This is a genomic window from Ruegeria sp. CF4, assembly GCF_056537345.1.
On sequence record NZ_JBQFRJ010000016.1, the window covers coordinates 1 to 57,671 of the forward strand.

The following is a 57,671-nucleotide window of genomic DNA, read 5'->3' on the forward strand; positions in this document are numbered from 1 at the left end:
CAACGCCGCCTTCTCACGACACTGCTTATGCTCACCCATTATCCCCAAGGGATACTGAACAGGCATCTCCCAACCAGCAAAATCAACCAACTTACCTCCCAACTCAACATGCAACGAGTACAAAGGAGTGCGCTTAATCTCTGTCATAACTAGCGCCTTTCAATCAGCGGGACTGGTCACGAACGACCGTAACGGTGCAATGCGCGTTGCGCACGACACGGGCGAGGTTCGGGCCAATCTCATAGTTCGGGAAATCACCTTTGGTCGACGCCATGACGATCAGGTCAAAGCCGTCCTTGTAGGCGAGCTTCAGGATTTCGCGGTATACGCTGCCTTCTTCGACTTGGATTGTTACGTCAGAGGCATCGCCATGATCCAGAATGGCCTGAACCGCATTGCGCACGTGCTCTTTTGCGCCAGCACCATAGTTGGCGGGCAGGTTCGGCAGCTGGATGATCTCAGGGATGACGGCAACCGCGTGCAGCTCGGCCCCGTAGAATTTCGCCTGTTCCAGTGCGAGAGGCAGGGCATTCTTCCACGAACGGTCGTCGGTATGATCAATAGGCAGCAGGATTTTCGTGGCCATCACGTCTCTCCTCGAGATAGGGAATTCGGTTTCAAACCGGAGGGCCGAGATGGCCCTCCGCATTCTTTAGACCCGAGATTACTCGGCAGCCGTTGCGCCCGGCTCTTCGGATTTGCCGCCCGAGGCGAAGAACTCTTTCGTCAGTTTGAAGACGATTGGGCTCAGCAATGCGAGGGCGATCAGGTTCGGAATGGCCATCATGGCGTTCAGCGTATCCGCCAGCAGCCAGATGAAGCCCAGATCTGCAGTTGCGCCGAAGTAGATCATGACGATCCACAGGACGCGGTAGGGCATCAGGGATTTCACACCCAGCAGGAACTCCACACATTTCTCGCCGTAGAACGACCAGCCCAGGATGGTGGTGAAGGCAAAGATCGACAGAGCGATGGCGATCAGATACCCACCGATACCCGGCAGCGACAGTTCGAACGCGTGGCTGGTCAGCGCCGCACCGGATTCACCCGATGTCCACGCACCCGAAGCGATGATTGCCAGACCGGTGATCGAGCAGACGATGATGGTGTCGATGAACGTACCCAGCATAGCGATCAGGCCTTGGTTTACCGGACCTTTGGTCTCGGCGGCGGCGTGCGCAATCGGTGCCGAACCCAAACCGGCTTCGTTCGAGAAGACACCACGTGCCACACCGAAGCGGATGGCGGCCCAGACGGCTGCGCCCGCGAAACCACCTTCGGCGGCCGATGGGGTGAAGGCGTAGGTAAAGACCAGCGACAGGGCGGAACCGATATTGCCGATGTTAATCAGCAGAACCAGCAGACCGGCGATTATATAAGCGACCGCCATGAAGGGAACCAGCTTACCGGCAACCGCACCGATGCGGGTGATACCACCCAGAATCACGGCTGCGGTGAGGACCATCAGCACGACACCGGTGACCGAGGTGTTGAGGCCAAAGTTGGCTTCCAGTACCTGCGCCACACCGTTGGCCTGTACGCCGTTGCCGATGCCGAAGGCAGCGATCGCGCCGAACAGAGCGAAAGCAACGCCCAGCCAGGCCCATTTCGCGCCCAGACCGTTCTTGATGTAGTACATCGGGCCGCCGACATAGTTACCAAGCTCGTCCTTTTCGCGATACTTAACCGCGCAGACGGCTTCGGCATATTTGGTGGCCATGCCCACCAGGGCGGTCATCCACATCCAGAACAAGGCGCCCGGACCGCCCAGGAAGACAGCAGTGGCCACACCGGCGATATTACCCGTACCGATGGTCGCCGACAGCGAGGTCATCAGCGCGTTGAACGGGCTGATTTGCCCTTCGCCCTGACCTTCACGGCCTTTGAACAGCAGGCTGAAACCTGTGCCGACGCGCAGGATCGGCATGAATTTCAGGCCGACCTGCAGGAAGAAGCCGACGCCAAGAATGAGAACCAACATCAGCGGCCCCCATACGACGCCATTGATGGCCCCTACGATTGAGTTTAACGCTTCCATGGATTTCCTCCCATATGCGTTAGAGTTATGCCCAGTTCGCCAAAGCCCGTTGGCGGGCTTGCTTTAGGGCGACAAAATCTTCGTCCGCGTGGAACGACGAACGGGTCAGCGGAGTCGCCGACACGTGCAAGAAGCCCTTGGAACGCGCGATCTGTTCCAGTTGGGCAAATTCTTCCGGTGACCAGAACCGGTCGATCGGATGATGTTTCGTGGTGGGTTGCAGGTACTGGCCGACGGTCAGAAAATCGACATTGGCAGCACGCAGGTCGTCCATGACTTGCCGCACGTCGTTCAAGCTTTCGCCCAAACCAACCATCAGGCCCGATTTCGTGAAAATCTCGGGATTGGTGCGCTTTGCATCGTCGAGCAAGCGGAGCGACGTGTAATAGCGAGCACCCGGGCGCACCGTCGGATAGAGATGCGGTACAGTTTCCAGATTGTGGTTGAAGACATCCGGTGCCGCTTCAAATACAATATCTGAGGCGCATCCTTTTCCCAGAAAATCCGGTGTCAGAACTTCGACTGTGGTTCCCGGATTTTGATGGCGCACGGCGCGGATGGTTTGCGCGATATGCTCGGCGCCGCCATCTTCCAGATCATCCCGGTCAACTGACGTGATCACCACATGGCGAAGACCCAGCTTCTTGACGGCGGCAGCAACTCGGCCCGGTTCGAATACATCCAACTTATCTGGCCGACCGGTGGCTACATTGCAGAAGGAACAACCACGCGTACAGATCTCGCCCATGATCATCATCGTGGCATGGCGTTTGGACCAGCACTCACCGATGTTCGGGCACGCGGCCTCTTCACAGACCGTTGCCAGATCATGCTCGCGCATCAGGCGGCGGGTTTCGTAGTATTCTGCGCTATCACCCTTTTTCTTGCGAATCCACTTGGGCTTACGCGGGATGACACTGTCGGCCTTCTTGGCTTTTTCCGGATGGCGGGGGCGAAGCTGGACGGTCATCTGGCTGGTCTCCCTTAGGCGTGGATCGCGCGGCCCATGGCGTCGAGGCAGGCTTCTTTCACCGCCTCTCCCATGGCCGGATGTGCGTGACAGGTTGCGGCTACTTCGGACACGGTTGCGCCCTTGGTCATGGCCAGAACTAGTTCGGCAATCAGATCACCGCCATGTGCACCGCAGATATGAGCGCCCAGGATTTTGCCGTTCGGGTCAGCCAAAACCTTGACCGCCCCATCGGTTTCTCCGGTAGAACGCGCGCGAGAGTTGGCCATGAAGGCAAACTTGCCCACCAAATACTCGGCTCCGGCCTCTTTAAGCGCCTCCTCGGTCAATCCGACAGAAGCAACCTCAGGATCGGTGTACACGACGCCGGGCACAGTGTTGTAATCCACGTGACCGCCCTGCCCTGCCAGCATCTCGACACAAGCAACACCATCTTCTTCGGCCTTGTGGGCCAGCATCGGTCCTGGAACGCAGTCGCCGATCGCGTAGATGCCGGGAACGGACGTTTGGAACGTGTCATTGACCTCGACAAAGCCGCGCTGGTTTACAGCGACGCCAAGCACCTCCAGACCAAGGCCGCGGGTGACAGGGCGACGCCCGACAGCGATCAGAACCTTGTCGGCCTCGATCACTTCTTCCTTGTCCTTGCCGACGCGATCCACGGTCAGGGTTAGCCCAGCATCAGACTTCTCGACCGATTTCAGCGCGCGGCCCAGTTGGAATTTCAAACCGCGTTTGGACAGGGCGCGCTGCGCCAGTTTGGCAATCTCACCATCGATGCCGGGCAGCACCCGATCCAGATACTCCACAACGGTCACTTTGGCACCCAGCCGTGCCCAGACCTGACCTAGTTCAAGGCCAATCACACCTGCACCGATAACCACCAGATGTTCCGGCACGGATTCCAGCGCAATAGCGCCGGTTGAGCTGAGGATATCCTGCTCGTCAATCTGGATTCCCGGCAACGAGGTCGGTTCAGATCCGGTTGCGATCAGGATATTTTTGGCCTCGTGGACATCACCTCCGACCTTGACCTGTCCAGCGGCGGGGATGCTGGCCCAGCCTTCGATCATATCAACACCGTTTTTCTTGAACAGAAATGCAATGCCCTTGGTCAGATCGCCTACGATCTTGTCTTTGCGGCCCATCATTGCGGGTACATCAATGCTGGCCCCCTCGACCGCAATACCGTGGGAGGAGAGATGTGCAAGTTCGGCATACTTGGCCGAGGAGGTCAGCAACGCTTTGGAGGGGATGCACCCCACATTCAGACAGGTTCCACCCAGTGCCCCGCGCCCTTCGACGCAGGCCACCTTCAAGCCCAACTGAGCCGCGCGAATGGCTGCAACATAGCCGCCCGGGCCGCCGCCGATGACGATAAGATCGTAAGTCATCTGGTCTTCTTTCAGTAGATCGGGTGGTTTGCACAGAGGGCGTGAACCTTCTCGCGGGTTTCTTTTTCGACAGCTTCATCTCCGCCTGGGGATTGTGCCAGTGCGTCCAACACATCTCCAATCAGGTGGCCAATCTGCTTGAACTCTTCCGGTCCAAAGCCGCGGCTGCATCCGGCAGCGGTGCCCAGACGGATACCACTGGTGATGGTCGGCTTCTCAGGATCGCCGGGAACGCTGTTCTTGTTGCAGGTGAACCCGGCGCGTTCCAACGCGGCCTCGGCGTCCTTGCCCGTCACACCGATGGGGCGCAGATCAACCAGCATCAAGTGGTTCTCGGTGCCACCCGAAACGATGTCGCAACCACGTGCCATCATCACGTTAGCCAACGCGGACGCACTGTCGACGACGCGCTGCATGTATTCCTTGAATTCCGGCTTCAGAGCCTCGCCAAAGGCAACTGCCTTGCCCGCGATCACATGCATCAGAGGGCCGCCTTGCAAGCCGGGGAAAACTGCCGAATTGATCTTCTTCGCCAGCGCTTCATCATTGGTCAGAATGATGCCGCCGCGCGGGCCACGCAGAGTCTTGTGCGTGGTAGAAGTAACCACATGGGCGTGCCCAATCGGCGAGGGGTGCAGACCCGTGGCAACCAACCCGGCGATATGCGCCATATCGGCCAGCAGCCACGCCCCGACCTCATCAGCGATTTCGCGGAATTTGGCAAAATCGATTTTCTGAGAATAGGCCGATGCCCCGGCGATGATCAGCTTGGGTTTCTCAGCCCGGGCCAGCTCGGCGACCTGATTGTAGTCGATCAGACCTGCATCGGTCAGACCGTACTGTACCGGACGAAACCACTTGCCGGATTGCGCGGGCTTTGCACCGTGGGTCAGGTGGCCGCCTGCATCCAGCGACATGCCAAGGATCGTGTCTCCGGGGCTAAGCAGCGCCAGCTTCACCGCGCCGTTGGCTTGCGCGCCCGAATGCGGCTGAACATTAGCGTATTCGCACCCGAAGAGTTTCTTGAGGCGATCGATCGCTTCGCTTTCCACCTCATCCACATATTCGCACCCACCATAATAACGGCGACCGGGGTAACCTTCGGCATATTTGTTTGTCAGAACAGAGCCTTGCGCGTCAATGACAGCCTGCGAAACGATGTTTTCCGACGCAATCAGCTCAATCTGCTCTGCCTGACGTTTGCCTTCACGCGCAATTGACGCAGCAATGATCGGATCGGCATCTTTGATCGATTTTGTAAACATGGTCTCCTCCTGCAATCCCGAATCCCAAGTACGAAATTTTGTTTCCTATAGTGGATTTTTATCTCTTGTGGCAACATTAATCTCATTTTTGTGAAGTTGTGTGAGTGCGGGGAAACAGGTAACCTGAAGAAAAACAGGGGGATTTTCATGGCAGATGATACTTCGAACGAGGCCTCCGGTCCGGAGGAACAGGATGAAGGCGCCGCACTGGGGCGATCAATCCGGGATGCGCGCCGGGCAAAAGGATGGACGTTGGAAGAAGCAGGACGGGCTGCAGGAATCGGTCGCTCGACACTTTCCAAGATCGAAAACAATCAGACACGCCCCAGCTTCGACATTGTTCGCAGGCTGACGCAGGCGTTGGACATGAGCACACCGCAATTGTTCCTGCAAACCAACCAGACCGGAATTTCAGGACGCCGCGATTTCACCCCAAAAGGTGAAGGCGAAATGAAGGACACTCCCACCTATCTGCACGAATTGCTTTGCCCTGAGCTGACCACCAAGCGCATGTTGCCCTACATCGCAACGATCAAAGCCCGCGATTTGTCAGAATTCGAGACCTGGATCCGTCATAGCGGCGAAGAGTTCATGTACGTGATCAGTGGCGAGCTCACATTCGTTTCTGAGCACTATCGGCCTCTGAAAATGAAAGCAGGTGACTCTCTCTATTACGACAGCGGCATGGGCCACGGCTGCATCTCGACCAGCGAAGAAGACGCCAGAGTTCTCTGGGTCTCGCTGGAGTGATCTGGGGCATCGATCGGGTAAGACCTGGGCTGAAAGGACCAGTGCCATCAACGGCGTGGTTTCTAACATGCCGATGTCGCGATTGTTTATTGCCAGTATCTTGCATCAGTTGTCGATTGTAGTGTTAATCTCGGCCTACTGCATGCTCTACATCTATTGTCACGATAAACCGATATCGCCCCGCGAGGGATGCATTGCCCATTTGTCCGCAGCGCGCCGAGCGCTACGGCCCATGGGATTTTCGGTGTTCCTCATGCTGATCGTGACCAGTTTGCTGTCCGCCACCTCTCAAATCGCCTCGTTCCCGCCGGAACGGGCTCATCACTAAACTCTCGGAAACGGAGAAATCATGTCAGGTCATGGCTACGAATCTGGACGCTTGAATCTACCTTTTGTCGGCATTTCGACATTCGGCAAGAAACCTTATGTCGAGAATTGGGACAAGATCGACGCAGATGTCGCAATCCTTGGTGCGCCATTCGACTTCGGATGCCAGTTCCGACCGGGCGCACGGTTTGGCCCGCGTGCCGTACGCGAGGCATCGACCTTGTTCAGCTTTGGTCATGCTGGAGCCTATGATCACGAGGATGACGCCACCTATCTGGGTGAGGACGTGCGCATCGTCGACATAGGCGACGCAGACATCATCCATACCAAGACCGAAGAAAGCCATGACAACATCGAATTCGGGGTGAAAAAGATCCTCGATGCAGGTGCTATCCCGGTAACGATCGGGGGCGATCACTCGATCAACATCCCCTGCATCAATGCGTATGCCGAGGATTGCGCCAAGAATGGCCCGATCCACGTCGTTCAAATCGACGCGCATCTGGATTTCGTCGACGAGCGTAAAGGCGTGACCTTGGGCCACGGAAACCCGATGCGCCGAGCTATCGAGAAAGACTATGTCTCAGGCATGACCCAATTGGGTATCCGTAACGTGTCTTCGACCGCGAAGGAAGGGTATGAAGATGCGCGCGCGCGCGGTTCGGACATCCTCTCTGTGCGGCAGGTACGCAAGCTGGGGACAGAAGGCGTTCTGGCTCGTATCCCTGAGGGCGCGCGGTACTATGTCACCATCGACATCGATGCCTTCTGCCCGTCAATCGCGCCGGGAACCGGTACACCCAGCCACGGCGGGTTTCAGTACTACGATGTGTTGGAAATCGTGCAGGGCCTCACCAAGCGCGGCGATGTGGTGGGCATCGATCTGGTCGAGGTTGCCCCAGCCTATGATCCGACCGAAAGCACCCAGATCCTGGCTGCGCAGCTGCTGCTAAACTTCATCGGATTTATCTTCCACAACAGAACCTGAAGAGATCGGCAACCAACGGAGGCCAAGATCGGCCTCCGCCACGACCGCAGGGGAATCCTGCCTAGTCTTTGAACTGGCTTTGAATGAAGTCCCGAGGGTCTTTCTGCAATCCTGCGCGCGCCTTGGCGGGATCAAAGGTTGTCTTTGATCTTGTACCACGTGAAGGCCATCGGCAGCGAGGCGCGCCGCCATGAGCCAAGCTCGAACCGGCGCATCGGGCGCTTCATCAGATCAGGATGGGGCCGGGTTGCGCGGCCCAAAGCCTGATCGGCGATCAGCGCGCCAGCATAAGGAGCCATCGTTACACCACCGCCGTGATACCCCAGCGCAGCCCAGGCGTTGTCCAACCCGGGAACCGCGCCGGCGAAGGGCACGAGATTGCGGGTCATACAGATCAAACCCGACCAGAAATACGCAATTTCCACATGCCTCCATTCGGGAAACATCCGCTTGAAATCAGCGTGAGCTTTGGCCTCGGTCGCGGTGATGTTGGTCTCCGTTACACGGACCGAACCGCGTAAGCCAAGCAGCATTCGTTTGTTCGGAAGCAGACGGAAATAATGAAGCAGCGTGCGTGTGTCACAGACCATCTGCGCACTCCACCATCCCTGCGCATTGATCTCGTCATCACTCAAGGGTCGAGTGACCAGAATGTTCGACTGCACAGGCAGATAGCGACCCGCAAATGCCATTGGAAGATCGTCTGAGGAATAACCGTTGGTTGCGATCAGAAGCTTCTTTGCACGCACAATCCCGTTGGGCGTATGCAGAACATGGCCGTTGTCCTGCGCGATCCTTGTGACCGGAGAATGCGAAAACATGCGCACTCCGGCAGCTTCGGCCTGCCGGGTCAGGCCTAGAACGAACTTCATCGGATTAAGTGCAAATCCGATCGGCAGATGCACAGCACCGTGAAAATCAGGACTGTTCAGGCCATGCGCAGCCATCTCTTCCTTTGGAACGAACTCATAAGGCAGCCCATAGCGGTTCGTATACTGTTGCCCGTATTGCTTGAGCCCCTCAACAGCGGCAGGCCGATGGGCGACGTAAGTGTAACCCTTGGAATGACGATCCACGTCCAGATTGTACCGATCCAGATACTCCTCGACCAAATCGACCGAAGCACGTTCGGCATCGAAGAACACGCGCGCGTCATCTTCGCCGTATTTCTTGACGATCTGATCGTCTTCCATCTTGCCACTGCCGACCGAGACCAACCCGCCATTGCGACCAGAGGCACCCCAGCCGGGCCCTTGCGCGTCCAGCAACACCACATCCGCCCCTGCCCCGGCCAGAGTCAGTGCCGCTGACAGACCGGTATAGCCGCCACCGATGATTGCGAATTCACACACCGTTTCACCAGCCTGAACCTGATACTCAGGCATAGGCGCATCAACCGTGCTGTCCCAATACCGGTCACGGATCGGGCGATCGCCATAGGCCAGGGGTTCATAAAGTCTCTTCATCCGCCGTTACCCGGGTCGGATGCAGATGTTGCAGGTCGCAGCGAGGCAGGACTGCGCAAAGCAACCAACGGCTGCCATCGGGGTATCGGAACGCTTTGCCGCGCCGCACTTCATGCGCCTATCTGTTTTCATCGTCACCGCCGACATACCAATCTGTTAGCTTCTCAAAAGCATGGTCTACGCGGGTCGAGCACAAAGTCTATAACTTATCGCGCAGGCTGAACCAAAGCATCGCCAATACCAGAAGCGGTGTGCGAAACATCGGACCGCCGGGGAAGGGTTTGGTCGGAACTTTGGCCATGATGTCGAAACGCTCTGCCTGACCCGCAATGGTCTCTGCCGCTATCTGACCCGACAACGTACCCAGAGCCACGCCTGCGCCCGAGAAGCCCGACAGCGTCAGAATATTACCTCCGATCCGTTCGTAATGCGGCATCCGGTTCATGGTAATGCCCAGCGTTCCGCCCCAGGCATGATCGATGCGGGCGCCCTTCAGCTGCGGGAATATCTCGGTCATCGGCTTTCGCACCGCCGAGGCGATGTCGGACGGGAACCGGTAACCATAGCTTTCGGTGCCGCCAAACAGCAGGCGGTGGTCGTCAGAGAAGCGGAAATAATTGATCACGAACTTGCTGTCAGCGACCGCATAGTTGTTACGTATGATCTCTTCCTGCGCTGCCGGGTCCATCGGCTCGGTGGACACGATGAAATTGTTGATCGGCATGACACGTTGCGCCACATGTTTGTGCATTTCACCCAAATAGCCGTTACAACCCAAAACCACATAGCGCGCCTTGACGCTGGCCTCCTCGGTCTTGACCACCGCGGGCTCACCCTCCAGAACCTTGTTGACTTTCGACCGTTCGAATATCCGCACACCTGCTTTGACGGCCAGCCGCGCCAGACCCAGCACAAGCTCAAACGGGTTCACGTGACCCGCACCCATATCCAGCGTTCCGCCGTAATAGGCAGGTGAGTTCACCAAATGGCGACATTCATCCTTGTCCAGAAGTCGGATTTTGTCATAGCCATATTTGGTGTTCATGTGCTCGACGTATTCCACATTGTGCTTGTGGTACCGTTCCCGGTGCACTGTGTGGATCACGCCATCGTGGAAACTGGTGCGGACCTCATCCTTCTTGGTTAGTTCGCGCACCAGATCGACAGCCTGCGCGCCAATATCCCACAACTGGCGTGCATGCTCGTCCCCGACCATGCCTTCAAGCTCTTCCTGATCGACGCGCTGCCCCATGCTGACCTGACCGCCATTGCGGCCGGATGCGCCAAAACCGACACGCTGTGCATCCAGCACAATCACGTCATAGCCACGTTGCGCCAGATGATAGGCCGTTGAAAGGCCCGTGAATCCCGCACCGACAACGCAGACGTCGCATTCCAACGATCCCTGCGCCCGGGGTAACGGGTCAAGGGTTTCGGCCACATCGGCATAGTATGAGCCGGGGTATTCCCCCAACCGGTCATTTGCGGTCAGCAGATCCATTGGAGGCTCGCATTCACGCCGCTTCGAACATTCCGTCCACGCGGATCTGTTCAAGACATTCGTCCAGCGATTTGCGGGCCCGTTCGATCAGGACATCGATTTCATCCAGCGTAATGGTCAGCGGCGGAGAAATGATCATCCGATCGCCCACATGACGCATGATGACATTGTTCGCAAAGCACCGTTCACGGCAGATATACCCAACGGTTCCAGCGTCCGACGCAAACGGAGCACGGGTCGACTTGTCCGGGGTCAGCGCAATTGAGGCCATCATTCCAACGATCTTTGTTTCGCCCACCAGCGGATGATCGGCCAGAGCCTCCCATTTTTCCTTCAGATAAGGGGCGGCTACGTTACGCACGTGTTCGATGATCCCGTCCTCTTCCAGAATACGAAGGTTCTCCAACGCTACGGCGCAGGCTACAGGATGGCCAGAATAGGTATAGCCATGATTGAACTCGGTCCCGTCAAGAACCTTCGCAATTTCGTCCGACACTATCGACGCACCTATGGGCGCATAGCCCGAGCTGAGCCCCTTAGCTACTGTCATAATGTCTGGATTGATGCCCAGTGTTTGTGAGCCAAACCAATTGCCAGTCCGGCCAAAACCGCAGATCACCTCATCAACGATCAGCAGGATATCGTATTTCTTACAGATGCGCTGAATCTCGGGCCAGTACGTCGATGGTGGCACGATGACTCCGCCCGCCCCCTGAATCGGCTCGCCGATAAAGGCCGCGACTTTTTCCGGCCCAACCTCTTTGATTTTGGCTTCCAATTGGCGCGCGCGTTCGAGGCCGAATTCCTCGGGCGATACGTCACCACCTTCAGCCCACCAGTTCGGCTGATCAATGAACTCGATGCCCGGGATCGGCGGGCTGCCCTGCTCATGCATCCCTTTCATTCCACCCAACGACGTGCCACCAATGGTCGAACCGTGATAGGCGTTCCAGCGCGAGATGATCACGTCCCGCTCGGGCTGGCCCTTCTCGGCCCAGTAAGTGCGCACCAGACGAATGTTGGTGTCATTGGCGTCCGAGCCGCCATTGGCAAAAAACACATGGTTCAGATCACCGGGTGCCAGCTCAGCCAGCTTCTTAGCCAGCATTAGCGCAGGGACATGTGTAGTCTGGAAGAAGGTGTTATAATAAGGCAGCTCTTTCATCTGCCGTGCTGCGACCTCGGCCAACTCTTCCCGGCCATAACCGATATTGACGCACCAGAGACCGGCCATGCCGTCCAAAATCTCGGCGCCTTCGCTGTCGCGCAACCAGACACCTTTTGCACCGGTAATGACGCGGGCGCCTTTTTCATTCAACTCATCCCCCTTGGTAAAGGGATGCAGGTGGTGGGCAGCGTCCATCGCCTGCAGTTCAGCAGTGGGCAGATGGTTTGCGAATGCCGTCATGTTAGGGTCTCCAATCAAACGTTCAAAAGTAGGTGCTGCCGTTCCCAGGGTGAGATTTCGCGCTGGTATTCTTCGTTTTCAGCGCGTTTGATATCTGCATAGAGCTGGCAGAATTCCTCACCCAGGACCGAACGGATTTCGGTTGCATCATCGAACTGGTCAAGCGCCTCACGCAGGCTGGCAGGCAGCGGCTCTTCCGCCTCCCAGACTTCCTGCTTGGCTTCGGCGCGTGGCTCGATCTTGTTCATCATCCCCAGATACCCGCAGGCCAGCGACGTGGCGATGGCGATGTAGGGGTTGCAGTCCATCCCGATGACCCGGTTTTCAAGTCGACGCGCAGCAGGGCTGGAATGCGGTATACGCAGACCGGTCGTACGGTTGTCGCGCGCCCACTCCAGGTTGGCTGGCGCGCTTTGGCCATCGACCGTAATCCGGCGGTACGAGTTGACATAGGGCGCCAGCAGCGGAACAACCTGCATCATATAATGTTGCGATCCGCCGATGAACCAACGGAACAGGTCCGAGGCAGAGCCATCTTCGTTCGAAAAGATATTCCTGCCGCTCGTCGTGTCGATCACACTTTGGTGGACATGCATGGCACTGCCGGGTTCGTCCCGGATCGGCTTTGCCATGAAAGTGGCAAAGACACCGTTTTTCAGCGCCGCTTCCCTGATCGTGCGCTTGAAGTAGAACACCTGATCGGCCAAACGCTCTGGATCACCATGCATCAGATTGATTTCAATCTGCCCCGCGCCGCCTTCCTGAATGACGGTATCAATCTCGAGGCCCTGTAGTTCGGCATAGTCGTAAATGGTGTCGATCACCGCCCCATATTCATCGACTGCGGCCATCGAATAAACCTGACGGCTCGCACCTTTACGGCCAGTCCGGCCCAGTGGTGGCTCGATCTCCTCATTCGGGTCGAGATTGGGTTTGGTAAGATAGAACTCGAGCTCTGGCGCGATGATCGGTGCCCAGCCTTTGTCGCGATACGCCTGCATCACGCGTTTCAACACGTTGCGCGGTGCGACGCTCAGCGCCGAGCCATCGCGGTTGAACATGTCACAGATGACCTGAACCGACACATCGTCACCCGACCAGGGAACCGAGCAGGCCGTGCTCATATCCGGGCACAGCACGATATCCTTTTCAAGCCACTGGTTCTCGATTTCCATATCGACATACTCACCCGAAATCGTCTGATAAAAGAGCGAGATCGGAAGTGCGAGGTCCTCTTCCGGCCTGAACTTGATGGCGGGCATCGCCTTGCCACGCGAGGTCCCTGCAAGGTCCGGCACAATGCATTCGACCTCATCGATTTTGCGCCCCTGTGCGTATGCCATGAATTCATCCGACAGGTTCTCCTGCCAGTGATCACTGTTCGCATTTTTCATCAAAACCTCCGCGACACCGCTAAACAAGCGATACCTTCTTCAACGCAAACAGTTTTGATCAAATCTGAGGTGATAGTCAATCACCACGTTTCACCAGCCCCAAACAAGCGACTTAAATCACGCTAAGCCGGAAGGGTTTGGCGAACAAAATCCATGCCCTGACTGATATCTCGCTCAATGGCGGTTCTGACCTTTTCCGGGTCTCCTCCTCGCAGCGCTTCAGTCGCCTCGCGGTGGTGGTCCAACAGGTTCGCTGTCCCGGAGCGACCGCAAACGACACGCAATGACGGCCCGATCTGCAGCCAAAGCGACTCTGCAATTCGCTGCAGAATCTGAGCGTCGGCAGCGGAATACAGCTTGAAATGAAACTGATAGTTTGCCTCGAGATATCTTCTTATGTCGCCAGCCTCAATGGCTCGGTCAACCATGGCATCTATCTGTTCTAACTCACTTATTTGATATTCTTTGAAGTTTTCAGCCGCCATAACCGCAAGGTTCGGCTCGACTGACATTCGAACCAATTCGATCTGCTGCAAGCGATGGACACTCATGACCGGAACTTCCACCCGACGGTTTTCTTGCGCCACCAATGCGCCCTCGGCGGTCAATCGTCGGATCGATTCCCTTACAGGCGTTACCCCGGCCCCTATCGCCTCGGCAAGACCATGAATGGTAAGCGGCTGTCCGGGCACAAATTCACCATACAAGATCATTTCCTTGATCTGAACGTAGATCGTTTCGTGCTCCGGCTTTCTGCCTGTCAACCGGTTCATTCTTCTCTTTTCGCTCCTGTCAATTCGTGCATCGAAACCTAGTTCACCATCATAAAATTATCAAATTTTGACGAGGCGCTTGCAAAGAATCATATTTTGATCAAAATTGCAACGCAGTACCGACAGATGGGGAGAAAAGAATGCTAAAGCATAAGTCGAGTGCGCTGTTCGTCATTGCGGCAGTCGCGGCACAAACCGCGTGGGCGAGTGAAGTGCGCGTGTACAACTGGTCAGATTACATAGACGAAGAGCTTTTGACCAAATTCGAAGAAGAAACCGGAATAGATCTGATCTATGACGTATTTGACAGCAACGAAGTTCTAGAAACCAAGATGCTGGCTGGCGGTTCGGGTTACGATGTGGTTGTGCCAACCGGCACCTTCCTGCAACGCCAGATTCAGGCCGGCGCGTTCCAACCTCTGGACAAGTCGCAATTGTCGAACTCAGGCAATCTTTGGGATGTTATTCAGGATCGAACTTCGGGCTATGACCCGGACAATGCTCACTCGATCAACTACATGTGGGGAACCACTGGGCTTGGCGTGAATGTGGGCAAGGTCAAAGAAGTGCTGGGCGAAGATGTGGCGCTCAACAGCATGGATCTGGTCCTGAAACCCGAGAATATGGAGAAACTGGCCGAGTGCGGTGTTCATTTTCTGGATGCACCAACTGAAATCATCCCGATGACGCTACAGTATATCGGAGAGAACCCGGATAGCCATGACACCGACGTCATCGCCAAATCCGAAGAACTTCTGACCGCTGTGCGCCCTTATGTCCAAAAATTCCACAGCTCGGAATACATCAACGCGCTGGCCAATGGCGATATCTGTGTCGCCGTGGGCTGGTCGGGTGATGTCTTGCAGGCCCGTGACCGTGCCGCCGAGGCCGAAAACGGGGTTGAGATCGAATATCACCCGTTCGCCGAAGGCTCGCTGATGTGGTTCGACCAGATGGCCATCCCTGCAGATGCGCCGAACCCGGAAGCTGCGCATAAGTTCTTGAACTTCATCCTGGACGCCAACAACATGGCCGCCGCTTCGAACTACGTTTACTACGCTAACGGCAACAAAGCCTCGCAAGAGTTCCTGGAAGAGGACGTGATCGGAGACCCGGCGATCTATCCGGATGAAGCGACGATGCAGAACCTCTACATCACGACGCCCTACCCGGCGAAAACGCAGCGGGTCGTGACCCGTTTGTGGACCAAGATCAAATCAGGCACCTGACTAGGGCCCGTGATCAATCCGGACCGCCCGACCCAAAATCTGGGCCGGGCGGTTTCCGTAAGGAGGGACTCAATATGAACCAACCGGCAAGCGCATCGGTCTTTGCACCTTGGGCAGATGCGGATGAAACCCCACTGATTTCGTTTAAGTCGGTGACCAAGAACTTCGGCGCATTCACTGCGATCAACGACATCACACTGGATATCTACCGCAAGGAATTCTTTGCATTGCTTGGCCCTTCGGGTTGCGGCAAGACAACCCTGATGCGGATGCTGGGCGGTTTTGAGACACCTACAAAAGGTGTAATCACGATTGATGGTCAGGACATGGCCAGCATCCCCCCCAACAAGCGTGCTGTGAACATGATGTTCCAAAGCTACGCCCTTTTCCCACATCTTTCGGTCTGGGATAACATCGCGTTCGGCCTGAAACGCGACAAGATGCCAAAGGATCAGATTGCCGCGCGCGTTGAGGAGATGCTGAGCCTCGTTCAGCTTGGCAAATTTGCAAAACGAAAACCACATCAGATTTCTGGCGGTCAGAGACAGCGGGTCGCGTTGGCTCGATCGTTGGCCAAGGCGCCCAAGCTGCTTTTGCTGGACGAACCACTGGGTGCGCTGGACAAGAAACTGCGCCAGGACACCCAATTCGAACTGATGGACATTCAGGAACAGACCGGCACCACCTTCGTGATCGTCACGCACGATCAGGAAGAAGCAATGACAGTCGCCAGTCGCATTGCGGTCATGAACCATGGCGAACTGGTGCAGGTCGAAACACCAGATCGCATCTACGAAACTCCAAATTCGGTTTATGTGGCGGATTTCATCGGCGACGTGAACTTGATCGAAGGAAACGCCAAACCCCGAGGAGACGGCAAGACCGAGCTTCACTGGTCCGAAGGACAGGCCCCACTTGTCGCTGAATGCCCGCACGCACCCGAGCTTGAAGCCCGATGCACCTTCGCCATCCGACCCGAGAAAGTGGCGATCAGCAAAGAACGCCCGGATGGCCGCACCAATGTGGTTCAGGGCAAGGTCCATGACATTGCATATCTCGGCAATATTTCGACCTACAAGGTTGAGCTGCCTAACGGCGCAATGGTGAAAGCGCAAACAGCAAATAATCGTCGTATCGCCCGACGGGATCTCACCTGGGACGATGAGGTCTGGCTGTCCTGGACCGAAACAGCCGGCATCGTGCTGGATCGGTAACGGGGACGAGACATGAACTATAGGCGTTTGTTCCTGATTTCAGTGCCCTACGTATGGCTGTTGGTGCTGTTCCTGATCCCGTTCGGGATCGTTCTCAAAATCTCCCTGTCCGATATCGCGCTCGCGATACCCCCATACACACCGACTCTGGATTTGGCGGGCGGCTGGAGCGCGATAAAAGAGTTCTTCTCGGAACTGGATTTCGAGAACTTTGTGTTCCTGACCACAGACGATCTTTACTGGAAAAGCTACCTGTCCAGCCTTCGGATCGCGGCAATATCGACCTTCCTGTGCCTGTTGATAGGCTTTCCGATTGCCTATGCGATGGCCAACGCCCCAGACGAATGGCGCCCGACCCTGATGATGCTGGTGATCCTGCCGTTCTGGACCAGCTTTCTGATCCGCGTTTATGCCTGGATGGGAATCCTGAGTCAGGAAGGGCTGCTGAATCAATTTCTGATGTGGCTGGGTATGATCGGTGAACCGCTGACGATCCTGAACACCAATTGGGCGGTCTATATCGGTATCGTCTACACCTACTGCCCGTTCATGATCCTACCAATCTATTCAACGCTGGAAAAGCTGGATGGTTCACTGCTTGAAGCCGGAGAAGACCTTGGCTGCTCGCGCACATCAGCGTTTTGGCTGATCACGGTTCCCTTATCAAAATCCGGCATCATCGCGGGATGCTTCCTCGTGTTCATCCCGGCTCTGGGTGAGTTTGTCATCCCATCGCTTCTGGGTGGATCCGGAACCCTGATGATCGGTAAGGTTCTGTTCGAAGAGTTCTTCTCGAACCGCGACTGGCCAGTGGCAAGCGCTGTGGCTGTGGTCTTGTTGCTGATCCTGATCATCCCGATCATCCTCTATCAGCGCAACGAGCAAAAGATGATGGAGTCCGAGCAATGAGACGTTTGACATGGTTCAATGCGACCTCGCTTACGCTTGGGTTTGCATTTCTGTACCTGCCGATGATCATCCTGATCATCTACAGCTTCAATGAATCGCGGCTTGTCACCGTCTGGGGCGGGTTTTCGACCAAATGGTACGGAGAGGTCTTCAGAAACGAGGCGTTCCTTGATGCAGCCATCGTGACGCTGAAGGTTGCGCTCGCGTCCTCTATCGCAGCGACTGTACTGGGTACGATGGCAGCCTACGTACTGGTGCGCGGAGGGCGGTTTTTTGGACGCACCCTGTTTTCGGGCATGATCTATGCGCCGCTTGTGATGCCCGAGGTGATCACCGGGCTGTCACTGCTGCTGCTCTTCATCTCGATCGGGCTGGATCGCGGCATCCTGACGATCGTTCTGGCGCATACCACATTTTCGATGTGTTACGTGTCTGTCGTTGTCAGCTCGCGCCTGGTCAGCTTTGACCGATCCGTGGAAGAGGCGGCGCTCGATCTGGGCTGTACCCCCTTCGATGCGTTCAGATCGGTGACGCTGCCGATCATTGCCCCGGCGGTCATTTCTGGCTGGCTGCTTGCCTTGACCTTGTCGCTGGACGATCTGGTGATCGCTTCGTTCGTGGCTGGCCCGTCGTCGACCACATTGCCGATCAAGATCTTCAGCTCGGTCCGTCTGGGCGTGAGCCCCGAGATAAACGCGCTGTCGACAATTCTGATTTGCTTGGTCACCGTCGGCACGATCACTGCATCTCTTCTGAACAAACAAGCGGTCAGAAAGCGCCAGAAAGAAGAACAAATGGCGGAGCAAGCAGCATGAGTTTTGCCAAAGAATATGCAGATCATTGTCAAACTCATGGCACCCCCGACAGGATCGAATTGCTGTTATGCGACATCAATGCGGTCCTGAGAGGGAAATGGTTGCCCGGCGATGACGTGGGAAAACTGGAGAAAGGGGCCGTTCGTCTACCCCTTTCGACTTACGCACCCGCGATCATGGGCAATGAAGTCGAAAATACCGGTCTTGGCATTGAGGTCGGCGACCCCGACGGCCTTCTGACACCTGTCAAAGGCACTCTGCGTCCAGCCCCATGGCTTAACGGAAACGTGGCTCAGGTCCTGGTGGAAATGACCGATATGAAGGGAAACATCAGCCCGCATTCCCCGCGCGAGATTCTCCGCTCGGTCTGGAACCGATTTGATGAAAAAGGTTGGCGCCCGGTCGTTGCAACCGAGTTGGAGTTCTACGTCCTGCGCGCCCGCAATGAACGGTTCGAGGCACCTACCCCACCCGCTTTCAGCCCTGACGCCCAGAATTACGACATGGAACTTCTGGCGCGGCGCGAAGCGATCCTGAACGATATCCTGTCTGCCAGCGCAGCTCAGGGCTTGGCCACCGACACCCTGATCGCAGAATATGGCCCCGGCCAATTCGAGATCAACTTTCACCATACAGACGACGTATTGGAAGCAGCCGAAACCGCGATCCTGTTCCGCCGTTTGGTACGCGGTGTTGTCGCCAGCCACGGGTTCGAGGCCACCTTTATGGCCAAGCCCTATCTGGATTACCCCGGTAATGGGATGCATGTGCATGCGTCGGTCGTGGACAAGGGCGGCAACAACATCTTCACGCCGGGCGACGGGGAACAAATTTCGCAGACCCTGCGCAACGCTGTGGCAGGTGTGGTGGACAGCATGCGCGACCTGCAGGCCATCTTTGCGCCTCATGGCAATTCCTATCGCCGGTTCCGCCCCAACAGCTTCGCCCCGGCGGCACCTGACTGGGGTCTGGACAACCGGGCTGCCTCGGTCCGCCTACCCGAAACCAACGGCCCGAGCGCGCGTCTGGAGCATCGGATCAGCGGCGCGGACACAAACCCCTACCTCGCTATGGCCGCCATTCTGGGTGGCATGATGCATGGTCTTGAGAATGCGCCTGCCTTGCAGCGCCCACTGGATGACCCCGAATGCGTGCCGGCCAATCCGCTGGATCATGACTGGCTATCCGCAGTTGCACGTTTCGAGGCCTCATCAATTGCGCAGGACATATTTGGCGATTATCGCAATCTCTACGCGACCGTGAAACGGAATGAGATCGCTGCCATTCAGGATCCCATCACACCCGCAGAATATACCTATTACCTCAGCCGGTTGTAACCACGCGACTGTTTGCAGAGATGCGATGCAGCGCAGATATTGAACGCGGCCCCCAAGCCCCAGATGTAATGATTCTACCCTTTCGAAAATTTGAACCGGAACACTTTCAACCTGCGATGTTCACGCTGATCTATGCATGGTATGGGCTGCCGGTCAGGAGAGTATGATGAGCGATCACAGAATTCGCATTGGTATCCTTGAAACCGGCCGACCGCCCGAAACGCTGGCCCCGGTACATGGCGACTATCCCGGCATGGTGCAGCAATGGCTTGGCGATGTGGATGCCGAATTCATTTCTTATGCCGTTCTGGACGAGGAATTTCCTGCCAGCCCGGCAGAGGCCGATCTCTGGGTGATCACCGGATCAAAGTTCGGCGCCTATGAGGATCACGCCTGGATCCCGCCGCTGGAAGAGTTCATTCGCAATACGCGCGACGCTGGCAGGTTGATGTTCGGCATTTGCTTCGGCCACCAGATCATCGCGCAGGCCCTGGGTGGAGTGGTACGCAAATCCAACAAAGGTTGGGGCCTTGGTGTGCATGAGTATCCAACCACTGCCGACTGGCCGACCGAACTGGGCGAGGCACCCAATAAGATTGCCATCCAAGCCTATCATCAGGATCAGGTCGAAGAGAAACCCGAAGGTGCGGTGACCATCGCATCAACCGAATTCTGCGAGAACGGCGCGCTGTGGTATCCCGGCTTTGCCGTGACTGTGCAGGGCCATCCGGAATTCGCAAAAGCTTACGCCAGCGATCTGCTGGAGACCCGGCGCGGCACTGTTCTCACGGATGAAGAAGCCGATAAGGGTCAACGCAATATGGCGATTGAAGACAACCGCTCGATGCTGGCCGGTGTGGTGCGTGATTATCTGTTGAAGCAAAAAACACCAGCCTGACGATACAAGTCTGAAATGCCAAGCGGCGATCTTGCGTACCTTCTGGATGACCAACTGCATCGCGCTGCCGAGCCCAGAAAACCTGCCGTGTTGAAGCGGTTCTCTTGTCGGTCGCGTAGAGGTCCGTGTCGTAATTCTTCAAGTCAAAGGTAGAACGATCACTCTACCATGATCTCATGAACGACACACAGCATCAGATCGCGGAAAACCTGGACCGACAGTTCTCTGAGATGGGCTTTGCGACGCAAGGTGTAGAAGCGCTGCGCGAAGGTGCAAACGTTTCGCTGCGGACGCTTTACAAATACTTCCCCAGCCGCGAGGCGATGGTCATAGGCGCGCTGAAGCACAGGGACGCGACCTATTCTGATTGGATCGGTCAGGACGATGCAACTGGTGCAGAACATGTGCTGCATGTCCTCGTTCGACTGTCGGATTGGCTGCATGAGATTTCAAACACCGGCTGCCTGTTTCGCAACGCACTGGCGGCCTATCCCGAAAGCCAGGCGATCCGGATGGCAGTCGAAACGCACAAGGCGCATGTCCGCGACATGTTCCGCGCACGGCTGTCACGAGTCGCACCAGATTGCGATATCGAGGCCCTGTCCGAAGCTCTGTTTATTCTGCACGAAGGGCTGACTGAAGGCGCCCGGTTGCTTGGCGTCGAACCCGCAACCATTGCCACGATACGCTGCGCTCGTGCGCTGCTGACTTCTGCCGATATTAGATAGACCGGCACCCGGACAAGGACAAAGGAACCGACGTGAAGATCAAGGAAATCCACATCTACGCACATGATCTGCCGGTGAAGAACGGTCCATACACCATGGCCAATGCCGAGGTCTGGGCTCTGGACACTACGCTGGTCAAACTGGTGGCTGAGGATGGAACCTCTGGCTGGGGTGAGACCTGTCCAGTAGGTCCCACCTATGCCGAGGCGCATGCGGGTGGGGCCCGCGCCGCTCTGACAGAGATGGCCAGAGGTTTGATCGGAGCCGACCTTTGGCCGGTTGCGCTGCATCACCGGATGAACGGGCTGCTGAATGGGCACAACTATGCCAAAGCGGCCATCGACATTGCCGCCCATGACCTGATCGGCAAAAGACTGGACGTCAATGTTGCCGACCTGCTGGGTGGGGCGCAGACAGATCGGGTACCATCCTACTACGCTACGGGTGTAGGCGCGCCAGACGATATCGCAGGTCTCGCCAAAGAGAAGCTGGCCGAGGGTTATCCCCGCCTGCAGATCAAGGTCGGCGGACGCCCCGTCGAGATCGATATCGAAACCATCCGCAAAGTCTGGGAAGTCATCGGCGGAACCGGTATGCGCCTTGCCGTGGATGGCAACCGGGGCTGGACCACCCGCGACGCCCTGCGCGTCAGCCGGGAATGCCCCGACATCCCGTTCATCATGGAACAACCCTGCAACACCTATCAGGACCTGCAGAAAATCCGCCCGCAAGTCACCCATGGCATCTATATGGATGAAAACAGCGTTGACCTGAACACTGTGATCTCTGCCGCCGGAACAGGGCTGGTCGACGGGTTTGGCATGAAGGTGACACGCATAGGTGGCCTGCAACATATGCGAACGTTCCGGGATATCTGCGAAGCCCGCAACCTGCCACATACCTGCGATGACAGCTGGGGCGGCGACATCATCGCGGCTGCCTGCACTCAGATTGCAGCAACTGTTCGCCCCACCCTGATGGAAGGCGCATGGCTCGCCGCACCTTATATCGAAGGCAACTATGATCCCGAAAACGGCATCTCCATTGTAGGCGGCCATATTCAGTGCCCGACTGGACCGGGCCTGGGCATCATCCCGGATGAGACCAAATTCGGCACGCCAGTCGCTTCGTTCTAAGGAGAGCTTCATGATCCCCGAAACCATGCACGCCGTCCTGTTGACCGGTCATGGCGGTATCGAGATGCTAGACTACCGGTCCGACATACCCGTCCCGCAACCCGGTCTCGGTGAGGTCCTGATCCGGGTCGCAGCAGCGGGTGTGAACAATACAGACATCAACACCCGGATCGGCTGGTACTCCAAGGCGGTGACCGAGGATACAAACACAGGCGGGGCCTCGGGCTTTGACACGGTTGATGATAGCGACGCCAGTTGGTCCGGCACGCCCCTGACCTTTCCCCGCATCCAAGGCGCGGATGTCTGCGGCTATGTCGCCGCGATTGGAGAAGGCGTAGATCCCACCCGCATCGGTGAGCGCGTGATCGTGCGGAACATGCTGCGAACCTACGTAGATTACCGTCCATACGAGTGCTGGACCCTCGGCAGCGAATGCGACGGCGGCTTTGCCCAGTTCTGCGTGGCACCTGCGCAGGAAACCCATGCGGTGAACTGTGACTGGGACGATGTGGAACTGGCCGCAATCCCCTGCGCCTATTCCACCGCCGAAGGAATGCTGCATCGTGCAGGTGTTGAGGCAGAAACTGTTCTGATCACCGGCGCTTCGGGCGGTGTGGGTTCGGCTGCCGTGCAATTGGCAAAGCGACGCGGCGTACAGATAGTTGCGCTGTGCTCGGCTGCGAAGGCTGAAGCGGTGCGGGCGCTGGGGGCTGATCGTATCCTGGATCGCAATGCCGATCTGGTGGCGGAATTGGGTGAAGGATCAATTGACGTCGTCATCGATCTGGTGGCCGGTCCGCAATGGCCCAGCCTGCTGGATGTTTTGCGCCGAAGTGGGCGCTATGCCACGGCCGGAGCTATTGCAGGTCCCATCTGCGAGATCGACGTGCGCACGCTTTATCTAAAAGATCTCACGCTCTTTGGCTGTACCTTTCAGGAAGACATCGTGTTCGAAAACCTCGTGAAATACATCGAAGCCGGAGAAATTCGCCCCGTCGTTGCCAAGACCTATCCGCTGCGCAACATCGCTGAGGCTCAGGAAGATTTTCTGGCCAAGAAGCACACTGGGCAACTGGTGCTGATCCCGCCGCAGGTGACGTCATGAAGATAAAAACGATCGAGCTTTTTGAACTGCACCTGCCCTATACGGGCGGCTCGTACGAGCTGTCCGGCGGGCGCATCTATACTGGGTTTGATAGTGTTATCGTCTGCATCACAGCGGATGACGGCACCGAGGGTTGGGGCGAGTCCACCCCCTTTGGCCCCAACTACATCGCTGCACATGCGCGCGGCGCCCGCGCCGGTATCGAAGAAATCGTGCCCTACCTGATCGGACGCGATCCGCGCGATGTGGACCGGATCAACGACGCGATGGACGAGGCCCTGCTGGGGCACAATCACGCGAAATCGGCGATCGATCTGGCCTGCTGGGATCTGTTCGGAAAATCGGTCGGCTTGCCGGTCTATAAGGTGCTGGGTGGTGCGACAGGAAATCGGTTGCCCGTGATTAGCTCAATCTATGCGGGCACGCCCGAAGATATGCGCACCCGTGTCGCCGAGCATCGGGCGATGGGTTATATGGGCCATTCGGTCAAAGTGGGCGCGCTGGATTCTGAAGGGGGGCCCGCACTAGATGCGGAACGTATTGCGGCCGCGCTGGCAGATCGCCAGCCGGGTGAATATTTCATCTTAGATGCGAATGGTGGCCTGATCCCTGAAACAGCCTTGCGGATGTTACGTGCACTTCCGAACGGGCTGGATTTTGTGCTGGAGGCCCCCTGTGCCACATGGCGCGAGACCGTGTCTTTGCGCCAGCGCTGCAATGTTCCGATCATTCTGGACGAGCTGGCGCAGGACGACGGCGATATTGCCAAGCTGGTCGCGCTGGACGTGGCCGATGGCATCGGGCTGAAAATCTCAAAGGCGGGAGGCCTGACCCCCGCGCGCCGCCAGCGTGATATCTGCCGCGCAGCTGGGTTGACGATCAGCGTACAGGACACCGTGGGATCGACGCTCTCTGCCGCATCAATCTTCCACATGGGTGCGACCGTCCCTGAACGCCTGTTACGCTGCGTGCTGGACCCGCGTGATATGGTGACGATCCAGACCGGAGCTTTCAACGCCCCTATCCAAAACGGCGGTGTCCTGCCGCCCGATTTGCCGGGCCTCGGCGTGACGATGCACCGGGACCTGCTGGGACAAGCCGCTGCAAGCTGGGAGGAGTAAGACGTGTTTCAGGGTAAGAAAGCGCTGGTCACTGGTGCGGCCGGTGGCATTGGGCAAGCCATCGTCAAACAGCTGCGCGCACAGGGTGCGCAGGTGGCAGTCGCTGATCGGTGCACCGACGGCATTGAAGCGGATGCCCATCTGCCCGGCGATCTGCTCGAACCAACCTATTGCGACCAACTGGCCGCCAAGGCACGTCAGGCTTTGGGTGGGCTGGATATCGTCATAAACAATGCCGGTGTGATCACGCGGGGGCCCGTCACCGAGACCTCGGATGCGGATTGGGCGCTGTCCATGGGCGTGAATGTCGAAGCTCCGTTCCGGGTCTGCCGCGCCGCCATCCCATTGATGGCTGAGACGGGCGGCGGGGCCATCGTCAACACTGCATCGTGCTGGGGTGGCAAGGCTCCGGGGCCGAACCATGCGCTCTATTGCATGACCAAGGCAGCGATTGCCTCGCTGACCGAATGCATGGGGATGGACCACGCGCATCAGGGTATTCGCATCAACGCCGTCTGCCCGAATGAGGTGAACACACCAATGCTGCGCTCGGGCTTCGCCAAACGTGGGTTCGACCCCGACGAGGCGGTGACTGAGCTGGGCAAGACCGTTCCTTTGGGACGGATTGCCGAACCTGAGGACATCGCGGATGTTGTTCTGTTCCTCGCTTCAGATGCGGCGCGCTATATGTGCGGCACGCTGGTCGAGGTCAATGGCGGGAAGCCGGTTGCATGAGGCGCTTTGACGGCAAGGTAGCTCTGGTCACAGGTGGCCGCTCCGGGATCGGGCAAGCCATCGCGGTTCGGTTGGCCGAGGAAGGTGCGCGCGTGATTACGGCGCAACGCGGCAACGATGACAGGTTCGAGGGGATCGCAGCCGACTTCACCGACCCCAACTCTCCCGGTCAGGTGGTGGTAGAGGTGATCGCTCGCACAGGGCAATTGGATGTTCTGATCAACAACGCGGGGATGATGCAAGAGGCCTGCGTCGAGGATATGAGCCTGGAAGACTGGCAGAGAACCTTGACCGTCAACCTGACTACACCATTCCTGATGATCCGGGCTGCCCTGCCCCATCTGCGGAAGACGCGGGGCAGCATTGTCAATACCGGGTCCATCGAAGGGCTAGGCAGCAATCCCGGCCACGCGGCTTATTGCGCCTCGAAAGCAGGGTTGCACGGGCTAACGCGCGCCGTTGCCATCGATCATGGGCATGAGGGCATCCGATGCAATGCCATCGCCCCGGGATGGATCGATACCGATCTGAATCTCGACTTTATCGACTCCATGCCCGACCCAAAGGCATTTCGCCGCGACATCGGAAAAATCCATCCGGTTGCCCGGACCGGAAAACCCGAAGAGGTCGCTGCGCTGGCTGCGTTCCTCGCAGCAGATGAAAGCGGGTTTATTACCGGCCAAATCTACACGGTCGACGGTGGACGGATGGCAAAGCTGAGCCTGCCCTGAGAACTGGGCCTTAGAACCTGTCGGGGCTAAACGCCTGAAGGTCGATCCCCGGCCTCCGACCCGCGATCTCATCCGCAACCAGACGCCCGGTTGTTGCACCCAGGGTCAGCCCCAACTGGCCATGTCCGGTGGCGAAGGTGACGTTCGCCAACCGTCCGCTGCGCCCGATAATGGGTCGTGTATCCGGAGTGAACGGGCGACGACCCATGCGACGTTCGGCATTTTCGACCCTAAGGTCCGGAAGCACGCGTTTCGCGCGCTTGACCAGAATGTCTGCGCGGTTCCAATTTGGTTTCGCTGTCAGCTCGGCAAATTCGATGGTTCCGGCCACTGCCAGCGCATCCTCATAAGGCGTAATACCGAAACCGCCCTTGGCGTAAAAAACTGTGTGCGCCAGATCGCAGCCAGTATCGTGCAGCGCGGTGGAATAGCCGATAACGCCTTCCAGCTGGATCGAAACGCCCAATTGCTGCGCTAGGTAACGCGAATGCGTGCCCGCCGCGAGGACAAACTCATCCGCTTGCACGGCTTGGCCATCGCGAAGTTTTACGGCTTTAACCGTTCGGCCCTCGCGCTGAAAAGTCTCTGCCGCGCCATGTGCAACCGTGCCGCCGCGGCTGACAAAGGCCCGATGCAGCGCTTCGACCAGCTTCTTGGGGTCGGTCACGAAACTCCAGTCACGCAGCAGGGCAGCGTATTTGAAATCAGGAGCGATGGCGGGATCAATGTCATGAGCCTCGCGGCCAGAAACCTCATCTATCGTGCACCCCAACTCTCGTGCCAGATCGAAAGCTGCTGCCATGGTTGCGCGATCGGTATCATCGTCAAACAGCTTGATCACCGGTCGCTCAACCAGAAGTTCTGGCTGACCGATATCTGCCAGCTGAGCCTTGAAATCATCGGTGGCGGCAAAGGTCAGGCGCGCCAAATCTGCCGCGATGGCCCGCATCTTGGCGGGGCGCGCATTGGCAGCGAAACGAGCAAACCATGGCAGCAGACGAAGAGTTGAAGCCGGACGCAGGGCCAATGGCCCCTCCGGATGCAGCAACCAACCGGGGACTTTCATCAGCATGCCCGGTTGGGACAAAGGCACAACTTCACCAACAGCGATGCACCCGCACGAGGCCCAACTGGCCCCTTCACCGACCGGCCCGGGTTCAACAACCGTGACCGCATGCCCCTGCGATTGCAGCGCCAAGGCACAGGAAATGCCCACGACGCCACCGCCGATTACCACCACGCCCGTCATTTCGTAACCCTTTACCGCAGCGCATCCAGTTGAGATAGCAATTCGGTGCTGACGCGAACGCCCTCGGCTTCTGATGCAGCACGGTTCTTCAACCGTCCATCGCCGGGCACTCGGGCCGCGCCGTTGCCTTCGATCTCGGCGCAGATACGCTTGACGTAGTCGTCAAACGCTGCGTTCCCGAACCGTTTCGGGTCAATGGCAATCAAGGTGGATCCGCCCTTGATATTCAGCGCTCCGTGCGCTTCGCGATCTGCGTTATCGACCGACAGAGTGCCCCCTGCCAAGGCTGCTCCCATAACCTCGATCAAGAAGGCAATCGCGGCCCCTTTATGCTCGCCAAATGGCAACAGGCTACGGGTTTCGAGGATGGCGTTCGGATCGGTGCTGGGTTGGCCTTCGGGGTCGAGCCCGGCTGCATGCGGCAGGTCGTGCCCTTCGGCCGCGGCCATGCGGATATCCATCAATGCCACCATCGAAGACGCCTGATCCCAGACAATCGGCGCCGCGCCTTCGCGCGGACAGGCAAACGACATCGGGTTGGTACCGAAGACCGGGCGCACACCACCCTGCGGCACCACCATCGACAGAGAGTTCACGACGCCCAGCGCAACCAACCCGGCCTCAGCCAGCGGTTCGGTATCAAAGCGCAAACCGGCAAGGTGATGGCTGTTGGCACAAGTAAACGCTGCGATGCCGTTCTCGCGGGCCATTCCGATCAGCTCGTCCAGTGCCAACGCCGCAGCAATCTGGTAATAGCCGTTATCTGCATCTCCGCGCAGCACACCGGGTGCGATGCGTTCGACTTTGGGATTGGCGGCGGGGTTGGCATAGCCCGAGGTGAAGCTTTGTACATAGACCGGCAGCATGCGCAAACCATGGCTGCGCGGTCCATCACGCTCGGATTTGGTGACGATCTCAGAGATCAGCTCACTGCCCCCATCGTCCATCCCGGCAGCCACAAGGACGGATTTGGCAAACTCCCGCACCTCTTGAAGTGAGAGCGTTTTCGTCGAGATTTCGGTCATTCGCTGAATCCTGTCCTTGTGTGGCTGAAAGAGGCACCGATGTGCCTCTTGTTATCGCGTCACGCGCTGTATTCCGCACGTTTTTTGGCGACAAACTCGTCCAGCGCCCCGCGTCGATCGTCGGGCATCGGAGGCTGAACATAGTTTCTCAGCATACGCTCTGCTTCTTCCGTGCCGACAATCTCAGCCGTTTTCGAACCCTCAGCTTCCCACTGTTCAAAACTATCGTTGTTTTGCAGGTGGTTCATATGCATCGGATTTTCGCGCGTGTGGTCGGTTCCCAAAAAGTGCCCGCCGGGTCCGATCTGATCAATATCGCCTAGAAGCGCATCCAGATTCTCATCTTGCAAGCCGCTAAAGAAGCGGTGGAAGTTTTCCAGCTGCAGCGCGTCCTGCACCCATTTGGAATAACTTACGCCCAGCGCGCCCTCAAGGAACCCCGCCGAATGGACAATATAGTTCGCGCCGCCCAGCAGCACCGGCCACATGGTGTTTGCGGTATCAAACGCGGCTTGCATGTCCGGTGACTTCGATCCGGTCCACATCGTACAAGTTCGCCACGGCACCCCGTAGAACCGTGCCATCTGCCCCACCAGTAAGTTCATCAGACCGGGTTCAGGTGAGCCCATCATCGGCGCGCCTGTCTTCATTGATACACCCATGATCGCGACACCAAGCACCATCGGAGCTCCGCGCCGTATGATCTGGCTATAAGCCATGCCCGCCAGAGATTCCGCAATCAGCAGCGCCACACCCCCCTGCGGGCTTGCAGGTGTGCTGGCACCGGCCAGAACAAAGGGCGAAAGCAGACAGGGCTGGTTGGCCGCCGCATAGACGCGCAGGCTCTGCAACATGGTCTCATCCCAGACCAGAGGCGTGTTGCAATTCAACAGGGCGGCCATCACCACGTTCTCGTCCACGAAATCCACGCCGAACACGATGCGCGCCATCTCAACTGAATCGCGTGCCGCCTGCTCAGACAGGACCGAGCCTTTGATCGGCTTGTCTGTCAGTGTGAGCGCGGCGTGAACAAGCTCCAGATGGCGTTGCGGCACTGGAACATCCTGCGGCTCCACCGGCAGAATACCGGGCACCATCATCGACTGGCTCATCTGGCTGAGCTTGAAGAAGTTATGGGCATCTTCCAGCACCGAGGGACGGCGCACGCCGTCCAGACCATAGACAAATGGTGCCCCGTAGGCGTTGGCAAACACCGAATGCTGGTTACCCACCCGCAATGAGCGATCCGGGTTGCGCGCAGCATAGCCCCATTCCGACGGAACAGCCGAGATCAGGTCCATCAACATCTCACGCCCGATACGCACGCGTTCGCCTTGCACATCGGCACCGTATTTCTTCCAGTCAGCCAAGGCGACGGGATCGCGGAACTCGATGCCGGTGGTTTCCAGGATCGTCATCGCAGCGTTGTGGATCTTCTCGACGCCTTCGGGGCCGAGCAGATCAATCGGGCCAACCTTGCGGTTCAGCGTCGACAAGTAGACCGGAGGCGGGTTGGTGCGAGCCTGAACCCGTGCCGCGCGCCCTCCGCCACGGCCTGAGCGTGCTCTTGCTTCTGCCATTTCAAATCCTCCGGATCAGGCGCGCGCACGGGCGCTGGTGGGGTCAACGGCGCAGGTGTCGATCACTTCTGCCTCGCGCATTTCATTGTGAATCAGCACCTGCATCCTGGTGCCGGGCGCCGTCATATCCTGCGGCACCAGCGCCATCGCGATGTCATGGTTGCAATAGTACGAGAACCCACCAGAAGTGACCCGCCCGATGAGCTTGCCATCGGCATAAACGCCTTCGTCGAACATCACCGAGGTGTCGCAGAACGGCAGCTTCAGCGTGACCAAGGTATTGTATCCACCCTCTTCCTGCTGTTTCTGTAGCGCCGCTTTGCCAATGAAGTCCCGTTCACAAACCTGCCCGCCAACCTTTTCGGTCATGGCCACGAACCGGCCCAATTCTGCCTCGTATGGCGTCAGATCCTTGCAGATCTCACGGTTGATCGCGCGATAGGATTTCTCAAGGCGCATCGACTCCAATGCCTCGAGGCCAAATGGCTTCACGCCCGCCTTCAGCAACAGATCAACAAGATGGCGGTTATATCCGACCGGATGGTGCAATTCCCATCCCAACTCACCGGTGTACGAGACACGCAACAGGTGCACACCCTTGGCATAACCCACCTCTCCCATCTGTGCCGAAAGCCACGGGAAAGCCTCGTTCGACAGATCGTTGTCGGTCAGGGGCTGCAGGATCTCACGTATCTTGGGTCCGGCCAGAGCGATCACGCCCAGTTGCTCCGAGATATCTTCCATGATGACCGAGCCATCTTTGGGCAACAAACGCTGCATCTGATCCCAGTTATAGGCGCGCCAATTCGGGGTAGAGATCAGATAGAAGTCATCCTCGGCATACCGCACAACGGTATACTCCGCATCCATGCCGCCTTTTTCATTCAGCATCAGCGACAGGGTCATGCGGCCCACTTTGGGCAGCTTGTTAGCCATCAAACTGTCCAACCATTTAGCGGCCCCCGGCCCGCGTACGGTGAATTTGGTCATCGGGGACATTTCGATGAACCCAGCCTCTTCGCGCGTGCGGCGCACCTCTTCCTGCACCAGTTCCATATGGTTGGTGCGTCGGAAGCTGTGTTCAGGGATTGCCTCTTCGGGCGATTTGGCAAACCAGCGCGGGAATTCGTAGCCATTGAAACTGGTCCAGACCGCGCCCTGAGCAGTCAGAAGATCATAGCTGCCCACGGTCTTCATCGGACGCGCATTAGGAAAATCCTCACCCGGTACGTGCGCATCCATGTGCGTGCCCCAGGTCTCGCGCACCTTGTCCATGGTCCATCGTTTCGACGCGTAGTCCGAGAACCGGCGCGGATCGAGTTCCGACATGTCCATACCTGGATCGCCATCGACGATCCACTTGGCAAGACGGTTGCCGACAGTGCCGCCCCACAGGATGCCGCCGGGCATGCCTTCGGCCAGCCACAGGTTCTCGTGCCCCGGTGCGGGACCAGCCAGAGGCAGCTCGTCCGGGGTCATCTGGAACGGACCACGGGTGTTGGCCTTGATTCCGACCTCTCCCAAAGTGGGTACGCGTTCAATGGCGCGCTCCCACTGAGTTTCCACCGCATCGAAATCTTCGGGCAACAGGTCGGCCCCGAACTCAGGCGGCACGCGGTCTTCGGCAAACAGTTTGAGGTCTTTGGTGAACTCATAGGGGCCGAACTGGATGCCGCCCACATCTTCGCGCAGATAAGCGCCATAGTCCTCATCCCGCAGGATCGGGAATTCGGGCAGACCCTGCGCCCGGCGCTCCTTCAGAAGCGGCACAGTCTCGGTCGTCCAGTACTGATGGACAATCGGGATACAGGGCAGATCCAGCCCCACGCGGCGCGCATTTTCGCGGGCGTAATTCCCGGTCGCAAAGATCAGATGCTCACACGTGATCTCGCCCTGATTGGTGGTCACTTTCCAATGACCATTCTCAAGCTTCTCATAAGCCTGAGCCTCGGTATTCTGGTAGACAGTCGCCCCCGCATCACGCGCCAGCTTGGCCAGCGCCATAGTGATATCGGCTGGGTTCACATAGCCGTCCTCGGTGTGCAAAATTCCGCCCCGGATATCCGGGCTCTGGTTCAGCAGCGGATGCACCTCGGCAATCTCTTCCGGGGTCAGCAGCTTGCAGGGCACCCCAGCGGCTTCGGCAATCGAGATATAGGACTGAAACTCATCCCAGCGCTTCTCGGTATTGGCCACTCGCAGCTGGCCAACCTTCCGCAGCCCGACCGAGCTGCCCATCTTCTCTTCTACCTCGGTATAGATGCGGATGGTTTCCATCGTCATCTTCGACACGTTGTGCGAGCGCACGAAAGTCACAAGCAAACCGGCCGCGTGCCATGTCGAACCAGAGGTCAGCGTAGTTCGCTCCAGCATAACCGCGTCCGAGCATCCATGCTCGGTCAGCCCATAGAGGATCGAGGCCCCGACGCACCCGCCTCCGACAACCACCACTTTGGCATGTGATTTCATTTTGTTTTCCTTCAAAAGCTCTTTGGCAACGCCGGTGTCACCATAGGTTTCGTTTCTGCACAGGAATCGTCAGGCATAGCTCCACAACGCCCTTCGTGAATCGGCCTTATTCTGGTTGGTCCTGCGATCTGCGCAATTGCAAAAAATCTCACCTTGGATTACTTGAAATAACTCTAAACTACACTCTGTGCTTGTAATACAAGCAACCGCAGCAGACGTTATACGAGGTGAAATTGCCCAAACGACCTTACGATATGCCTCCGATGACGTCTTTGGTCAGTTTTGAAGCTGCCGCGCGCTACGTCAGCTTCAAAGCCGCAGCAAAAGAGTTGAACGTGACCCCTGCGGCCGTGAGCCATCAGATCAAAAGCCTCGAACAGGAGCTGCGCTGCGATCTTTTCCATCGCTTTCACCGTGGTGTCGAACTATCGGAAAGCGGGGCTTACTTGCTGGTGGCTTTGCAACGCGGTTTCGAGGGTATCAATGAGGCCGTTGGGCAACTGCGGGCACATCACGGGCGGTCATCGGTTACGATACGTTCAACCACAGCTGTCAGCTCGCTATGGCTGACACCCCGTCTGGCGCAGTTCTGGAAAAGCCATCCGCATATTTCGGTGGCCCAGATCGTCAGCGATCAGGACATCAGCCCATCCGATTGCGACCTGAGCATCCACTACGGTCACATGGATCAGGATTCCGGCCTTTGCCGTGCCCTGTTTCACGACCAGATCATGGCCCTTGGCAGCCCGCGTTTTGCCGAGCAACATCAGCTTGGGTCTCCTGCGGACGTCGCGGATATCCCCCTGATCTATCTTGAAGCGGCTGACAGTGGCTGGACGGATTGGCAGGAATGGCTACGCGCGCTCGGGCACACGGCGAAACTGAAGGCCGCGCACCGCGTCAACAACTATGTCATCGCACTGCAGGCCGCGCAGGATGACATGGGGGCAGTGTTGGGTTGGGAAGGCCTTACGTCCGAGCTGATCGCATCGGGCAAGCTGGTCAAACTCATACCCGAGACGGTTTCGTCCCCATTGGATTTCTATGTCGTTCTGCACAATCAGGCCTCGGATCGCGCCAAAGTGCTATTTGACTGGCTCTCTGAGGCCGACAAGCCAAACGCGCACCGACCGGCACAGCTGCGCTAACGACAAAACGTGCGACCCCACAACGTCAGGTCTGATCCCGAATTGCGGTGATGACGATATCCAGAGCATGATCCAGATCGTCCCGCCCAATGGTCAATGGCGGGGATAGAGTCAGCACGCAGCCCTGGCTGATCTTAAAACTGACCCCAGCGTTCAGGCAGGCATAGTAGATACGCTCGGCGCAGGCATTGTCGGCTTCGCGGGTGGCACGGTTTTTGACAATCTCGATCCCGAACATAAGGCCGCGCCCGCGGATATCTCCTGCGATCTCAACCTGCGCCAATTCGCTTTCAAGCCGGTCCATCGCGTGGGCACCTAAATCGGCGGCGCGATCGACAAGCCCTTCTTCCTCAATGATCTGGATCGTAGTCAGAGCAGCGCGGGCAGTGACCGGGTTCTTCTCATGCGTATAGTGCCCAATAGCAAAATCTCCGCACACATCGAGATCGCGGCGGGCGACACAGGCAGCGATGGGCAGGATGCCTCCGCCCAGTGCTTTACCAAGGGTCACGATGTCGGGCACGATGTCGTCATGCTCAAAGGCAAACATTTTGCCTGTTTTGCCCAGACCCGTGGGAATTTCATCCATGATCAGCAGCGCGCCGTGTTTGTTGCACGCCTCGCGCACCGCTTGCCAGAAGCCCGCCGGGGGGACATAGGGCACTGCCCGCATCGGTTCCGCGATAACGGCGGCAATATCGCCTTCGCGCTCAAGGACGTATTCGACCATCTTGGCGCAGGCCAGACCGCAGGTTTCGGGACCCGCATGGTTATAAGGGCAGCGATAGCAGGCAAAAGGCGCGACATGTTCGGCCCCAGGAATCAAAGGCCCCGCGATATGACTGCGGAAGGTCGCCTCACCTCCCACCGACGCCGCACCGAAACCGGCCCCGTGAAATGCATCCCAGAAGCTGACTGTCTTAAACCGGCCAGTCGCGGCGCGCGCAATTTTCAGAGCCACTTCATTGGCATCCGAACCACCGGTGGTGAATAGCGTCTTTCCAAGGTCACCGGGCGCGATTTCAGCCAGTTTTTCGGCCAGCTCCACCGCCGGATCATTGGTGAACCGGCGCGGTGCAAATGGCAGGTCATCCAGCTGCGTCTTGATCGCTTCGACCAGGCGCGGGTGGCCATAGCCGATGTGATGGACCGAGTTGCCGTGAAAATCCATATACCGGCGGCCATCCAGATCCTCGATCCAAATGCCCTCGGCCTTGGCGATCGTGCTCACACAGGGACTGGACAAGCTTTGATGCAGGAACACATCCGCGTCGCGTTTCAGCAAAGGCGCAGATCGTGGCCCGATTGAGGACTTCTGCCACGATTTACGCGCACCCGAAGTGTTGGACTCTCCTTCGGTGTGGGTAATTCTGACAGACATATCATCCTCGATTTTGATTTGATCCGCAGAGATCGACAGCGCGAAGCCCCATGACGGGCCTCGCGCCGTAGTGAGAGGTACAGACTTCCTCTATGTCCTTACCTTGGCCACGGCATCGAATACGTCTTCACATTAGTGAAAAACTTCATCGCCTCGATAACACCTTCTTTGACGCCGTTCCCGGAGTCTTTGATGCCGCCGAAGGGGGACATTTCGATGCGGTATCCGGGTTGTTCCCAGATGTTGCAGGTGCCCACGTTCAGCCCGTTGATAAAGGCAATTGCGCGGTTCAGGTCGTTGGTGCAAACACCTGAAGACAGGCCGAACTCGGTGGAGTTCGAGATCGCCATGACTTCCTCATCATTGTCCGGCACGCGAACGATGGGGATGATGGGGCCGAAAGTTTCCTCCATCACCAGCTCACTGTCATGGGGCACCTTGTCGACCACGATGGGGGGCAGCAGCGCGCCTTGACGGCCGGGGTGATAGAGGATTTCTGCCCCCTCTTTCTCGGCCATGTAAACACGGTTCTCAAAGAGCTCTGCCGCCTTATCGTGGATGACGCAGCCCAGTTCGGTCTCGGGGTCTTGTGGATCGCCGTACTTGATCTTCTTCGCCTTCTCCAACACCAGCGGCACGAACTTGTCAGCCACGCTCTCCTGCACCAGAATGCGCTTGATCGCAGTGCAGCGCTGACCCGAGTTGCCGGTGGCACCGGCCACCGCAATGGTCGCAGCCTTGTCCAGATCGGCATCGTTGAGGTCGTTCAGAACGATCAGCGGGTCGTTGCCGCCCAGCTCCAGCGCCTGACGTTTGTAAACCGCCTTGGCCGCGATCATCTTGCCCACTGGCACGCCGCCGGTGAAGGTGATGATGTCGATATTTTCATTGACGATCATCTCTTCACCAATGTCCTGCGGCCAGCCAGTGACCACCTGGAACATCTCGGGCGGCAGGCCCGCTTCATAGAGGATATCCGCAAGCGTCAGCGCCGTCAGCGGCGTCAACTCGGTCGGTTTGCACACCATGCAGTTGTTCGACGCAATCGACGGCGCGATCTTGTGGCTGACCATGTTCAGCGGGTGATTGAACGGCGTGATCGCGCTGATCGCGCCCACAGGTTCCCGCGTGGTGAAGATTTTGCGATCCTTGCCATTGTGGGTCAGGTCGCACGAGAAGATCTCGCCATCATCCTTCAGCGCCTCGGCAGCGGCGAACTGATAGACATCCTGCGCACGTTTGGTCTCGTAGATCGCGTGCTGGTGGCAGATGCCCAGCTCCAGCACCAGCCATTTGGCCAGATACTCACGGCGCTCACCGATCAGCTCTCCGGCCCGTTGCAGGATCTGGCTGCGCTCGTACCGGGTCAGCTTGGATTTGTAGTTTGCCGCGATCTCGAACGCGCGGCGGGCGTGCTCGGCCTTGCCCGCGGGGACATGGCCGATCACCTCATTGGTGTAGGGATAGAGAACTGGCACGGTCTCGTCAGTAAAGACGATCTCGCCGCCGATGCGCATCCCTTCGTTTCTGATCTCAGTCATTGCCTGATCTTTCATAGTTACTGCGCCGCCGCCGTGGTGGCATAGAAGAATGCATCGAAGTTGCGCAGTTCCTCGGGTTGGCCCGGCAGGTCAATCACGCGGTTGACGATGAAGGGCACTTCCTGCTCGGTCAAGCCGCCATGGCTGCGCAGCGGCTCTTTCAGCGCGGCCAGATCGTGGCGGTCTGCCGAGGTGCCAATGGTCATGTTCTCGCCCGAGATCATCACGATATCGCCGATCCGGTCGGCGGGCAGTTCAAAGCGGCGGATCGCCTCTTCCTTGTCGATGACAAGGATAAGCTCATCCCGTGCTTCAAGTTTCGTCATGATGTCCGTGCGGTCCGCACCTTCGGGCAGATAGGCGGTGGCAAAAGCTCCAAGCGCACCGTGGTGAACCACATAAGGGTCGGTGATCGGCAGGATCACACGGGCCTGACCCTCGCCCAGCCATTCGTCCATCAGGTCCTGCGCATAGATCACATTGGGCTCGCCCGCTGCGTTATGCTTGGGCTTCATGCCGTGGTCTGCAGTGACGACAATGGCCGCACCCAGCTCATCCAACTGCGCGAGGTATTTGTCGAACATGGCGTAAAAGTCCAAAGCGCCCTGCTGTTCGGGGGCGAACTTGTGCTGGATGTAGTCGGTGGTCGACAGGTACATGATGTCAGGCTTGAACTCTTTCAGCAGCTTCACGCCCGCGGCGAATACAAATTCCGACAGCTCTGCCGAATAGACCTCGGGGACATCCATGCCCAGCCACGCGCTGGCATTATCGATGCCGTGTTCCGCCTTTGTGGTCTCACCCGAGCGCTCCGAGGAAAACGCCACCGCGCGGTCTTCGTCAAACTTGAGGCCCGCACCCAGCAGTGCGCGTAGCTTGTCCTTGGCGGTGACCATGGCAACGCGATAACCCGCCTCGTAGAACTGCGAGAAGATGGTCGGTGCGCGCAGGAAACGCACATCGTTCATCATCACCTCTTCGCCGCTATCGGGATCGATCAGGTAGTTGCCGCAGATGCCATGCACGATCGGTGGACGACCGGTGGCGATGGACAGGTTGTTTGGGTTGGTGAAGCTGGGGATCACCGAATGCGCCAGTCGGTCGGTGCCAGTCTCGCGGATGCGCTTGAGCGTCGGCATCAGGCCCTTGGCGATGGCCACTTCCAGATATTCCGGCTCACAGCCGTCCAGACAGATGGCGATGGCCGGAACTTTTGGCGCGGGATAGACGCGCTCATTCGCGGTCACAGGGGTATGGATGGTCATTTGAGGAGTGTCCTTTGTCTTTTCAGGCGGCCAGTTTGGCGCGTTCTTCCAGTGCCCGTGCCGGAGGCGCCGCGCTCGCGACCCCCATCTCGGCCAGGCTGTCCTTGGCGGCGGCCACAACCTGCCGCATCACATGTTCATCCATCTGCCCGATGCAGCCGACGCGGAAACTGTCCACAACCGTCAGCTTGCCGGGATAGATGATAAAGCCTTTGTCCTTCATCAGCTCATAAAACCGGTCAAAGACGAAGTTCTCGTCCGCGGGGCAGAAGAACGTCACGATGATCGGGCTCAGCCAGCGGTTCTGCAGCAATGTCTCGAAGCCCAATTCGCGCATGCCCGCGACCATTACATCGCGGTTGTCGGCATAGCGTGCGCCACGGCCTGCAACACCGCCTTCGGCCTCATGCGCGCGCAGCGCTTCAAGGAAGGCCGCAACCACATGGGTCGGCGGCGTGAACCGCCACTGGCCGGTCTTTTCCATATGCGCCCATTGCGCGTGCACATCCAGAGACAGCGAATGGCTGTTGCCCTTGGCCGCCTCAAGTTCATCCTTGCGGGCGATGATGAAGCCAAAGCCAGGCACGCCTTCGATACACTTATTGGCGGAAGAGACCATCGCCTCATAGCGAATCTCAGACGGCTTGAGTTCAATCGCGCCAAAGGCCGACATCGAGTCGATCAGCAGCTTGCGCCCTGCCCCGTAGACGGCTTCCGAAATTTCCTCGACCGGGTTCAGAATACCCGATGAGGTCTCGCAATGGATCGCAACTACATGGGTGATCGCAGGATCCTGGGCCAGAATCTCGGCCACTTCCGACCCGCGCGGCGGCAGGTAATCGCCCTTGTCCAGCACCACATGATCGCGTCCCAGATAGGCCAGCGTATGCGCCGAACGCTGACCATAAGCCCCGTTCGCCAGTACCAGCGCCTTGCCATCCCGCGGAATGAACGCCGCCAACATCGCCTCAACCGCAAAGCTGCCCGAGCCTTGCATCGGAACGCAGTCAAACTCTTCAGCACCCTCACCCAGCAACGCCAGCAACCGGCTGCGCATCTCGCGCGTCATCGCGCGGAAATCTTCGTCCCAGCTGCCCCAGTCCTGCAGCATCGCCTGTTTCACCGGATAAGATGTCGTCAAAGGCCCCGGCGTCAGAAGATAAGCTTCACCCAAACGGGGTGCTTCAATCTTCCGGTCACTTCTGTTCATCCTTCACCTCCGATACCGCGTTGTGATCAACCCTTTGCAATCCGGAGGCCCATATGTAAAATCGATAATATCAATCTTATCATAGGATTTATTTATAGACGTCGAGCGGCCGCAAAAAAGCCGCCCGCAAATGCGCGACGTGGACCAAAATGTGGGCATGGCCGCACCGATATACGACCGAAAATCTTGCGAAACGCAGGTGGCTCTCAGGTCTCCGCTTCGCGTTCCCGTTGCGACAGGGTTTCAATCAACCGCGTTTCCAGCAACTGGCCATTCGAATACAGAATCGGCGTCGAGATCGCAGCGATATGACTGTTGAACTCGCGCAGGGCGCGCAGGGTTTCAAGATGCACGTCGCTGGTTTCAAAACTGTCGATCATACCGTTCTGCAACCTGCGGAAATGCCGCTTGCGACTGTCACGCTCGGCCCGTTTGATCTCTGTCTTTTCGAGATTTAGCAGGCGCGCGCTCTCAAGGTCTTCCGAGAGGATCACGTTCGTTGCCAGTTTGAGATTCGCAAGGATTTTTTCGTGCATCTCCTGCAGTTCCGCCCAGCCTTCCGGCGAGAACTGCTTACCGCTCTCGCGCAACTCCGATGCCAGCACGGTCAGTCGTTTGGCCACAACGTCCCCTGCTGTTTCAAGACGCACCGCGTATTCCAGCACGTCGCGGGCAACATCCGCATGCCGGGAGTCCATGTTCTCGGACGGCAGTGAGGCCACGAAGGTGCGAATATCCGTCAGGCACTGGTTCACATCCAGATCGATATCCTGAATGGCCTTGATCTGTTCTTCATCGCCAGATCGGTAAAGGCCAAGCAAGGGACTGAACATCATCTGCACCAAATCAGCCATGCGCAGAAGCTCCCGCTTGAGCGCCGAGACGGCCAGTGTCGGCGTTTCAACCAAGCCGGGATCCAACGCGCTGACCGGGCGCGCCAGCGGATCGGCCTGACTGTTTGGCGCAGCATCGGGGAAGAGGCGTTCGAACGGAGGTTGTAGCAACGTGCAGAACGGCAGCGACAGGATCAGCAAAGAGGCATTGAACATAAGATGCGCGTTCACCAGCATCTGACCTTGGTAATCGCCACTTACCAACCCGGAACGCAAAGCCAGATTTGCAGCAAACAGACAGAGCACCGCCCAAACCCCGCGCAACGCCAGATTGGCAAAGGGGATGCGACGGGCGCGCGCCTCCATCCCGCGGGTCAGCCAAACCGGTATCAGCGCACTGCCCATATTCGCTCCCAGAACAAGGGACAGACCGGCGGAAAATGGCAACGCACCGATTTGCACCAATGTGACACACATCAGGATCGCCGCCACCGAGCTGTGCATGACAAATGCCAGAGCACCGCCGACAAGAAATGCCGTCACGTAGTCGCGCACCAAATAGTCGGCGATTGCGGGCAGGAAAGCGCTGTCACGGATCGGATCCATTGCCTCGCGCAGGAACCGCAGCGAGATCAGGATAAAGGCAATCCCCATCAGAATGCGCCCGATCTGGCGCGGCTTCTTGCGTTCGGTCTTGACGAACAGCCAGCCGCCTACTGCCAGCAATAGCGGAACCAACCAATCCAGTCGGAAAGACAGAATCTGGATCACAAGTGCCGAGCCCAGATCCGCGCCCAGCACAACAGCCAGACCGGCGGGAAAGGCCAGATATCCACCGGCGGCAAAGCCCGAGGCCAGCAGCGCAACCGCCGCCGACGATTGCAGCACTACCGCCAACAGCAGGCCGGTAAGGCTCGAACCCACCATGCTTTCATTCCGCGTCAGCACCCGCTGAAACGACGCGCCATAGCTGCGCTCGATCCCGGTGCGGACCATACGAACCGCAAACAGCAAGAGCATTGTGGCACCGGCCAGTTGCGTCAAGAATACTAAAATTGCCATTCTGCGCGATCTTTCTGCCGGTTTGAAATGCGGGCTTTCTGGTCTGCCCCGTATTTCCTAATTTCTGTTAAAGAGGTCAGTGACATCAGGCGGCCATCTCAACTTCGATCTGCCAATGCTCCAGCCTGGCGGACAGCTTCTTTCCGGGCTCAGCATCGGTCACGAGTTTCGAAATCAGCTGAGGGGCAAGCCCTTGGTGCGGGGCGAGAGCCCCGAGTTTCTGATGAACCATCGCCATGATCGTCATTTCGGCGCGCTCCGCGACGACGGCAGCAAGCTCAGCTTCCGACGGGTCGAGATACATGAAGCCCGCCTTGGCGCTCAACGCATCCGCGCTGAGGATAGCAAAATCATAAAGATACCGTCTGGCCTGACTTTCCGCAACGAAGCCGAACGCGCCCAGACTGTCACGATGCATCTCACCACCCAGCAGAAACACGCGGTTGCCCTGACGCGCAAGCAGCGTGTGCGCCACGTTCGAGGAATTAGTGACTACCCTAAGGCTGCTTTTGCCTCGCAATGCTTCGGCCACGAAGGCCGTGGTGCTTCCAACATCCAAAAACAGAAATGCGCCATCGGGAACCTGATTTGCGATTGTTTCGGCGATCCTGCGCTTTTCGTTGATATGCGCGCCCAGTCTCTGGAAATAATTAGTATCATGCCGCGCCCCGGTCAGGCGTGCAGCGCCGTGGGCACGCGTAATCAGACCACGCTTGGAGAGCGACTTGACCGTACGCCGGATCGTTTCTTCCGAAACATCAAGAAAACTCGCCAACTCGGCGTTGCGCGCATCGCCTCCGAGGCTACGTAAGGCTTCTAGCAATTGCATCTCTCGCGGCGTGAGAGAGAACTGGTCCGTCATCTAATTATTCCATCCTTGAAGGACGGGTGTAACAAAATAGCTAAAGAAGTCCACATAATTGTTGGATTATGACAAAAATACCCACATAAATACAGGCCAAGAATTCGTATCCTGACCAGAGTCAGGCGTCAAACCCGCAAATCGCAGGATTAACCTGCTGTTTTTGCGAGCATTGAAGCATCTCAATCAATTTTATTTTTCTGCATCTGTGGCGTGATGCCGAAATTAGCGCGGTACACCCGCGAGAAATGCCCTGGGTTCTCAAATCCACATGCGATCGCGACATCCGTGACAGAAGCCTCGGTCTGCAGCAGCAGCTTCCGGGCTCGATCCAGTCGCATCTCCATGAAATACTTTTTCGGCGACGCATTCAGGAATTTACCGAATAGCCGCTCAAGTTGGCGTGTCGAAATCCCAAGTTCTGACGCAATCTCAGTCGGAGAAATCGGGGCTTCGAGGTTCCGCTCCATGATCTGGATCGCCTTTGCCAGATGAGCGTTGCGCATCCCGTTACGCGACTGCAATGAAACGCGCTGCTCAGCGGTTGAATTGCGAACTGCATTGTACACCATCTGATCCGAGACCGAGACCGCCAGATCATGACCGTGATCCTGCTCGATCAGATGCAGCATCAGGTCAGCAGTCGCTGTCCCCCCCGACGCGCTGATGTATCTGCCATCCGCCGTGAACACGCTGCGCACCAGATTCACTTCGGGGAAGGCTTCCATGAAACTGTCATGGTATTCCCAGTGGATCGCGGCCTCTGACCCATCCAGAAAACCCGCCTCGGCCAAAAGCCAGGAACCCGAACACAACGCCCCGATAGGAGTTCCCAACGCCCGTTCACGCCGTAACGCGCCCAATAAAGGGCGGGTTACGTGGTTGCGCATGTTAATGCCGGACAGAACAAACAGCCGGTCACATTTCGGGATGTGCGAGATTCCTCCATCCACAATCGTCACGATGCCGTTGGAGCAGGTTACCCTTTCCCCATCCTCGGACAGGATCGACCACTTATACAGCTCTTCGCCCTGAACCAGATTGGCGATCCGCAAGGGCTCGACCGCACAGGAAAAGGCCAGATGAGAGAACTCCTCGATCAGCAAGAACGTAAAATGCTGGGTTTTGGACATGGTGACCTTCGTATCAGAATTCCAGCAGACAGCAAAAATATCTGTCCTCTGGTTTGAGTGAGCCTTGGGGTTGGCGATTGTCGGCAAACGCACATCCCAATCTGTCGCTTAGCCCGTTCGGAGGAAATTGCATACTCCTATTTTTTTCATTGTACTCAATTTGTATTTTCTTGTAAGGCTGCGCAATCGACCCCGCACACAAGAGACTCGAAGCCACGAAATGGAGCAGTTTTGATGAAAGATGCAGCCCGGCGCCGGAAGTCGGAACTCTATGAACACCTCAAGACCGAAATCCTGACTCTGGCCATGAGCCCCGGTGCGGATCTGGACGAAGCGACACTGTCGGATGAGTTTCAGATATCGCGCACGCCGTTGCGCGAGGTGTTCCGGCAGCTTGCAGGCGAAGGCTATGTGGAGCTGCGGGAAAATCGGGGCGCGCGGGTCTCTGGCATGTCCTATACCACGTTGCGGGATTTCTTTCTGGCGGCGCCGATGATCTACGGCGCCATCCTGCAGCTGGCCGCCAAGAACGCAAAACCCGCCCAAATAGATGAGTTAAAGCAAGCGCAAGACATATTCAAAACGGCGCTGCGATCCGGTTCGGGTGCGGATCGGGCGATGGCGAACAACCGGTTCCATGAGGTTACCGGAGATATGGCGGATAACATCTATCTGTTGCCATCCTTCAAACGGCTGTTGATCGACCACGCCCGGATCGGCATGACCTTCTACCGTCCGCAAGATGCGACGATGGTTGAAAATCTCTCTGAAGCCAGCTTCCAGCATGACGCCATCATCACCGCCATCGAGGCGGGTGATGAGGCGGCTGCTGCGCAGCTGGCCATCGATCACTGGAATCTCTCGCGCGACCAGATCGAGCTGTTCGTCACGCCCACCGGGCTTGACCTGCCGCTGGGGACAGTGGCGCGCAAAAACCCTGCATGAGGATGTAAATGACTCCCCTGTTCAAGTTTGAAGGGATCTACACCCCGGTGGTGACCCCTTATCATGAAGATGGCAGCGTCAATTGGGATGCCCTGTCTGATGTGATCGAATACCTGATCGAAAACGGCGTGCATGGCCTGATCTCAGGCGGATCGACCGGCGAAAATTATTCCCAGACCGTGGCCGAGCGGCTGGAGCTGGCCAAGTTCACCCATCAGCGTTTGCAGGGTCGTCTACCGCTGGTCGTAGGGACCGGCGCGATGATGACACCGGATTCGATCGCTCTGGCCGCTGGCGCGCGCGAGATTGGCGCGGATGCGATCCTGCTCGCCAGCCCGGCCTATTCGGTGCCCACCGATCGGGAAAACGCGCTGAACGCGCTGGCCATCGACAAGGCCGCTGATCTACCGGTGATGCTGTACAACTATCCACACCGCACCGGCACCATGATGGGCGAAGAGTTTCTGGATCGCGTCGGCCGCAGCCGCAATTTCTGCGGCATCAAGGAAAGCTCAGGCGATATCAATCGGGTGCATCTGCTGGCACGCGACTATCCACATATCCAGCTGGGCTGCGGCATGGACGATCAGGCGCTGGAATTCTTCGCCTGGGGCGCGCCCTTCTGGGTCTGTGGTGGGTCGAACTTCCTGCCTGCCGAACACGTGGCGCTCTACAATGCCTGTGTGGTCGAGGGCAATTTCGACAAAGGCCGCCGCATCATGTCAGCGATGCTGCCGCTGATGCACGTGCTGGAACAGGGTGGCAAGTTCATCCAGACCATCAAACATGGCGTCACCATGAACGGGATCGATGCAGGCGTCATGCGCCCACCGCTGCGCGGGTTGAACAAGGATGACAAACGCGCGCTGGAACAGGTCACGCGTGTGTTGAAACGCAAAATCGCCGACATCGTGGCAGAAGGATAATAGACATGAATCTGCTGACTCAGGACGAATACAAATCCATTGCCGCGGGTCTGGACCTGCCTACCGGCGCTTTCATCGATGGCAGCTTCCGCCCGGCGATGTCCGGCAAAACCTTTACAACCGTCAATCCGGCCACAGGCGACAAACTGGCCGAGATTGCCGCCTGCGATGCCGCAGACGTGGATTTTGCGGTCGAAAAGGCGCGCGAATCCTTTGACGATGGCCGCTGGTCGAAACTGCACCCGTCCGAGCGCAAGGATGTGCTGATCCGCCTGTGCAAACTGATGACCCGCAACGCGCGCGAGCTTGCGATGATGGAAAGCATCGACAGCGGCAAAACCATCTATGACTGTGAGACCGTGGATGTACCCGAGACCATCCACTGCCTGAAATGGCACGCCGAAGCGATCGACAAAATCTACGATCAGGTCTCGCCCGCCTCCGATGATCATATCGCAATGGTCATCCGCGAGCCCATTGGCGTCGTAGGGTTGGTGCTACCATGGAACTTCCCGCTGTTGATGCTGGCGTGGAAGATCGGCCCGGCCCTGGCTGCTGGCTGCTCGCTGGTTGTCAAACCGGCGGCAGAAACCACCCTGACTGCGCTGCGTGTGGCAGAGTTGGCGATGGAGGCCGGTATCCCGGCCGGCGTTCTCAACATCGTGCCAGGCGGAGGGGCGGATGTCGGAGAACCGATTGGCCGTCACATGGATATCGACATGGTCTCGTTCACCGGCTCGACCGTGACAGGCAAACGCTTCCTGACCTACTCGGCAGAATCCAATGCCAAAGAGGTTGTGCTTGAGATGGGCGGCAAAAACCCTGCCATCGTGATGGACGATGCCGAGAACCTGGACCGCGTGGCCCAGCATCTGGTCAATGGCGCGTTCTGGAACATGGGTGAGAATTGCTCGGCCAGTTCACGCCTGATCGTACACAAAGACGTGAAAGACGAATTGCTGGACCGAATCGCACATCATGCCAAGCAGTGGAATATCGGCGACCCGTTGAACCCGGAAACACGCATGGGCGCGCTTGTGTCCGAAGGACATTACAACAAGGTATGCGGCTATCTTGATCAAGCCGAAAACGTCGTGATCGGCGGCAAAGCCGATAACGGTTTTGTTGAGGCAACAGTTGTCGAAGTCTCTGATAACAATGCCATCCTTGCGCGCGAGGAAATTTTTGGCCCGGTGTTGTCGGTTATCGAAGTGTCCGGGTTTGATGAGGCAATCTCGGTTGCCAATGACACCGAATACGGGCTCTGCGCATCGATCTTCACCGCCAATGCAAAACGCGCGATCCGTGGCGCCCGTGCGCTGCGCGCTGGCACCGTAACAGTGAACAGTTTTGGCGAAGGCGACATCTCGACGCCGTTTGGAGGCTTCAAACAGTCGGGTTTTGGCGGACGTGACAACTCAGTTCACGCCCATGATCAGTATACCCAGTTGAAAACCATCTGGATTGATCTTGCCGATGACGCAGACGAGGCTGTGAATTGACACGCTACACTGCACATACCCTACCGGTCCAACGAGGACCTGCCGCCTGGAGTGTCATTCTGGGCGACCAGGCCCCTGCGGCAGTGCTGGATGACGATCAAAGCGCCGACTTTGCAATCATCGGTGCAGGATATGCTGGCCTATCCGCAGCCCGGCGCATTCTGCAGTTGCAACCCAATGCCAGTGTCGTGGTAATCGAGGCCGGGCGCGTAGCAGAGGGAGCGGCAGGAAGAAACTCGGGCTTCATGATCGACCTGCCGCATGATCTGGCCTCGGACGACTACTCCGGCGGTGGTGATGATCGAAAAACGATCGCATTGAACCGGCAGGCCATAAGCTTTGCCCGGTCGGCGGTGGAAGAATACCAGATCGATCCGAATTTCTTTGATCCCTCTGGCAAGGTGAATGGGGCTGCCACTGAAAAAGCCGAGGACCACAACAAAAGTTACGCTGAGCATCTCGCCTCGCTAGGTGAGGAGAGTCAGGTGCTGGACCCGCAGCAGATGTTCGAACTGACCGGCTCACGCCATTACGTTTCCGGGCTTTACACGTCTGGTACCGTGATGCTGCAACCTGCTGGTTACATCCGAGGGATGGCAGACGGGCTTGCCGGACAAGGCGTGCGCATCTTCGAAAACAGTCCCGTTACCGGTTTTGCCCGCAAGGGTGAAGGCTGGCAGGTGATGACCCAAAAAGGCGCGGTGACTGCTCCGAAAGTCATACTGACCGTCAATGGCCATCTGGAAAGCTTCGGGATCGAGCGCAACCGACTGATGCAGTTGTTCCTGTTTGCCGCGATGACACCCGAGCTGGATGATGACGCACTTCGCAAACTGGGTGGGCAGAACCGTTGGGGCGTGACCCCGTCTGACCCGATGGGCACGACAGTGCGCCGCATAGACACCGGTCAGGGCGGCAACCGGATTATCACCCGCACCTGCGCAGCGCTGCGTCCCAAAATGGCGGCCTCCCCAAGCGACTTGCGCCGGGCCGGCAGAGTCATGCAACGCAAATTCGACCAGCGCTTTCCGCAACTGGCGGGCTATCAGATGGAATATCAATGGGCCGGTCACCTTTGCCTGAGCCTGAACAGCGTCTCTGTGGCGCGGGAAATCGATACCGGTGTCTATTCGGGCTGCGTGCAGAATGGGCTGGGCACAGCGCGCGGCACATTGACAGGCATCGCTGCCGCCGAGATGGCCTGCGGCCATCAATCCGAAATTTCACGACATTTCAACGCCGAGGCTGCGCCCAAACAGCTGCCTCCGCAACCGTTCCGCGAGATTGGAGCGAACCTGATCCTGAGATGGAAGGAATGGAAAGCAACCGACGAATAAACCGATTTGCGATCATGCCAATAAGAACAGCCAGTGAATGGCGGGAAACTCGACACGGGAGGAATTAGATGTCGATAAAGGACCCTTTTACGGATTTGGAGATAAAGACGGCGGATGCCGGATTTTATGAGAATTACAGCGTTCCGATTGCGCTTATCAGTAAGGCGATCATGGTTGCGCTGGTGCTGTGGGCTTTGGTGTTTCCGGCCAATGCGAACGGCACGCTGGGCAGCTGGAACGGCAAGCTTCTGGAAAGCTTCAACGGCTTCTACGTCATCATCGTCGGGCTGTTCTTCTTCTTTCTGGCCATAGTGGCCATCATTCCGGGCACCGGCAAACGCGTCATGGGCACACCGGGCGAAAAGCCCGAGTTCTCGAACTTTTCGTGGTTTTCGATGATGTTCGGGGCCGGTCTGGGCGTCGGCCTGATGGTCTTTGCCACAGCCGAGCCTTTGGGCCTTTGGGGCTCGAACCCGGTGGTGGTGTCGGAAGATGTGGCCGGCAACACGCCCGAGGCGCTGCAGTCGGCCTATCGCTTCACCTTCCTGCATTATGGCTTCCATGCTTGGGCGATCTACGTGGTGACTGGCCTGTCGCTGGCCTACTACGCCTATACCCGCGACATGCCGCTGACCATCCGCTCGGCCCTGACGCCGCTGTTCGGCAAGCTGATGAACGGCTTTCTGGGCCATGTGGTTGACGTGCTGGGTGTTGTTGCAACGATCCTGGGTGTTTCCGTCACCATTGGTTACGGCGTCAGCCAGTTCATCGACGGTGTCTATGCCATCACCGGCATGGAATGGGTGATGGATCTGGGTGGTGAAGTGCCAACCCCGTCCAAAGTGGGTCTGATCACGGGTCTGGTTGTCATCATGTGCCTGTCGATCATCTCGGCGGTATCGGGTGTTGGCCGGGGTGTGAAATACCTGTCGAACCTGAACCTGGTTCTGTCGATCATCCTGCTGGGCACCTTCGTTGTGTTCGGCTCGTTCGTCTTCGCCATGACCACATATGGCACGGCAATGGTCGACTATATCCTGCACTTTATCTCGCTTAGCTTCGGTGCCTATGGCCCGCTCTCGGCCGAAGCCTTCGCGGCAGCTCTGCCTGCCGAAGCACAAGCCCACGCGGATGCCCTGATGGGCGGTGCAACCAACGCCTGGGGCAGCTTTGACGGCTTCAAGAGCGGTCTGGAAGGGGCTGCGGCGGAACTGGATGAGGCCACTCTGGCGGCAGCTTACGCTGCGGGCGAGCAAGGTCGTCAGTTCGGCTGGCAAGCCGGCTGGACTACCTTCTACTGGGCCTGGTGGATTGCGTTCTCGCCGTTTGTGGGCCTGTTCCTGGCACGCATCTCGAAGGGACGTACCGTGCGTGAGTTCATCCTGGGCTGTGTCTTCGCACCGGCGCTGGTCTGCTTTGCATGGATGACCGTTCTGGGCGGAACCGCGATTGACCTTGAGCTGGCAGGCGCGGCTGAAGGCGCGATCATCGGCGCATCGAACACCAACAAGCTGTTCGTGACGCTGTCCTACATGATCGACGGTGGCCTGCTGTCGATGCTGAACGTGATGTGCGTGATCCTGATCATGACCTTCCTGGTGACCTCTGCGGACTCGGGAATTCTGGTGATGAATACGATCATGTCAGGCGGCAGCCAGGAGACGGGCATCAAGCACCGTATCATCTGGGGTGTGATCCTGACGGCAGTGATTGGTGCGCTGATCCTGGCGGCGGGTGAAAACAACCCGATGGACGCATTGCGCAACGCAATGATCATCGGTGCACTGCCATTCACCATGGTAATGGGCCTGATGTGCATCTCGCTGTGCAAAGCGCTCTACCGTGACGGGCTGCGTGACAAGCACGAAGGCACCGCTACACAGGCTGCTGAATAAGCCACAGCGCTCAAATCCAAACCAAGAACGCCGCCCAATTCGGGCGGCGTTTCGCGTTTGAGAACTCAAAAAAGAAGCCGTCTCAAAAGAAAGACGGGCCAGTTCGGGGAGTGTATCCGGCTCAGTAAGACTGGTTCAATTCATCCGCCGCCGGTATCTCACGTTCACGACGCGCGATATAATCCAGCAGCGCTTCATTCTTGGCATCGTCCAGCTTGGGTTCCTGATACTCGGCCAGCAGCTTGCGCGCATGTTTGAGAGCGCGCTCGGTGATCTCGATGCTGCCCTCGGCCTGCCATTGCTCGATCGAATTGTTGTCGAAGAGCTCAGGCATGAAGAAAGCCTGCTGGAAGTTCTCCTGCGTGTGCGGATGGCCCAGATAGTGACCTCCGGGGCCTACATCAGGAACCGCTGCGACAGCTTGATCGAAGTCGGCCCATTTGGGGCCTTCCGCCATGCGATAAGCCATTGCGCATTGTTCGGCATCGACGATGAACTTCGCGACCGAGCAATGCATCCCGGCCTCATTCCAGCCCGCCGAATGCCAGATATAGTTTGCTCCAGCGTGGATCACGGCGCTCAAGGTGGTAGCGGATTCGTACCCGGCCTGCGCGTCAAAGGTCTTGGCCCCGCCCAGCGTGTTCGAGGTCCGCCATGGCACGCCATAGTATCGCGCCATCTGGCCGATCATGAAATTCATGAGGCTGATCTCAGGCGTACCTGCCATCGGTGCACCGGACTTCATCGAGACCGTGGATAGGTAATGCCCGTAGATCGCGGGCGCCCCCTTGCGGATGACCTGAGTATAGGCCAGCGCGCTTAACGCTTCGGCGTTCAACTGCGCCACTGTGGCCGGTACACTGGCGGGTGTGTTGGCACCGCCCAGCACGAAAGGCGAACACAGCACCGGCTGCTTACGGCGGCAGAACGCGCGCATCGCGCCCAGCATGGTTTCGTCCCACACCAGCGGGGAGTTTCCGTTACAGTTACCCGTGGTGACAGGGTGATCCTCAAGATAATCCTCACCGAACAGGATCGCGCACATCTCCATCACATCCTCGGCGTTCTTGGGCGATGTCGTCATGCCCATGAACGTCTTGTCCGAGTGCTTCATGGACGAATAGGTGATCCGCAAATGCCGCTGGCTGATCGGGTGATCATATGGCTCGACGATATGGTGTGCCGAAGAATGCAGCGCGGGCATCATATGTGCCAGCTTATGGAACATCGCCAGATCGTCCAGCGTCGGGTTACGGCGCACATCATCCAGATCGCGCAGGAACGGCGCGCCGGTCATCGGCACAAAGATTGAGTGATTTCCACCCAGCCGCACATTCTTATTCGGGTCGCGCGCGTGGTAGGTGAAATCCGAAGGGATCGTGGCGATCAATTCGCGCACCAAGCCCCGATCGAGGAAGACAAGCTCGCCCTCGACCTTTGCGCCCGCCTTCTTCCAGTCTTCCAGTGCAATCGGATCACGGAACTGGACGCCAACATTCTCCAATATATCCATCGAGGCCGCGTCAATCCGTTCGACATGCGCCTGATCCATCACCTCGCACAGCGGTATGCCGCGCGTCAGGCCCGGAAGCATGTCAAACTTGGGTGCGGTGCGGATGGCGCGGCGGGCCAACCGCCCACCAGACCGGGAACGAGTTACCGTTTCTGTCGTCATCAGGTTTCTCCAGCAGTTTCCACGATCCTTTCAGTTTTGACGACGGCTCACTTGACGATTCCCGAAACCCGCTTGCAGGAAACGACATGATCGGACTTTGAACGCTATCGACCAAATTCGCTTCGACCGCAGCCGCTGTTTAAGACCTCCAGAATGGGCACAGGCGCTCTTTCAGGGTGCCTAAACTTCCAACAAATCGCGCGCTGAAGCTGGATAAAGGTGGTCTGGTCAGCAGCCACTATGGAATAAACCTTCGGATACGGATATCCATTCATTCAATTCATCGAAGAAAGAAATCTGACAAAACGAACTAATCCAGCAAATATGGCGTTGCTATATCCGCTTCAGTACAAAGCGGAGATTGCCGGATGCCAGTGTCATCAAAAACCATGCTCTCAACCCCGAAGGCCGACGGGTATGTCGAACAGCTTTCCAAACATTTTGGCCACAAGATCAATGTTGAACGACAAACAGATGAGGTCGTGTTCCACTTTTCAGCTGGCACGGCGCGGGCACAGGCCGAGGGTGACATTCTGCGGTTGAGCGCCCAAGCCGAGACCTTTGAACAGTTGCAGAAGTTGCAAGAAATCCTTGGCTCTCATTTAGAGCGGTTCGCCTTTCGCGAGGATTTGCGCGTGATTTGGCCCGAAGCTACGGACATTGAATAAAGGATAATGACGATGAGAGCTTTGACGATAACCGCAGCGTTGTTCCTCGCCACGACCGCGTTCGCACATGAAGCCCCAACACATGAACATGCGCAGATCGTCCCGATCCCGGCCTACGCGCAGCCTTACGGACCGGCGTCGGGCGTCGCAGCCCTTGAGGCGGCCCAGACGTTTCTGGCCAGCATCGATGATGGCGCGAAGGCTCAGTTCATGTTTGACCTTAACAGCCCCAACCGCGCGCAATGGTCCAACCTGCCTGCGGGGATCGTTGAGCGGACGGGTATCTCAGTCGGCGAACTCTCGGACGAGCAGCGCGCGTTGCTGTTTGAGTTCCTGGCGTCATCGCTGGGCGAGGACGGCTATCAGAGCGTGGTTGAGGCGTTGGCGGCTGAGACGTTCCTGAGTGCGGACAAGCGCGCCAAACAGCTGCAATGGGCACCAGAGAATTACTGGTTGTCTTTCTTCGGCACTCCCTCAACCGAAGGATCATGGGGATGGCAGTTCGGCGGGCACCATCTTGCCCTGAACATTTCGATCAAAGGCAACCAGATCGAAACCATGTCGCCCACGTTTGTCGGCACCGAACCGGCAATATTTACCGTCAACGGAGTTGACTATCAGGCCGTGCGCGACATGCACCTGTCCGGGTACGCGGTCTTTTCTGCTCTGAACGCATCACAACAGACCGCTGCAGATGCGGGCACAATCCCCGAGGATGTGCTGACCGGGCCGGGGCAGGATGGCACCATTCCATCGGTGATCGGCTTGTCTGCCGCAGATATGGATACCGGCCAGCGAGAGTTATTGCTGGCTGTCATCAATGAATGGGTTTCGATCCAGCCGGATGAAACCGCCATCCCACGCATGGCCGAACTGTCTGATGGATTGGATGACATCTCGTTTGCCTGGTCGGGAACCGATGAGGTCAACACACCCACATATATGCGCATCCAAGGCCCGACGTTGATCATCGAGATGCTGTCGACCGGCGGCAATGTAGGCAGCAGCGCCGTGGGTTCGGGACACTACCACACAATCTATCGCAAACCGACCAAAGAGTACGGCCAATAAACTCTCGCAACGCATAAGCCCATCAGGTCGAAATCGTCATGATCGAAGACCGTCAGTCCAGAACTCTGAAGCCGCCAAATAAATCCCTAGGGTGAAGTCGAGTCGTCGCCACTTCAGGGCGGTCGAAACAGCGAGGATGATTCCAACGCTTGCCCGCGCATTGCGCGTGTAGGTGTGTCAACGACACCGGATTGCACCTGGTCGCGAGAGGCCGGGTGTTTTCCCCGAAAGCTCTCAGCTATGCCCAGATACCAGCCGATTTCGGTGCGGCGACAGAAGACCATGCTGGTCCGCTGCTCAACGACAATCGAGCTGTTGAGCAAAATCTAAGGCGAACAGGTTTATTTCGCCGGAACGGCCCGGCTTGACCGTTTAGTCCTCAACGCTTGGCACATCACAAAGGAACGAGCCATGTCTACCACACCTCTGACCCGCACCGAGATCTCTCTGCACTGGATCGTCGGGCTGGGTATGATCGCGGTCATCGCCATGGGTCTGTACATGACCCGCACGGAACAGTTCGCCCTGTACGGTCTTCACAAATCCCTCGGCATGCTCCTTTTTATCTTCATCCTATGGCGTGCGGTTCTGCGTCTGCGCATGGGATGGCCGCAAGAGGTCAGCTCCGGCACCCGTATGGAACACGGTCTGGCGCGGGTGGTTCATTGGGTGTTGATCCTGGGCACGATCGCGCTGCCGTTGTCGGGTATGCTGGATGCCTATATGTCCGGTCGCGGGCTGACACTCTTTGGTCTGGATCTGGTGGCGGCCAACCTTGGCGATACCGGGCGACCAATTGCCATCAATGAAAGCCTGGCAGAGCTAGGTGAGCTCATCCACATTCTAGCCGCCAAGATCGTTATCGCCGCAATAGTCCTGCACGTCGTCGGAGCGGCCAAGCACCACATCATCAACAAGGACGGTACCCTGAGGCGGATGCTGGGAGCACGTTAAGCAAATTTTCTGCGCCCGGTTCACACGGCCTTCTATCCGTGTGAACCGGTCCTCAGGGATAACATCTGGCAATTTGAACTGACTTCGGTCTCAGTCAATGTGTTGCTCCACGGAACGGCGCACAGCTTTCTCGAGATGATCCGCAAAGGCTCGCACGCGCCGCGGCTGGGTTCGGCCAGGTGGGAAGAGCATCTGCAGCGGCGTCGGTGATGGCGCGTAAGATGGCAGGATTTCTACTAGGTCTCCATTATCGATTTCGGCGGTGACATCCAGTGCAGATTTCAGGATGATCCCGCGCCCCTCCAACCCCCATTGCCGGACCAGCGCGCCATCATTGGCGACGCGATCACCTCTGACGGTAACGACCTGCTGCTCAGAACCGTGCCCAAAGCGCCATTGATTATCGAGATGGGTACCAAATCGCATCACGAGGCAGTTATGCGTGCTCAAGTCCGATGGTGCGTTTGGGGTCCCCTGCCGCTCCAGATAGCTCGGTGCAGCACAGACCAGCCGCCGAAACTCACCCAGACTACGTCTTCGCAATGTGCTGTCACCGATCTCGCCGAAGCGCAAAGCAATGTCGGTACCTTCACCCACCACGTCGACATAGCCATCCGAAAGCGACAGTTCGATCGAAATATCTGGATGCTCTGTCAGAAAATTCCCGATTGCCTTTGACACAATCGAGCGCCCCAGATCATTGGGCGCAGACACTCGGATAGGTCCGCTGAGCGATTGTGCACCCATACGGATACGCGCATCAAGCTCGTCAACGGATTCCAACACTTCGCGCGCACCTTCAACCAGCGCGCGGCCTTCTTCCGTCAAGCGGACGGAACGGGTCGTCCGGTTCAGCAGCACGACGCCGTAATGTGCTTCAAGGGCGGCCAATCGTTCGGACACTGTGGTTGCGGACAATCCCGCCTCGCGCGCGGCTGCGGTGAGTGAACCTTTTTCGACGATCTGCAGAAATAGAGCGATATTCTTCAGAAGCATTATGCGGAATTTCCGGATTATCTATCCGATCAATACCCGTTTATCCGGCAGAGGCAACAGGCTAAGTACTCCTCAGTACCGATTGAGGATAAATAACATGGCAAAACTAACCATCGTGGCCAACATCAAGGCCAACCCGGACCAGATCGAACTGGTGAAGGCTGAGCTGATCAAACTGATCGACATCACTCGCGCCGAAGAGGGATGCATCAATTACGACCTGCATCAGGATAACGACAATCCAGCGCATTTCCTGTTTTATGAGAATTGGGAATCGCGCGAATTGTGGCAAACCCACATGAATAATCAGCACCTGAAGGACTATATGGCCGCCACCGAAGGTGCGGTTGCGGAATTCACGCTGAACGAAATGACCTCGGTCGGCTGAACGCCACCCGGGCTCATCACAAAGGAAGGCGATCATGCTGTTGGACACCCCGATCTGCGACTTTGGCTGGAAGGCGCCGGACTTCACGCTAAAAACTCCGGCTGGCGTGCCGGTCAAGATGTCTGACCATCTGGGGAACGGCTTGCTGATCGCTTTCATTTGCAATCATTGTCCATACGTCAAAGCCATCGCTGCCCGGCTGGCAAGTGATGCGGATTACCTTATGTCCAAAGGCATTGGCGTTTTGGCGGTGATGTCCAACAATTATAAGGATTACCCTGAAGACGCGCCGCCCAGGATGGAGGAATTTGCACGTCGCAACGGTTTCGCCTTTCCCTATCTCGTTGATGAGGACCAGGCTGTGGGTCGGACGTTTAACGCAGTCTGTACACCGGATTTTTTCGGACTGAACGCCAATGGTGAGCTGCAATATCGCGGTCGACTGGATGATGCACACATGGGGGCGGCCGATAATCGAACTCCGGAACTGGTCAACGCCATGCTCCAAATCTCAGAAACCGGTCAGGGACCACGCGAGCAGATCGCCTCGATGGGTTGCTCGATCAAATGGTCGCGCAGGTAAGACATGGCAATCGAGACTCTAAATCATGTGAACCTGCGGACTACGCGTCTGAGCCAGATGATCGAATGGTACCAACGCGTATTGGGATTGAGGGTCGGTGAACGGCCGAATTTTCCGTTTCCGGGCGCATGGCTCTATGCCGGCGACACCGCTTACGTGCACTTAGTGGGGGTTGAGACCGAAGCGGTGGGTTCGGAAACAAGCCTTAAGCTTGAGCATTTTGCGTTCTCTGCAACCGGGCGCGCAGCATTCGAGGACAAGCTGCAACAGTTGGACGTCACGTATCAGCGCACGGATTTGGCTGCGGCAAACATTGTGCAACTGAATGTCTGGGATCCTGACGGCAATCACATTCATATCGACTTTGCCATGGATGAATGAGTGATAGCCCATTAGGTCGCCGCTTACCCAACCGATATATAAATCCGTCTTCTAATACCGCCAGTCATCCCGGCCTCAAGGTGGCCCTGGGCACCGCTCCGCACTGCGCGAATGTCGTTATTCGGATGTATTCTTCAAAGAGGCCATGAGGTTGTGGAACTTCTCGCCTTGCACGGCGACGTGGGTGCGCAATGCATTCGCCGTTTCTTCTGGATCTCCCTTGTCGAGCGCATTCACGATATCCTCGTGTTCGGACATCGACTGCTCCATACGTCCACGGAACCGCAGCTGTTGCCGCCGGAAGGGTTTCAACCTTCTATGCAACTTGGACGCCTCTTGCTCCAGAAACGAGTTGCCGGACTGATTGTATATGATTCGATGAAACCGCTCGTTTTCGAGGTAGTAAGTATCCGGGTCCCCGGCATCCACCGCCATCTGGCACTTGTTGTTTGCGTCGGACAGATCCTTCAAAGCCTTGTCCGATATGCGCAGAGCAGCAAGGCGTCCGCAAACAGCTTCAAGCTCGGCCATGACCTCAAACATCTCCATCAGCTCCACCGGGCCGGGCTGTCGGACAAAAGCGCCACGGCGCGGGATGAGGTCAACCAACCCCGACAGGGCAAGCCTTTGAAATGCTTCTCGAAGTGGTGTGCGTGAAACGCCGAATTGATCAGCCAGGCGAACTTCGTCCAGACGATCTCCGGCTGGGAAAGTGCCGTCAAAGATCAGCTCTTCCAGGTCTTGGGCAATGGTATCCGCAAGGCGTTGGTCCATGGCTTATTGTTTTATTCACAAATTAACGAGAACTCAAGAATTCAATTCTTGTATACAAAATACTTGACTAAAAAAACATAACCCCCCTATGATTTCCAGTATCCCCGGTCAGCCCGGGTTTCACAGGGAGGAAAAAATGAAAGCCATTCTCAAAACCGCCGTTGCCGCGATGGCGCTTGCATCTGCCGGTACGCTGGCCAGTGCAAAAGAACTACGTCTGTCGCATCAGTGGTCGAACAAAGACATCCGCCATCAGGTGGCGCAGATGGTCGCCGATGAGGTCGCCGCTGCCGATGTCGACCTGGACATCAAGATCTTCGGCTCGAAATCGCTGTTCAAACCGCGCGAGCAGTACAAGCCGCTCAGCCGGGGTCAGCTGGATATGACGGTTCTGCCGCTCAGCTATGCCGGTGGCCAGCAGCCCGCCTATAACCTGACGCTGATGCCGGGTCTGGTGAAGAACCACGATCACGCAGCCCGCCTGGCGGATTCCCCCTTCATGGACGCGCTTGAGGCCAAGATGGCCGACGATGATGTAATGGTTCTGGTACACGGCTATCTGGCTGGTGGCTTCGCCGGTAAGGAC

General features: G+C 57.5%; 51 protein-coding genes and 1 pseudogene (1 of these 52 running past the window's edge). 27 read left to right on the plus strand and 25 right to left on the minus strand.

What is annotated here, in order from left to right:
• From gcvT to glyA, 6 genes and pseudogenes are all read right to left on the minus strand, one after another.
• Positions 1 to 147, minus strand: a pseudogene (gene gcvT, locus ACR0NF_RS20610) (glycine cleavage system aminomethyltransferase GcvT); the annotation flags it as partial.
• 16 nt (positions 148 to 163) lie between these two features.
• Complete coding sequence (locus ACR0NF_RS20615) at positions 164 to 586, minus strand: universal stress protein (protein ID WP_480472020.1); 423 nt, start codon at positions 584 to 586, stop codon at positions 164 to 166.
• Between the two features lie 78 nt (positions 587 to 664).
• Positions 665 to 2,038: an alanine/glycine:cation symporter family protein gene (locus tag ACR0NF_RS20620; protein ID WP_480472021.1), complete on the minus strand. Its 1,374-nt coding sequence runs from the start codon at positions 2,036 to 2,038 to the stop codon at positions 665 to 667.
• Positions 2,039 to 2,063: 25 nt separating this feature from the next.
• Positions 2,064 to 3,008 carry a lipoyl synthase gene (gene lipA, locus ACR0NF_RS20625; RefSeq protein WP_480472022.1) on the minus strand — a complete coding sequence of 315 codons (945 nt, stop codon included), beginning with the start codon at positions 3,006 to 3,008 and terminating at the stop codon, positions 2,064 to 2,066.
• A gap of 14 nt (positions 3,009 to 3,022) precedes the next feature.
• Complete coding sequence (gene lpdA, locus ACR0NF_RS20630) at positions 3,023 to 4,402, minus strand: dihydrolipoyl dehydrogenase (protein WP_480778865.1); 1,380 nt, start codon at positions 4,400 to 4,402, stop codon at positions 3,023 to 3,025.
• Between the two features lie 11 nt (positions 4,403 to 4,413).
• The gene (gene glyA, locus ACR0NF_RS20635; protein ID WP_480778866.1) at positions 4,414 to 5,667 is read right to left on the minus strand and encodes a serine hydroxymethyltransferase; all 1,254 of its coding nucleotides are present in this window, start codon (positions 5,665 to 5,667) and stop codon (positions 4,414 to 4,416) included.
• Between the two features lie 147 nt (positions 5,668 to 5,814).
• Between glyA and ACR0NF_RS20640 the strand changes: the two genes are divergently transcribed.
• The gene (locus ACR0NF_RS20640; protein WP_480472025.1) at positions 5,815 to 6,417 is read left to right on the plus strand and encodes a helix-turn-helix domain-containing protein; all 603 of its coding nucleotides are present in this window, start codon (positions 5,815 to 5,817) and stop codon (positions 6,415 to 6,417) included.
• Positions 6,418 to 6,766: 349 nt separating this feature from the next.
• Entirely contained in the window at positions 6,767 to 7,732 is a 966-nt protein-coding gene (speB, locus tag ACR0NF_RS20645; protein ID WP_480778867.1) for an agmatinase, read from the plus strand.
• A gap of 131 nt (positions 7,733 to 7,863) precedes the next feature.
• On the opposite strand, the gene ACR0NF_RS20650 is transcribed toward speB, so the two are convergent.
• The 5 genes from ACR0NF_RS20650 to ACR0NF_RS20670 all read right to left on the minus strand — a co-directional run bounded on the left by ACR0NF_RS20650 (position 7,864) and on the right by ACR0NF_RS20670 (position 14,274).
• Positions 7,864 to 9,198: an NAD(P)/FAD-dependent oxidoreductase gene (locus tag ACR0NF_RS20650; protein WP_480778868.1), complete on the minus strand. Its 1,335-nt coding sequence runs from the start codon at positions 9,196 to 9,198 to the stop codon at positions 7,864 to 7,866.
• Between the two features lie 199 nt (positions 9,199 to 9,397).
• Positions 9,398 to 10,699, minus strand: a complete 1,302-nt coding sequence (locus ACR0NF_RS20655) for an NAD(P)/FAD-dependent oxidoreductase (protein WP_480472028.1) — start codon at positions 10,697 to 10,699, stop codon at positions 9,398 to 9,400.
• Between the two features lie 13 nt (positions 10,700 to 10,712).
• Positions 10,713 to 12,107, minus strand: a complete 1,395-nt coding sequence (locus ACR0NF_RS20660) for an aspartate aminotransferase family protein (RefSeq protein WP_480472029.1) — start codon at positions 12,105 to 12,107, stop codon at positions 10,713 to 10,715.
• Positions 12,108 to 12,121: 14 nt separating this feature from the next.
• Positions 12,122 to 13,501, minus strand: coding sequence for a glutamine synthetase family protein (locus ACR0NF_RS20665; protein WP_480472030.1), 1,380 nt, complete (start codon positions 13,499 to 13,501; stop codon positions 12,122 to 12,124).
• A 122-nt stretch (positions 13,502 to 13,623) separates the two neighbouring features.
• Positions 13,624 to 14,274, minus strand: a complete 651-nt coding sequence (locus tag ACR0NF_RS20670) for a GntR family transcriptional regulator (protein WP_480472031.1) — start codon at positions 14,272 to 14,274, stop codon at positions 13,624 to 13,626.
• Between the two features lie 140 nt (positions 14,275 to 14,414).
• Here ACR0NF_RS20670 and ACR0NF_RS20675 point away from each other — a divergent pair, with 140 nt between their 5' ends.
• The 12 genes from ACR0NF_RS20675 (at position 14,415) to ACR0NF_RS20730 (ending at position 26,232) form a co-directional block, all read left to right on the plus strand.
• Positions 14,415 to 15,503 (plus strand): polyamine ABC transporter substrate-binding protein, encoded by a 1,089-nt coding sequence (locus ACR0NF_RS20675; RefSeq protein ID WP_480472032.1) that lies wholly within the window; start codon positions 14,415 to 14,417, stop codon positions 15,501 to 15,503.
• Positions 15,504 to 15,577: 74 nt separating this feature from the next.
• The gene (locus ACR0NF_RS20680) at positions 15,578 to 16,717 is read left to right on the plus strand and encodes an ABC transporter ATP-binding protein (RefSeq protein WP_480778869.1); all 1,140 of its coding nucleotides are present in this window, start codon (positions 15,578 to 15,580) and stop codon (positions 16,715 to 16,717) included.
• A 12-nt stretch (positions 16,718 to 16,729) separates the two neighbouring features.
• The gene (locus tag ACR0NF_RS20685; protein WP_480778870.1) at positions 16,730 to 17,626 is read left to right on the plus strand and encodes an ABC transporter permease subunit; all 897 of its coding nucleotides are present in this window, start codon (positions 16,730 to 16,732) and stop codon (positions 17,624 to 17,626) included.
• Positions 17,623 to 18,441, plus strand: coding sequence for an ABC transporter permease (locus ACR0NF_RS20690; protein WP_480659598.1), 819 nt, complete (start codon positions 17,623 to 17,625; stop codon positions 18,439 to 18,441). The genes ACR0NF_RS20685 and ACR0NF_RS20690 overlap by 4 nt, the downstream gene beginning before the upstream one ends.
• Positions 18,438 to 19,778 carry a glutamine synthetase family protein gene (locus ACR0NF_RS20695; protein ID WP_480778871.1) on the plus strand — a complete coding sequence of 447 codons (1,341 nt, stop codon included), beginning with the start codon at positions 18,438 to 18,440 and terminating at the stop codon, positions 19,776 to 19,778. The genes ACR0NF_RS20690 and ACR0NF_RS20695 overlap by 4 nt, the downstream gene beginning before the upstream one ends.
• Before the next feature lie 166 nt (positions 19,779 to 19,944).
• Complete coding sequence (locus ACR0NF_RS20700) at positions 19,945 to 20,676, plus strand: type 1 glutamine amidotransferase (protein ID WP_480472037.1); 732 nt, start codon at positions 19,945 to 19,947, stop codon at positions 20,674 to 20,676.
• A gap of 176 nt (positions 20,677 to 20,852) precedes the next feature.
• Entirely contained in the window at positions 20,853 to 21,404 is a 552-nt protein-coding gene (locus tag ACR0NF_RS20705; RefSeq protein WP_480472038.1) for a TetR/AcrR family transcriptional regulator, read from the plus strand.
• Positions 21,405 to 21,436: 32 nt separating this feature from the next.
• Positions 21,437 to 22,540 carry a mandelate racemase/muconate lactonizing enzyme family protein gene (locus ACR0NF_RS20710; RefSeq protein WP_480472039.1) on the plus strand — a complete coding sequence of 368 codons (1,104 nt, stop codon included), beginning with the start codon at positions 21,437 to 21,439 and terminating at the stop codon, positions 22,538 to 22,540.
• 10 nt (positions 22,541 to 22,550) lie between these two features.
• Positions 22,551 to 23,645 carry an alcohol dehydrogenase family protein gene (locus ACR0NF_RS20715; RefSeq protein WP_480472040.1) on the plus strand — a complete coding sequence of 365 codons (1,095 nt, stop codon included), beginning with the start codon at positions 22,551 to 22,553 and terminating at the stop codon, positions 23,643 to 23,645.
• Positions 23,642 to 24,766, plus strand: coding sequence for a mandelate racemase/muconate lactonizing enzyme family protein (locus tag ACR0NF_RS20720; protein WP_480778872.1), 1,125 nt, complete (start codon positions 23,642 to 23,644; stop codon positions 24,764 to 24,766). The genes ACR0NF_RS20715 and ACR0NF_RS20720 overlap by 4 nt, the downstream gene beginning before the upstream one ends.
• A gap of 3 nt (positions 24,767 to 24,769) precedes the next feature.
• Positions 24,770 to 25,501 carry an SDR family NAD(P)-dependent oxidoreductase gene (locus ACR0NF_RS20725; protein ID WP_480472042.1) on the plus strand — a complete coding sequence of 244 codons (732 nt, stop codon included), beginning with the start codon at positions 24,770 to 24,772 and terminating at the stop codon, positions 25,499 to 25,501.
• Positions 25,498 to 26,232 (plus strand): SDR family NAD(P)-dependent oxidoreductase, encoded by a 735-nt coding sequence (locus ACR0NF_RS20730; protein ID WP_480472043.1) that lies wholly within the window; start codon positions 25,498 to 25,500, stop codon positions 26,230 to 26,232. Before ACR0NF_RS20725 ends, ACR0NF_RS20730 begins: the two co-directional genes overlap by 4 nt.
• A gap of 10 nt (positions 26,233 to 26,242) precedes the next feature.
• Here the strand turns inward: ACR0NF_RS20730 and ACR0NF_RS20735 are convergent, their stop codons facing one another.
• From ACR0NF_RS20735 to ACR0NF_RS20750, 4 genes are read right to left on the minus strand one after another with little or no spacing between them, the layout of a single operon-like run.
• Positions 26,243 to 27,481, minus strand: a complete 1,239-nt coding sequence (locus tag ACR0NF_RS20735) for an NAD(P)/FAD-dependent oxidoreductase (protein WP_480778873.1) — start codon at positions 27,479 to 27,481, stop codon at positions 26,243 to 26,245.
• Positions 27,482 to 27,492: 11 nt separating this feature from the next.
• The gene (locus tag ACR0NF_RS20740; protein ID WP_480472045.1) at positions 27,493 to 28,506 is read right to left on the minus strand and encodes an Ldh family oxidoreductase; all 1,014 of its coding nucleotides are present in this window, start codon (positions 28,504 to 28,506) and stop codon (positions 27,493 to 27,495) included.
• 59 nt (positions 28,507 to 28,565) lie between these two features.
• Positions 28,566 to 30,086, minus strand: a complete 1,521-nt coding sequence (locus ACR0NF_RS20745) for a trimethylamine methyltransferase family protein (protein ID WP_480472046.1) — start codon at positions 30,084 to 30,086, stop codon at positions 28,566 to 28,568.
• Positions 30,087 to 30,101: 15 nt separating this feature from the next.
• Positions 30,102 to 32,555 (minus strand): GcvT family protein, encoded by a 2,454-nt coding sequence (locus tag ACR0NF_RS20750; protein WP_480472047.1) that lies wholly within the window; start codon positions 32,553 to 32,555, stop codon positions 30,102 to 30,104.
• A 263-nt stretch (positions 32,556 to 32,818) separates the two neighbouring features.
• Between ACR0NF_RS20750 and ACR0NF_RS20755 the strand changes: the two genes are divergently transcribed.
• Positions 32,819 to 33,703, plus strand: a complete 885-nt coding sequence (locus tag ACR0NF_RS20755; RefSeq protein ID WP_480668142.1) for a LysR substrate-binding domain-containing protein — start codon at positions 32,819 to 32,821, stop codon at positions 33,701 to 33,703.
• A 25-nt stretch (positions 33,704 to 33,728) separates the two neighbouring features.
• Here the strand turns inward: ACR0NF_RS20755 and pbfA are convergent, their stop codons facing one another.
• The 7 genes from pbfA to ACR0NF_RS20790 form a co-directional block, all read right to left on the minus strand.
• Positions 33,729 to 35,084, minus strand: coding sequence for a (R)-1-hydroxy-2-aminoethylphosphonate ammonia-lyase (gene pbfA / locus ACR0NF_RS20760; RefSeq protein ID WP_480668143.1), 1,356 nt, complete (start codon positions 35,082 to 35,084; stop codon positions 33,729 to 33,731).
• 98 nt (positions 35,085 to 35,182) lie between these two features.
• Entirely contained in the window at positions 35,183 to 36,625 is a 1,443-nt protein-coding gene (gene phnY, locus ACR0NF_RS20765; RefSeq protein WP_480668144.1) for a phosphonoacetaldehyde dehydrogenase, read from the minus strand.
• A 17-nt stretch (positions 36,626 to 36,642) separates the two neighbouring features.
• A complete protein-coding gene (gene phnA, locus ACR0NF_RS20770) occupies positions 36,643 to 37,890 on the minus strand; it encodes a phosphonoacetate hydrolase (RefSeq protein ID WP_480472051.1) in 1,248 nt (415 codons plus the stop codon).
• Positions 37,891 to 37,912: 22 nt separating this feature from the next.
• The gene (locus ACR0NF_RS20775; protein WP_480778874.1) at positions 37,913 to 39,100 is read right to left on the minus strand and encodes a 2-aminoethylphosphonate--pyruvate transaminase; all 1,188 of its coding nucleotides are present in this window, start codon (positions 39,098 to 39,100) and stop codon (positions 37,913 to 37,915) included.
• A 206-nt stretch (positions 39,101 to 39,306) separates the two neighbouring features.
• The gene (locus ACR0NF_RS20780; protein WP_480778875.1) at positions 39,307 to 40,995 is read right to left on the minus strand and encodes a Na/Pi cotransporter family protein; all 1,689 of its coding nucleotides are present in this window, start codon (positions 40,993 to 40,995) and stop codon (positions 39,307 to 39,309) included.
• An 85-nt stretch (positions 40,996 to 41,080) separates the two neighbouring features.
• On the minus strand, positions 41,081 to 41,857 hold the full coding sequence (locus tag ACR0NF_RS20785; RefSeq protein WP_480778876.1) for a DeoR/GlpR family DNA-binding transcription regulator: 777 nt from the start codon (positions 41,855 to 41,857) through the stop codon (positions 41,081 to 41,083).
• 182 nt (positions 41,858 to 42,039) lie between these two features.
• Positions 42,040 to 42,990, minus strand: coding sequence for a GlxA family transcriptional regulator (locus tag ACR0NF_RS20790; RefSeq protein ID WP_480659582.1), 951 nt, complete (start codon positions 42,988 to 42,990; stop codon positions 42,040 to 42,042).
• A gap of 234 nt (positions 42,991 to 43,224) precedes the next feature.
• Between ACR0NF_RS20790 and ACR0NF_RS20795 the strand changes: the two genes are divergently transcribed.
• From ACR0NF_RS20795 to ACR0NF_RS20815, 5 genes are all read left to right on the plus strand, one after another.
• Positions 43,225 to 43,935, plus strand: a complete 711-nt coding sequence (locus tag ACR0NF_RS20795; protein WP_480778877.1) for a GntR family transcriptional regulator — start codon at positions 43,225 to 43,227, stop codon at positions 43,933 to 43,935.
• A gap of 8 nt (positions 43,936 to 43,943) precedes the next feature.
• On the plus strand, positions 43,944 to 44,861 hold the full coding sequence (locus ACR0NF_RS20800) for a dihydrodipicolinate synthase family protein (RefSeq protein WP_480472057.1): 918 nt from the start codon (positions 43,944 to 43,946) through the stop codon (positions 44,859 to 44,861).
• A gap of 5 nt (positions 44,862 to 44,866) precedes the next feature.
• Positions 44,867 to 46,363, plus strand: coding sequence for an aldehyde dehydrogenase (locus ACR0NF_RS20805; RefSeq protein ID WP_480778878.1), 1,497 nt, complete (start codon positions 44,867 to 44,869; stop codon positions 46,361 to 46,363).
• Complete coding sequence (locus ACR0NF_RS20810; RefSeq protein WP_480778879.1) at positions 46,360 to 47,700, plus strand: NAD(P)/FAD-dependent oxidoreductase; 1,341 nt, start codon at positions 46,360 to 46,362, stop codon at positions 47,698 to 47,700. Before ACR0NF_RS20805 ends, ACR0NF_RS20810 begins: the two co-directional genes overlap by 4 nt.
• A 68-nt stretch (positions 47,701 to 47,768) precedes the next feature.
• Positions 47,769 to 49,595 carry a BCCT family transporter gene (locus ACR0NF_RS20815; RefSeq protein WP_480472060.1) on the plus strand — a complete coding sequence of 609 codons (1,827 nt, stop codon included), beginning with the start codon at positions 47,769 to 47,771 and terminating at the stop codon, positions 49,593 to 49,595.
• Positions 49,596 to 49,716: 121 nt separating this feature from the next.
• On the opposite strand, the gene ACR0NF_RS20820 is transcribed toward ACR0NF_RS20815, so the two are convergent.
• Complete coding sequence (locus ACR0NF_RS20820) at positions 49,717 to 51,270, minus strand: trimethylamine methyltransferase family protein (RefSeq protein WP_480668147.1); 1,554 nt, start codon at positions 51,268 to 51,270, stop codon at positions 49,717 to 49,719.
• Positions 51,271 to 51,638: 368 nt separating this feature from the next.
• Here ACR0NF_RS20820 and ACR0NF_RS20825 point away from each other — a divergent pair, with 368 nt between their 5' ends.
• The 3 genes from ACR0NF_RS20825 to ACR0NF_RS20835 all read left to right on the plus strand — a co-directional run bounded on the left by ACR0NF_RS20825 (position 51,639) and on the right by ACR0NF_RS20835 (position 53,963).
• On the plus strand, positions 51,639 to 51,938 hold the full coding sequence (locus ACR0NF_RS20825; protein ID WP_480472062.1) for a DUF2218 domain-containing protein: 300 nt from the start codon (positions 51,639 to 51,641) through the stop codon (positions 51,936 to 51,938).
• A gap of 12 nt (positions 51,939 to 51,950) precedes the next feature.
• Complete coding sequence (locus tag ACR0NF_RS20830) at positions 51,951 to 53,009, plus strand: DUF3500 domain-containing protein (protein WP_480778880.1); 1,059 nt, start codon at positions 51,951 to 51,953, stop codon at positions 53,007 to 53,009.
• Between the two features lie 411 nt (positions 53,010 to 53,420).
• Positions 53,421 to 53,963: a cytochrome b gene (locus tag ACR0NF_RS20835; RefSeq protein WP_480778881.1), complete on the plus strand. Its 543-nt coding sequence runs from the start codon at positions 53,421 to 53,423 to the stop codon at positions 53,961 to 53,963.
• 90 nt (positions 53,964 to 54,053) lie between these two features.
• On the opposite strand, the gene ACR0NF_RS20840 is transcribed toward ACR0NF_RS20835, so the two are convergent.
• A complete protein-coding gene (locus ACR0NF_RS20840) occupies positions 54,054 to 54,959 on the minus strand; it encodes a LysR family transcriptional regulator (RefSeq protein ID WP_480778882.1) in 906 nt (301 codons plus the stop codon).
• Between the two features lie 97 nt (positions 54,960 to 55,056).
• On the opposite strand from ACR0NF_RS20840, the gene ACR0NF_RS20845 reads away from it, so the two are divergent.
• Genes ACR0NF_RS20845 through ACR0NF_RS20855 form a run of 3 tightly spaced genes read left to right on the plus strand, consistent with a single transcriptional unit; the run spans position 55,057 to position 56,311 of the window.
• Positions 55,057 to 55,347: a putative quinol monooxygenase gene (locus ACR0NF_RS20845; RefSeq protein WP_480778883.1), complete on the plus strand. Its 291-nt coding sequence runs from the start codon at positions 55,057 to 55,059 to the stop codon at positions 55,345 to 55,347.
• Positions 55,348 to 55,381: 34 nt separating this feature from the next.
• Entirely contained in the window at positions 55,382 to 55,930 is a 549-nt protein-coding gene (locus ACR0NF_RS20850; RefSeq protein ID WP_480778884.1) for a thioredoxin family protein, read from the plus strand.
• Positions 55,931 to 55,933: 3 nt separating this feature from the next.
• The gene (locus ACR0NF_RS20855; RefSeq protein WP_480778885.1) at positions 55,934 to 56,311 is read left to right on the plus strand and encodes a VOC family protein; all 378 of its coding nucleotides are present in this window, start codon (positions 55,934 to 55,936) and stop codon (positions 56,309 to 56,311) included.
• 117 nt (positions 56,312 to 56,428) lie between these two features.
• On the opposite strand, the gene ACR0NF_RS20860 is transcribed toward ACR0NF_RS20855, so the two are convergent.
• A complete protein-coding gene (locus ACR0NF_RS20860; RefSeq protein WP_480778886.1) occupies positions 56,429 to 57,085 on the minus strand; it encodes a GntR family transcriptional regulator in 657 nt (218 codons plus the stop codon).
• Between the two features lie 136 nt (positions 57,086 to 57,221).
• On the opposite strand from ACR0NF_RS20860, the gene dctP reads away from it, so the two are divergent.
• Positions 57,222 to 57,671: the beginning of a TRAP transporter substrate-binding protein DctP gene (dctP, locus tag ACR0NF_RS20865; RefSeq protein WP_480472069.1), read on the plus strand. Its footprint extends 537 nt past the window's final position; the window shows 450 of its 987 coding nt (coding positions 1–450); it begins with the start codon at positions 57,222 to 57,224; its stop codon lies off the right edge, out of view.

Coding starts and splice junctions, on each gene's coding strand:
- ACR0NF_RS20615 (WP_480472020.1), bottom strand. CDS start 586: ATGGCCACGAAAATCCTGCTGCCTATTGATCATACCGACGACCGTTCG.
- ACR0NF_RS20620 (WP_480472021.1), bottom strand. CDS start 2,038: ATGGAAGCGTTAAACTCAATCGTAGGGGCCATCAATGGCGTCGTATGG.
- lipA (WP_480472022.1), bottom strand. CDS start 3,008: ATGACCGTCCAGCTTCGCCCCCGCCATCCGGAAAAAGCCAAGAAGGCC.
- lpdA (WP_480778865.1), bottom strand. CDS start 4,402: ATGACTTACGATCTTATCGTCATCGGCGGCGGCCCGGGCGGCTATGTT.
- glyA (WP_480778866.1), bottom strand. CDS start 5,667: ATGTTTACAAAATCGATCAAAGATGCCGATCCGATCATTGCTGCGTCA.
- ACR0NF_RS20640 (WP_480472025.1), top strand. CDS start 5,815: ATGGCAGATGATACTTCGAACGAGGCCTCCGGTCCGGAGGAACAGGAT.
- speB (WP_480778867.1), top strand. CDS start 6,767: ATGTCAGGTCATGGCTACGAATCTGGACGCTTGAATCTACCTTTTGTC.
- ACR0NF_RS20650 (WP_480778868.1), bottom strand. CDS start 9,198: ATGAAGAGACTTTATGAACCCCTGGCCTATGGCGATCGCCCGATCCGT.
- ACR0NF_RS20655 (WP_480472028.1), bottom strand. CDS start 10,699: ATGGATCTGCTGACCGCAAATGACCGGTTGGGGGAATACCCCGGCTCA.
- ACR0NF_RS20660 (WP_480472029.1), bottom strand. CDS start 12,107: ATGACGGCATTCGCAAACCATCTGCCCACTGCTGAACTGCAGGCGATG.
- ACR0NF_RS20665 (WP_480472030.1), bottom strand. CDS start 13,501: ATGAAAAATGCGAACAGTGATCACTGGCAGGAGAACCTGTCGGATGAA.
- ACR0NF_RS20670 (WP_480472031.1), bottom strand. CDS start 14,274: ATGAACCGGTTGACAGGCAGAAAGCCGGAGCACGAAACGATCTACGTT.
- ACR0NF_RS20675 (WP_480472032.1), top strand. CDS start 14,415: ATGCTAAAGCATAAGTCGAGTGCGCTGTTCGTCATTGCGGCAGTCGCG.
- ACR0NF_RS20680 (WP_480778869.1), top strand. CDS start 15,578: ATGAACCAACCGGCAAGCGCATCGGTCTTTGCACCTTGGGCAGATGCG.
- ACR0NF_RS20685 (WP_480778870.1), top strand. CDS start 16,730: ATGAACTATAGGCGTTTGTTCCTGATTTCAGTGCCCTACGTATGGCTG.
- ACR0NF_RS20690 (WP_480659598.1), top strand. CDS start 17,623: ATGAGACGTTTGACATGGTTCAATGCGACCTCGCTTACGCTTGGGTTT.
- ACR0NF_RS20695 (WP_480778871.1), top strand. CDS start 18,438: ATGAGTTTTGCCAAAGAATATGCAGATCATTGTCAAACTCATGGCACC.
- ACR0NF_RS20700 (WP_480472037.1), top strand. CDS start 19,945: ATGAGCGATCACAGAATTCGCATTGGTATCCTTGAAACCGGCCGACCG.
- ACR0NF_RS20705 (WP_480472038.1), top strand. CDS start 20,853: ATGAACGACACACAGCATCAGATCGCGGAAAACCTGGACCGACAGTTC.
- ACR0NF_RS20715 (WP_480472040.1), top strand. CDS start 22,551: ATGATCCCCGAAACCATGCACGCCGTCCTGTTGACCGGTCATGGCGGT.
- ACR0NF_RS20720 (WP_480778872.1), top strand. CDS start 23,642: ATGAAGATAAAAACGATCGAGCTTTTTGAACTGCACCTGCCCTATACG.
- ACR0NF_RS20730 (WP_480472043.1), top strand. CDS start 25,498: ATGAGGCGCTTTGACGGCAAGGTAGCTCTGGTCACAGGTGGCCGCTCC.
- ACR0NF_RS20735 (WP_480778873.1), bottom strand. CDS start 27,481: ATGACGGGCGTGGTGGTAATCGGCGGTGGCGTCGTGGGCATTTCCTGT.
- ACR0NF_RS20740 (WP_480472045.1), bottom strand. CDS start 28,506: ATGACCGAAATCTCGACGAAAACGCTCTCACTTCAAGAGGTGCGGGAG.
- ACR0NF_RS20745 (WP_480472046.1), bottom strand. CDS start 30,086: ATGGCAGAAGCAAGAGCACGCTCAGGCCGTGGCGGAGGGCGCGCGGCA.
- ACR0NF_RS20750 (WP_480472047.1), bottom strand. CDS start 32,555: ATGAAATCACATGCCAAAGTGGTGGTTGTCGGAGGCGGGTGCGTCGGG.
- ACR0NF_RS20755 (WP_480668142.1), top strand. CDS start 32,819: ATGACGTCTTTGGTCAGTTTTGAAGCTGCCGCGCGCTACGTCAGCTTC.
- pbfA (WP_480668143.1), bottom strand. CDS start 35,084: ATGTCTGTCAGAATTACCCACACCGAAGGAGAGTCCAACACTTCGGGT.
- phnY (WP_480668144.1), bottom strand. CDS start 36,625: ATGACTGAGATCAGAAACGAAGGGATGCGCATCGGCGGCGAGATCGTC.
- phnA (WP_480472051.1), bottom strand. CDS start 37,890: ATGACCATCCATACCCCTGTGACCGCGAATGAGCGCGTCTATCCCGCG.
- ACR0NF_RS20775 (WP_480778874.1), bottom strand. CDS start 39,100: ATGAACAGAAGTGACCGGAAGATTGAAGCACCCCGTTTGGGTGAAGCT.
- ACR0NF_RS20780 (WP_480778875.1), bottom strand. CDS start 40,995: ATGGCAATTTTAGTATTCTTGACGCAACTGGCCGGTGCCACAATGCTC.
- ACR0NF_RS20785 (WP_480778876.1), bottom strand. CDS start 41,857: ATGACGGACCAGTTCTCTCTCACGCCGCGAGAGATGCAATTGCTAGAA.
- ACR0NF_RS20790 (WP_480659582.1), bottom strand. CDS start 42,990: ATGTCCAAAACCCAGCATTTTACGTTCTTGCTGATCGAGGAGTTCTCT.
- ACR0NF_RS20795 (WP_480778877.1), top strand. CDS start 43,225: ATGAAAGATGCAGCCCGGCGCCGGAAGTCGGAACTCTATGAACACCTC.
- ACR0NF_RS20800 (WP_480472057.1), top strand. CDS start 43,944: ATGACTCCCCTGTTCAAGTTTGAAGGGATCTACACCCCGGTGGTGACC.
- ACR0NF_RS20805 (WP_480778878.1), top strand. CDS start 44,867: ATGAATCTGCTGACTCAGGACGAATACAAATCCATTGCCGCGGGTCTG.
- ACR0NF_RS20815 (WP_480472060.1), top strand. CDS start 47,769: ATGTCGATAAAGGACCCTTTTACGGATTTGGAGATAAAGACGGCGGAT.
- ACR0NF_RS20820 (WP_480668147.1), bottom strand. CDS start 51,270: ATGACGACAGAAACGGTAACTCGTTCCCGGTCTGGTGGGCGGTTGGCC.
- ACR0NF_RS20825 (WP_480472062.1), top strand. CDS start 51,639: ATGCCAGTGTCATCAAAAACCATGCTCTCAACCCCGAAGGCCGACGGG.
- ACR0NF_RS20830 (WP_480778880.1), top strand. CDS start 51,951: ATGAGAGCTTTGACGATAACCGCAGCGTTGTTCCTCGCCACGACCGCG.
- ACR0NF_RS20835 (WP_480778881.1), top strand. CDS start 53,421: ATGTCTACCACACCTCTGACCCGCACCGAGATCTCTCTGCACTGGATC.
- ACR0NF_RS20840 (WP_480778882.1), bottom strand. CDS start 54,959: ATGCTTCTGAAGAATATCGCTCTATTTCTGCAGATCGTCGAAAAAGGT.
- ACR0NF_RS20845 (WP_480778883.1), top strand. CDS start 55,057: ATGGCAAAACTAACCATCGTGGCCAACATCAAGGCCAACCCGGACCAG.
- ACR0NF_RS20850 (WP_480778884.1), top strand. CDS start 55,382: ATGCTGTTGGACACCCCGATCTGCGACTTTGGCTGGAAGGCGCCGGAC.
- ACR0NF_RS20855 (WP_480778885.1), top strand. CDS start 55,934: ATGGCAATCGAGACTCTAAATCATGTGAACCTGCGGACTACGCGTCTG.
- ACR0NF_RS20860 (WP_480778886.1), bottom strand. CDS start 57,085: ATGGACCAACGCCTTGCGGATACCATTGCCCAAGACCTGGAAGAGCTG.